The sequence below is a fragment of the Dictyobacter arantiisoli genome (assembly GCF_008326305.1).
Lineage (GTDB): Bacteria > Chloroflexota > Ktedonobacteria > Ktedonobacterales > Ktedonobacteraceae > Dictyobacter > Dictyobacter arantiisoli.
Window position 1 is genome coordinate 57,672 of record NZ_BIXY01000005.1, and the last position, 57,671, is coordinate 115,342.

Consider the following 57,671-nt stretch of genomic DNA (forward strand, 5'->3'; position numbering starts at 1 on the left):
TTGCTCATTTAATAGAGCACGGGCAATCACCAGACGCTGAATCTGATTGGTGCCTTCATAGATCTGGGTGATCTTGGCGTCATGCATCATCCTCTCCGCTGGAAATTCCTTCATATCTCACGGATAGCATCAATCAATGCTTGTTCGTCCTCTACGAGTTTAGATGCTGGCGCGTAAAGCTATCCCATCAGGGATAGGCAGGCAGGCATGGAATATATCACAGCCGAGTGTTGTTATTACCCTTAGATTATTCAAACATGCCTTGATACAAAAAAAGAAGATCACGTCAAATTCTGCATAGCCCTATAGACCACAGCAGCTTAAATCTCATTTACATACCGCAAGTTCCGTGATATAATACCTATAGAATAGAGTAAACATGGAAAGAAAAGTGGGCATCCCCCACTTTTCTGTCTGCCAGAGACTTTTTTCTTTGCACACGAAAAAATGATGTAGTATATTACTGGGCGCCAGCGGGAGGAGCATGGCATATGAGGAGCGAATTTCAAGCGGCTATCGCACAATTAATTGCCGAGAAGGGACTACCCCGCGAAGTGGTAATGGAAACTGTAGCCACCGCCCTACTAGCGGCTTACCGTAAGAGCTTCGGCGGCGGAGAAAATGTCCGCATTGAGGTTGATAAAAACGGAGAAGTCCATGTATGGGCAGCTAAAAGAGTGGTAGCCCAGGTAAGAGATCTAAACGAAGAGGTTTCTCTGGCAGAGGCGCAACGTCTCATTCCCAACGCGGCCCTCGGACAATTTATCGACGTTGATTCGTCGTTCATCTTCACGCGCATTCCAGCACAAACCGCGAAACAGGTTATTCTGCAACGTATTCGCGAAGCTGAGCATGAACATCTCTATGATCAAATCAAGAACTGGGTGGGCGAGATTCGCCTGGGAACCCTGACACGGAAAGATCCTGTACGTGGTTGGCTCCTGGATTTTGATCTCGATCAGGTAGATAATGTTGAAGGCATGATGGCTCCCGGTGAAGAGGTTCCGACAGAACCGAATCGTGTTCATCAGCGTTTACGTGTCTATGTGTACGATGTTCGTCGTGTGCAGGGGCGTATGCTACAAATTCTCGTCTCACGCACTCACCGCGATCTGGTACGTCGCTTGTTCGAGTCAGAAGTCCCAGAAATCTACGAAGGAACAGTTGAGATTAAAGGGATTGCACGCGAGCCAGGCAGCCGCTCAAAAGTAGCGGTGGTAGCTCGCCAGGAGGGACTTGATCCGATTGGTTCCTGCGTCGGTGTCCGTGGTGCGCGTATCAGTAACATTGTACGCGAGCTGAATGATGAGAAAATCGATATTATTCTGTGGAGTCCCGATGCCGCAACCTTTGTGGGCAATGCCTTAAGCCCGGTCAAGCCATTGAAGGTTGAGTTGCGTGAATCAGATCATACAGCTATCGTGACCGTTCTGGAACGTCAATTATCACTTGCCATTGGTAAAGATGGACAAAATGCTCGCCTGGCCGCAAAACTGACTGGCTGGCGTGTTGATGTCATAAAGCCAGGCGAGGGTGAGGTTTTCGAGGAACGCGTGGAAGAGGCTGCGGAACATTCACATACCGCGCATCATCCACGGCGCGAGCGGCCCGAACGTACGCAGGGATCAGGTCGACACGACCGCGAGAACGGTTCACGTCGCAATGATCGCCGAGAACGTGGCGGCAGTGGAAGCGGTGGCAACCGGCATAGTAATTCGACCTATGAGTACGATAGAGAATAAGGAAGGGAGCGCATGATGAAGACAGCGAACAAACAACCACAAAAACAAAAACATCTTCCATTGCGCACCTGTATTGCCTGCCGCGAAAATAAACCGAAACGCGAATTGCTACGCATCGTCCGTACGCCCGATGGGCATGTATTAATCGATGCTACTGGCAAAAAGTCCGGTCGGGGAGCCTATCTTTGCGCCAGGCTCTCCTGCTGGCAAAAAGCGTTGAAAGAACATCGCATTGAACAGGTCTTCGAAACGGTCATCTCAGATGAGGATCGTCAGGGTCTCGATGACTATGTCGCAACCTTGCCCACCGATGATCCTGGACTACCGGCAAGCAAGCCCGCAAAAGCAAAAAAAGGCCGCCCAAAGGCGGCCGATGCAACATCATAAAACTGCGAAAATGATGCTCAAACTCATCTTTTAAGTGAGCGATGTGATATTGCAAGGATCTATTCAGTACGTTATACTGAGACCGTATGTATATTGTCCCTATCCTCACTGTGGGGATAGAGTTTTTCAATACTGGCATCTGATCTCCGGGTTGGATGAGGATTGAACAATGTTTCGTTTTTTCTCTACTCTTGATAGAGACACAGCCCCTCGTAGTTTGGGCAGCATAGAGCGAATGTTTGCGGAGCGATTTACTATGATTAGATAAACCGCCTCTACGCCGGTGGGCGCAGACTTATATTCGCCTGGCATGCACTAACGAGGATCTGTCCCCCTGTTTCCATACGCTGGATCGGGCGGCAGACCTTTTTTATGGCTGTGAAGAGAGATTCCGCCGCCACTTTTTGGCGCACCATCTGATAAGAAGGGAGTCTTCTTCATGAGAGATATATCAGAACTTCCAGAGGGGACCGAGCAGGCTCAGGCAAAACCAGCCAGCCCACGTACAACAACATCAGCCCCTCGGCCAAAACCAGAAAACCAGACAGCAAACAGCCAAGCAGCAAACAGCCAGGAACAGGAAACCAGGCCCGCGCCTCGGCGTCGTCCAACACCACCTAGCGATGGTGGTGCTAACGCAACAAATGCAGTCAAGCAAGATGGCTCAGAACAAGGAACCGCACCACGCACTCCTGAACAGCCGCAACATCCTGCAACCAATCGCGCCAACAACAATGATCGTGGACCACAAGATGGTTCTCCACGACCCGGTGGCTATAACCGCAGCAACGACGGACCTAGCGGTCCACGCCCATACAACAATGGCCCTCGTCCTGCCGGTGGTGGCTATCAGGGTCAACGTCCCGCCGGTGGCGGCTATCAAGGTGGACAGGGTGGCCCTCGTCCCGCTGGTGGTGGCTACAACAATGGTCCTCGTCCTGGCGGCTATCAAGGCGGACAGGGTGGCCCTCGTCCCGCTGGTGGTGGCTATCAGGGTGGACAGGGTGGCCCTCGTCCCGCTGGTGGTGGCTACCAGGGTGGACAGGGTGGCCCTCGTCCTGCCGGTGGTGGCTATCAAGGTGGACAGGGTGGCCCTCGTCCCGCTGGTGGTGGCTATCAAGGTGGACAGGGTGGCCCTCGTCCTCCTTATCGGGGCAATCCCAGTGGACCTCGTCCCGTCGCATCCAATGCTCCCGCAATCGCGCCACGACCTTTCCCAGAGCGGGATCGTAGCCATGATCGCGATAAAGAGCATACCCGTACCTATGATCGTGACTCACGCCCACAAACCGGCGGCCCTTCACGACCAGGGACCGCGAACCGTGGTGGTCCTTCTGGTGGCGGCTATCAAGGACAGGGCAATCGCCGTCCCGGTGGTACAGCGGGTGCCAGTGGACGTCCTGGCGGTCGTCCAGGTGGTCGTTCCGCCCCACGTTCACAGGAACGCCGTACAGCTCCAGTGAAAGAAAAGCCAACCGGGCCAATTTCTCTGCCACCTCAGATCGTGGTCAAGGACCTGGCAGATATGCTGAGCGTCTCCCCGATTGAGGTCATTAGAGATCTGATCAATAAGCATGCGATCTTCGCGAGTATCAATCAGGTTGTCGATTATGACAAAGCCTCGTTGGTAGCCCAGGATCTCGGCTTTGAGCCCAGCCCGCTCGCGACGACCGACAGCCCGGCTGTCCGAGGCGAGAAGGTACTATCCGCCAACGAAGCGATGATGGCGACCCATAACGAAGAGAATATGGTCACCATTCCTCCTGTTGTCACTATCATGGGTCACGTTGACCATGGTAAAACCTCCTTGCTGGACACCATTCGTAAAACAAAGGTGGCCGCAGGTGAAGCCGGTGGTATCACACAGCACATCGGTGCCTATCAGGTTGAAGTCAACAACAAAAAGATTACCTTCCTGGATACTCCTGGTCACGAAGCCTTCACGGCCATGCGTGCTCGCGGTGCTCAGGTAACGCATATCGCCATTATCGTGGTTGCGGCCGATGACGGCGTGATGCCTCAGACGCGTGAAGCTATCGACCATGCACGGGCGGCGAAAGTGCCGATAATCATTGCCCTGAACAAAATCGATAAGGCCAACGCCAATCCTGATCATGTGAAGCAGCAATTGACCGAACTCGGTATCGTGATCGAAGAGTACGGCGGCGATACTGTCTGTGTGCCGATCTCAGCCCGCAGAGGCGAAGGTATCGACGAACTGCTTGATTATATCCTGCTGGTCGCCGAGGTACAGGATATCAAAGCGAATCCTGATCGTCTGGCAACCGGTGTTATCATCGAGGCCAAGTTGGAGAAAAATAGTGGCGCGACCGCGACTGTTCTGGTTCAACAAGGTACCTTGCAGATGGGCGACAATATCGTTGTGGGAGCCATTTCTGGTAAAGTACGTGCCATGTTCAATGATCGTGGCAAACGCATCCAGAAGGCCACACCAAGCACACCAGTCAGTATCCTGGGCTTACCAGAGGTACCAAATGCCGGTGATCGCCTGGTCGTAACTGAGGATGAGCGCACAGCGAAACAGTTGGCTGAAACCGAGGACATGAAACGGAAGGACGAGGCCATGCCACTGGGTCAGGTCACGTTGGATACCCTCTACATGCAAATGCAGAAGGGGACCGTCAAAGAACTGAACGTGGTAATCAAGAGCGATGTGCAGGGTTCACTGGAAGCTATTAAAGGCTCCTTGTCGAAACTGGGTGAGGACAATCTGAAAGTGCGTCTGATTCATGAAGGTATCGGCCAGATCAGTGAAACCGATGTCTATCTCGCATCCGCCTCGAAAGCAATTATTATCGGCTTTAACGTCAAAGCTGATGTGACTGCTGCTCGTGAAGCGATGCGCGAAGGCGTCGATATCCGCTATTACACAGTCATCTACAAGTTGATTGAGGATATTCAGGCCGCTCTGGTCGGTATGTTGGAACCAACCTATCGCGAAGTTATCAATGGACACGCCGAGATTATTCAGACCTTTAAGGCTGGTAAAACGGTAATTGCCGGTTGCCGCATCACGGATGGCAAGATCACCCGTGGTTCAGAGATCCGTCTCACGCGTAACGACGAGAAGGTCTTTGAGGGCAAAGTCGCATCGCTGCGCCGTGGTAAAGATGATGTCCGTGAGGTCCTGACGGGATATGAGTGTGGTATTCTCCTCGAAGACTATAACGCATACGAAGTTGGTGACATTATTGAGGCATTCGCGCAAGAACGCGTCGTAACACGATCATAATATGCACTGTAGCCTGTGGTCATCCAGCTTTAAAGAGCATGGATGACCGCCCTGGCACAGCATAGGGAGAAAAAGAGCATGCCAAATGCCCATCGTCAAGAAAAATTAGGCGAATTGATGGCCTCTGATTTGAGCGAGTTGATTCGTACACGGGTGAAAGATCCACGCGTTGGCTTCGCGAGTATTACACGCGTCGAAGTGAGTGGCGATCTGCGGCACGCAAAGGTCTTTGTCAGTGTCATGGGCACGCCCGAAGAGCAGGCTGAGACGATGCAGGGATTGAAAAATGCCCGCGGCTTCTTACGCCATGAACTCGCAACCCGCCTGACGCTGCGTTATATGCCGGAAATCGGCTTCAAACTGGATAATTCGATTGAAGAAGGCGCACGCATTCTCAATTTGATTAATCAAGTTGCTGAGGAAGATCGCGAGAAGCAACAGTTGAGCAATCCAGAGGCTTAAGAAAAATCCAGAGAAACTCCAGACAAAAGAGGTTGAATGAACGAATCCGCCTGTCCAGATACGATACAAACATCGATCCATACAGCATTAGCAAACCAGTTAAATCCAACACAAGTACAACAAGCCCTGGCCCTGATCGAGGGCGCACAGCGTATCGCACTGCTCGCGCACCAAAATCCCGATGGGGATTGCCTTGGAGCGGCTCTGGGCTTCGCTGAAATCCTGCGTCAGATTGGCAAAACCTGCGTACCGGCCTGCACCGATCCTGCACCCAGATCCTTTACATTTCTACCAGGCGTGGAAACACTCCAAACCACTCTGGGCGATGAGCAGTTTGATCTGGTAATTGCGCTGGATGCCGGTGAGTTAAGCCGCTATGGCGCGCTCTATACACAGCATCAGGCGTTCCTCGATCAGGCCACCATTCTCAATATCGATCATCATGTCAGTAGTACAGGCTGCGGTCAGGTAAATATTATTGAACCAATCGCCGCTTCTACAACTGAATTGCTCATCTTATTTCAAGAACAGACAGGACTTCCCTTGACGAGGGATGCCGCGATCTGCCTGCTGACTGGCTTAATCACCGATACAGGATCTTTCCAATATTCCAATACCACCACACGTACGATGCTGGCGGGGGCTGCCATGGTAGAGGCAGGGGCGAGCGCAGAAGCGATTGTCAAACCGATCTTTCGTACCCATGCTCTGGCCGAGATGCGCTTTACCGCAGCTGCGATCAACAATATTCAGACCTCGGCTGATGGACGCATCATCTGGTCCTATGCTACGGATGAGACGCTGGCCGCAACCGGCGTGACTGCCGATATGGATACCAATGAATCAAGCATGCTGCGTGATATCGAAGGAGTTCAGGTTGCTGCGTTCTTTAAGAGCTATGGAGATCCAAATGTGACGCGCGTCAGCCTGCGCAGTAATGCCCCTTATGATGTTGCCGCGATCTGTCAGCGTTTAGGCGGCGGCGGCCATGTGCGGGCCGCGGGTGCGACAATCAATCAAGCGATGTCCGAAGCAATACCACTGGTGATTGCCGCAATTGAACAAGAGGTACAGGCAAGCGATCAACGCCTGTCCGAGAACAGCGCATCCTGACCGGGAGTGGAGAAAAAGAACGTGGTGGATGGTATCCTTAATATCAACAAAGACCTGCATATGACGTCGCATGATGTCGTGGCAAAAGTACGCAAACAGCTCAAGCAGAAGCGCGTCGGTCATACCGGAACGCTTGATCCAGAAGCCAGCGGCGTACTGCCCATTTGTGTGGGACAGGGCACCCGCGTCGCCGAATATCTCAGTGAAAATGGCAAAGCCTATCAGGCCATCATTACCTTTGGCGTCGTGACCGATACCTATGACGCCGAGGGGGTGGTACTGCGTACAGCCGATACCTCGCAACTCACACGCGAGCAGATTGAAGCCGCATTACCACATTTCCAGGGTGACCAGTTGCAACTCCCCCCCCGTTACTCCGCTATCAAAATTCAAGGGCAGCCAGCATATAAGCTGGCGCGCGCTGGGAGCGAAGTCATTCTGGAGCCACGCCCTGTCACCATCCATAACCTGGAAATCATCGACTGGAGCCATCCTCATCTCACTCTGACAGTCTCCTGTAGCAAGGGCACCTATATCCGTTCGCTCGCTTATGATTTAGGAGAATATCTGGGCTGTGGAGGCTATCTGACGGGGCTGATACGCACGCGGAGCGGTCCCTTTGTCCTGCAGGATAGTATTACCCTGGAGCAGCTCGCGCTTGCCTGTGAGCAAGGGAATCTGGCACAGTATCTCTTTCCCGCAGATTTCGCGCTTCAGAGCTATCCAGCCATACATCTGGATGAAGCACAGACTCAACGTGTCATGCATGGCAATTCCTTCAGTGATCCAGCCAATCAACAGAGCGCGCCCGGGGAACTGGGCCGTGTGTATGGGGTCGATGGACGGTTTCTGGCGATTGCAACCTGGGATACCGAACAGCAACAATGGAAACCACGAAAAGTTCTTGCCTGATCCTACCAGACAAGAGGGTACTGGACAATCCCTGCCTTTATTGCGAGCTTGCAGCGGCTGTGGTACTATAAACGAAAGAAAAACAAGGATTAGGTACCTCCAGGAGTACAAATGGAGGAGGGCCTCGATAGAGATGACAGAATACCAAACAACCTTAACAGAGAATACACCGATTGCGATCACGATTGGAAATTTTGATGGTATCCACCTTGGACACCAGCTACTCTTACAAGAAGTGCGCGCAATGGCTCAGACATTAGATTGTACACCTGTCATGGTGACATTCGAGCCGCACACCTTGATGGTGGTGCGTCCAGATATTCATGTCCAGTATCTGACCACACTGGGAGAAAAACTGGCCCTCGCTAAAGAATATGGCGGGGTTGCTGATTCCATTGTGATTAACTTCACGCCCGAAGTGGCAGCACTCTCCGCACAGGATTTTATGGATGATCTCTGCCAACGTTTTACTATTCGGGGACTGATTGTCGGGTCGGATTTCAGTCTGGGCCATAACCGCATGGGAAATGTGTCCTTTTTAGAAGCCTATGGGCAAAAAAATGGTATGCTGGTACGTGCATTACCATTAGAGCAGTCAGGTGAAACACGCATCAGCAGTACGCGTATCCGAGCATTAATCAATGCAGGCAATGTGGCTGAAGCGAATACTTTGCTTGGACATCCGGTTGTGCTTGGTGGTATCGTTGGGCATGGAGATGAGCGTGGACGCCAGATCGGGTTTCCAACCGCCAACCTGCGACTCGATGCGCATAAGCTTGTTCCCACCAATGGCGTCTATGCGGTACGCGCCACGGTCCATAGAAGTACTATTCGTGACCGGATAGAAGATTCTACCGTCTACAATGGTGTATCCAATATTGGTATTCGTCCTACGTTTAATGGTAAAGAACGTTTGGTAGAAGTGCATCTCTTGGATGTAACAATGGATCTCTATGATGCGTATCTCCATGTAGAGTTCATTGAGCATCTCCGGGGTGAACAGCGCTTCTCGGGAATTGAGGCTTTGAAACAGCAGATTGAAATTGACGCGCAACAAGCACGTCAGATTTTAGCGAGCAGGAGGATGGACCATTGAACGCTCGCCGTAACCCATTAGCAAAATTGGAAGCGTTTATGCAGCGCATCGTTGAATCGCCTTTCAACTGGCTCTTCCCTTCGAAGTTAGAGCCGATTGAGATTGCACGCAAATTAGAGCGGGCGATGGATGATAATACGATGCTGCAAGGCGAGGGACGCAAACTGGCCCCGAATGTTTATGATATCTATCTGAGCATAAAGGACCACCAGCAGATATCCCCTAACATGACTTCTCTGTCACGGGACTGGCAAAATCAATTGGTAGAGTTTGCCCGCCGCCGACATTATACATTGAAAACAGTGCCGATTCTGCGTCTGCACACTGATACGTCTTTGCGCCCCGGCGCGTTACGTATTGAGGCCGAACAGGCCAGCACTGGTGGTGACGGTGGGATGATGTCGACCATGGCATTGAGTCCCGACCAATTGGCGCAAATTCGCGCCCAGTTGCCTTCGAATCAGCCCTTGCCAGGCATTGATGCCGGAAGTTCACCCGCTCATAGCAGCGGGCGTTCAGGTGCTACCCATGGCGCGCGTTCGGGTGTCAATCATGGGGGAGCGGCTGCGCCAGTCACACCGCCGCCAGCACCACAGGCACCGCCCATGCCGCAGGCCTGGCTTACCATTCGCCTGCCACAAGCGGGACAGCAGACCTATCGGATCGAAAAACCGCTGGTCAATCTCGGGCGACAACTGAGCAATGACATTATTGTCGAAGATAAACGTGTCTCACGCTATCATGCCCAAATCAAATATCAAGCCGATGGACAATTTACCATTTTTGATCTTGGTAGCACCAATGGAATTACCATTAATAATACACCGCATATGCGCCAACATACTCTGCGCAATGGTGACCAGTTCACCATAGGCAGCTATGATTTTTACTTCGAAAGAAGGTAGGATCTCCGCCCTATGCAATTACCAGTATTCTTACTCATATTGCGTCTCCTATTCATTGTTCTGCTTTATCTCTTCTTGATGCAGGTTGTGATCGCAATCACACGTGATTTGCGCAAGACAGCCGCGCAGGCAGATGACTCCGAGGGGGGTCGTGTTGCTCAGGCTCTTGGTCATCTGATCGTCGTGGATAGTGGTCCCAGCACCATTGTACAGCCCGGTATGCGCTTCGATCTCAGTCAGCAGACAACTATAGGGCGCGGTCCCACAAATACAATCCAAATCTCGGACAATTTCATCTCATCAGAGCATACACGACTCTGGTTCCGCAATGGCGTCTGGTATGTACAGGACGCGGGAAGTGTCAATGGCAGCTTTGTCAATAATCAACCTGCCCGCGAACCCATACCTGCGCGTGCCGGTGATATCGTCCGTGTCGGCTATATTCAATTTAAACTTACGCAATAGTCACAAAACAACCACCGCTCATACGTCAATGGTTGTTTTGTGACTATTGTTCAGTAAGGGAGGCATGCGCCGTTCGCGATTGCTCACCTTAGATACATGAGGTTTGATATATGGCACAGATAGCACAGCGAACAACAGGAGTAGTACGGCAATTTCGCTGGAAAGAATTGAGCCTGTTAATCGTTCCAGCGCTCATCCTTCTCTTGCTGATGACGCAACTGCTCATCATCCGAGCCAGCAACGATCCTGCGATTACGCTGGATAACCTGAGCAAAATCAAAAATCTCCCGATTCTGGACGGGCTTATCCCCCTGCTTGGCTTTTTAGCAGCTGTTCTGGGTGTACATATTGTTCTGAATATCTTCTTTCGCAAAGCTGATCAGGTCCTATTGCCTCTGGTAGCGCTCCTGAGCGGCCTTGGCATTCTCATGATGACACGCTTAGGGCCCGATATCCTAAAAATTCATGGAGGGCCAATTCCCAATTTAGGTTCACACCAACTACTCTGGGTTATACTCGGGCTAGCAATATGCCTGGCAACCATGTTTATCTTACGCAACGTTAACTGGCTGGCACGATACAAGTATACCTGGATGCTCTTTTGCTTTGCAGTGCTGCTACCCAGCGTTATTAAAGGTATTACCACAATTAAAAGTGGTGCACCAACGCGTGATACATTAGGAATTGGTGCCCTTGCACTTCAGCCGTCCGAGTTCTTGAAAATTGGAGTTGTAATCTTCTTTGCTGGCTATCTCAATGATAATCGCGATGTGCTGGCAGAGGGTAGTTATCGTCTGGGCCCCCTACGTTTACCACCTCTCAGGCAATTAGGTCCGATGCTGTTTATGCTCGCGATTGGCTTACTAAGCTTCCTCATCGTGCGTGAGCTAGGTTTAGCTATGCTCGTCTATAGCCTTTTCCTGTGCATGACCTACGTCGGTACGGGCAAAAAATCCTATGCGATTGTCAGTCTACTCGCTTTTGTAATGCTCGCGTTTATAGGCTACAGTCTACTCACGTATGTGCAGGCCCGCTTTGCGGCATTAGCCTTTAATCCTACAAACTGGGCAAATTTTACACCAGCACAAGAAAATTTCTATCAAAACAATGGTGGTGGTTTTCAAATTGTCCAGGGATTAGTCAATGTAGCCAGCGGTGGAATCCTTGGTTCTGGATTTGGCATGGGCTATCCCGTAACGCCACCAGTTATTGATGCAGATATGGCCTTTACTGCTTACGCTGAAGAATTCGGTCTGGTGGGCCTATTCGCGATTATTGGTATTTATCTACTGATCGTCCATCGCGGCTTCCGTATTGCCACTGAGGCAAATGATATCTTTAGCAAGTTACTTGCCACTGGCCTGACCTCGGTCTTTGCCTTACAGACGATTATTATCGCTGCCGCCAATCTCAAGCTCTTTCCATTGACGGGTATTCCACTGCCCTATCTGAGCAATGGTGGTAACGCGATCCTGGCAAACTTCATCATTGTCGGTATCTTGCTACGCATCTCGCATAACACAGCAGTCGAACGCGAAGGGGCCTTCTGACGCTCTCCATCGCCAGCTAAGATCTAAGACAAAGGAGCCTGCACGTGCAGGCTCCTTTGTTATTTCTAACCCTATTTTCGCCCATAGGCTTCTTCGTATCCCGATATCAATGCCAGAGAACATTATCGTGCGTTGGGGCAAGAGGGTCGTACGATGGAGGGAGCATCGGCCTGCGCTGCGCTTCGTGCGATGCCTACATATTCCTACATCTTCCATCTTATGTGTCTCAATCCCAGGAAGAGGAAAGCGCGCCTCGGTTACGAGCACCCACGTTTTTCGTCATTTTCATCAATCCCGGTGCGTAGATCCATTGTGCAATGATCGCTGCTTGTCGGGAATCGAGGCACATGCTATACTGCCTTTGAACAGTTTATTTGCAAGAATGCGTGGGGAAATTATGGGCCAATACCGGCAATGGCTACTCTATCGAGAAACTGATCTCCAGCTTCAGACTCAGATCGCCGCGTGTGAGCGGGAGTTGTCTCAATTACAGGCGCAAATAGACCAGCTGGAAGAAGATACATCCTATCCAGAGAATATTATTTTGCAGACGTTGATTGGCTTTCAACATACACAACAAGCCAGTTCAGTCCATGCTGCCGCTGCTGCCGCCGCTGCGACTTATGCTCAAACAGCGGCCACTGCGCATAATCATACAGCAGCCACGCAATCATCCGAGGGGACGGTCTCGCCCGCTCTGCAAGCCTGGAGTAACCTACCGAATTTTGATAGCAGGACCATGCCCGAGCCTCCTGCTAATCCGATCATGCAGAACGCACAGCTACAACCACAACCACAACCCGATAATCTGCTTCCCACCGATATCAGCGCGTTCATGAAAGATCACGCTCAGACCGATCCTCAACTCAAAGTGCCGTGGTGGCTCCGCAATATGCGCAATGATCCAGCCAATAAAGAGCAGCAGCCACAACAGACCAGTCCCAATGACGCACAAAGCACACGCACCAATCGACTTGTCCAACGCTGGTTTGAGCGCTGGGGAGAAGCTCCACCCGCCACAACACATGAGCAGGAGAAGCAGGCATAATGCAAGATTTTACCAATCTATCCGCGCCCATCAGTCAGGCGGAGATCAACCGACTCTTTGAACGACTCACCTCGCCAGAGATTGAGCAATTTTACAATGCCTATCAATTGTGGTCCAAACAGCAACAACTCGCACAACTCCAGATCAAACTCCAGCAATTGCGACAAAGCCAGCTAGAGAATGAGGCATTAATACAGCTCTACACACCCTCGGCAGTTGCTCTGGCCGCACTGGCACAATTCCGCGCCTGTGGCGTCGATGATGTCGAGATTCTGGACCGCATGCTGGCACGTGGCGAGACCTGGCTGGATCATACCGCGCAACTGCTGCAACGCTGCGAAGGACTCGATCTCATTGGCGGCGACTATACCCAATGGTGTATCCATGCCCTTGAGGGAGCCTATGAGTGGATGGACTCGATGGATGATGCCCACCTGAATGATTATTTTCATCCTACCCTTCAGGATCAGCTACCCAGCCGGGTCCCTGATCAGAACACAACCAGCAGCGAGATCGAAGAGAAACTCGTACGCAAACTGATGAGCGATGATCATCAGCCTGGACTTGATCCCAATACCGGCAAAACCATCGCTATCCGCATCCCAGAAGAACTGCTCGATCAACTCTCGCAGGAAGATATTATCCTGACAGATGACGCGCCACCTGCTACGACAGCCGAAGTATCAATACCATCAGACAGCGTGTTAGACGAGGAGATCATCGGCGAAACAATTGTCAAGGAACAGCCCGCACAGGATGCACAAACGGCTGAAACCAGAACAGAACAGGAGAGCGCTGAAGCCTCGCAACGGACCGAAGAGATATTAAAATTGCTCATGACTGAACCGCAAGATAGCGAGTCATCGACGTCAAATGAAATCCCCTCTACAGATGAGTCATCCACCAGGATCTCAAATGAGGAGCCTCCTGAAGATGCTTATCTGGCCTATCTTGCCAACCTGGGCGTCCTTCCTGCCCTCGCAGATGATCCGATTGACGACAATGCTCAAACAGATAAAGATATTCCCTTCAATCCATTAGAAGAGACCACAATAAACCATTCAAACGATGGATACAGTACTTTCGGCGCCCTGGAACCTTTTGATGTGACTGGCATACCATTTGCTACGGAAGAAAGCACGCTACAGGATGAGCCAGCCCCGGCCGAGATAGTTGAGGTATCTGAAGCAGCCGAAATACTCAATGTAACTCCTGCCGAGCCAGAACAGCGAACAGAAGAACCCGCAACAGACGTTGCCACGGCGCCGGCGTCAGATAACGCAACCGATCTCGCGGATCAACCATTAGCACAGGTTGAGCCAATGGTTGATTTGCAACAGAACGCGATCTTGCCAACGCCTCATGCTGAAACGCCACAGAGCATAGAAGCCGAGGAAGAAAAATCCATACCCATAGACACATTTATAACAGAGCCAGAGACTTCCATCACAGAGTCAGTAGAAACACTGGCTGAAGCGAAAGTGGAAATGGAAGCGGAAGCGGAGAGCACAAAACGCGGTCAATGGCCGTATGTTTATCAAGAAGTTGAAGAGCCAGCAGGAGAAGCGTTAGAAGCGCGTAGAGAGGACGCAACAGCTATAAGTCAGACGCATCCCGATGGTCAAGAGCAAGATCTAAAAAAAAAGAAGCCTCTCGCTGAGGCTTCAGACAAACATCCTGGCAAGCTACGGCGTTCCCTCGCGAAATTCATGCGGCGCTGAATAATTTGGGGGCATGAATTGCTCAGGAGGTGCTGTACTGGGCATTGGCATCACGTTACTATAAGAAACAGGGGGCTGCGAGGTAGGAGGTGTGACATGCCCTGCTGGCGGTGTGGCTGCCAGGAGTTGTTGCCGCAGTGCTGTCACGCTCTTACGCAAACGCTTGATTTCACGACGATCCGACCAGGCTGAAGCGACCGAGACAAGATATAATAAGAACGCTCCCAGAAAAAAGGCCATTAATAGCCACATGCCGATTGGGAGATCGGGTGAGCGCCACGAAAAAATAACAAGATGGACCTGAGTCGAAAAGTTCAAGATGGTAAGTGCTGCCAATCCCCCACATACCACCAGGAAAAGGAAGAGTATGAGATAGAACATTGCGACCTCCTTTTTCTCCGTACTTACGCTATAATAGTTCTCATATTTCTTACCCAGAGGGGCTCCAACTTTCCCTTTTGCCGCCTACAGTGGCGGGAGAGGAGGAAGGAAATTGTGGGGACACCCCACACCCCGGCAGGATGGGCTCGCCGCCCTCCTGCACCACCTGCCAATCGCAGGTAGATTAGTGTCATTCTAAATTGTTGGACTTATGAGTAATACGCTAGAGATATCTTATTATATTCACAACTGGTAGCAACTTGCGTAATGGGCTATTCTCCAGAGGACAGAAATAGCCGTATTATCTGCGCGACCTAGCCGTAGGGCAAATTGACGCTATACCAGAATAGACTTATACTTGGGTGGAACACGATGGAGGAAAAACGTGTTGTTTGAAGATTATGCGAAAGAGCAACCTGTTCATAGCCCGGTACGCACGCAGTACCTGAATATAAAACGCCAAAATCCCGATGCGATCCTGTTTTTCCGCATGGGCGACTTTTATGAGATGTTTGATGATGATGCAGAGATCGTAGCCCGCGAATTAGAGATCGCTCTGACACGCCGCGATTTTGGCAAGGGTGAGAAATCCCCGATGGCGGGTATCCCTCATCACGCCGCCGATGGGTATATCGCCCGTCTGGTCGGCAAGGGATACAGGGTAGCTATCTGCGAACAGACCTCAGATCCGGCCTTATCAAAAGGATTGGTGGATCGCGAGGTGATCCGTATTGTGACACCGGGCACGATCATCGATCCTTCGATGCTGGCGGCCAAGCGCAATAACTTTCTGGCTGCGGTCATCGTGGGACGCGACGCGGTTGGGATCGCCTATATTGATATCACCACGGGCGAGTTCGCAGTGACACAGTTTAGCTCGCAGGAACCGGAGATCTCGGCGCAACAGGAGATTGCTCGCGTAGGTCCGGCGGAGGTACTGGTCGAGGCCAACTATAGCCGTCTCGGCAATCGCAAAAAACGCTGGCTGGCCGCAGTGATGAATGAAAAGCAGGTCACCAAGCTTGGCAGCAATGGCAATCCCAATGGAGATATTCCCGATCTGGAAGAGGATGATGAGGATGATATTGCCCCGCTGGCGAAACAGTTAGAAGGTGTGGCGGGACATGTTACCCCCTATGACGCCCGCTACTTTAATGAGGATGATGCCCGTCATCGCCTGCTACAACAATTCCATGTCGCATCCCTGGAAGGCTTTGGCTGCGCCCATCTCCCACTGGCTATTCGTGCCGCAGGGGCCGTGCTGGCCTATGTACAGGATACACAGCGCGGCCTGTTGCAGCAGTTGAATGCCCTGGAAACCTACTTCACCAATAGTTTTATGACCCTTGATCCCTATACGCGCCGCAATCTGGAACTCTTTGAGACCGGACGTGGCGGCTCGGTGAAAGGCTCATTGCTCTGGGTGCTCGACCGCACGCGCACTCCCATGGGCGGACGCCTGCTACGGCGCTGGATCGGCCAGCCACTGCTGGATATCGCGGTCCTTCAGAAGCGCCAGGAGGCGGTCAGCGAACTGTTTGGGGATACATTGTTGCAGGCCCGCCTCTCCGAAGGACTCAAAAAGGCTGGCGATATCGAGCGTCTGATCAATCGCGTTCGCCAGCGCATCGCATCCCCTCGTGATCTGGTGGCGCTGGCGAATGGCTTGCGGGCCGCTGCTGAGGTACGCAACTGCCTGAGCGATGAAGATCAACAGAACAAACCAGGCCTGTGCAGATTTATCGAGCGGCTCTCGGATAACAATGATATTATCGAGCTGATCGAGCACGCGATTACCGATGAACCACCGCTGAGTATTACCGAGGGTGGCATCATTCGCACGGGCTTTAACGCGGAACTGGATAAGCTCCATGATGCCTCGCAAAATGGCCGCAAATGGATCGCTGAGATGGAACAGCGAGAGCGCCGCCGCACAGGTATCAATAATCTTAAGGTTGGCTTCAACAAGGCTACTGGCTATTTTATCGAGGTCAGCATCGCCAATATCAGTCGCGTGCCGCAGGATTATATGCGCCGCCAGACATTGACTAATTCAGAACGCTATATCACGCCCGATTTAAAAGAGTATGAGACGCTGATCCTGAATTCCCAGGATCGTGTCAATAAAATGGAGAATGAGTTCTTTGTCCAGTTGCGTCAGGATATCGCACAACATGCCTCGGACCGCATTCAAGATACCGCTCAGGCACTGGCTGAGATCGATGTCTATCAGAGTCTGGCCGAAGTGGCCGCCAAACAAAACTATACCCGTCCCATGCTAAATGAAGAGGATACTCTGCATGTCATTGCAGGACGCCATCCTGTGGTGGAACTGGCCCAGGCCGAGATACCATTTATTCCTAACGATGCCAATTTATCCAATCATGAAGCGCAGATCAGTATTATCACAGGTCCCAATATGGCCGGTAAATCGACCTATCTGCGACAGGTGGCCTTAATCGTTCTGATGGCTCAGATCGGCAGCTATGTGCCGGCTGAAAGCGCAAATATTGGCATTGTTGATCGTATCTTCACCCGTATCGGCGCGCAGGATGATCTTGCGACAGGCCAGAGTACCTTTATGGTTGAGATGGTGGAGACCGCCAATATTCTCCACCATGCCACGCCGCGCAGTCTGATTATTCTGGATGAGATTGGACGTGGCACCAGCACCTATGATGGCCTGGCTATCGCACGTGCTGTAGTGGAATATCTGCATAACAATAAGCGCAGCGGCGCACGTACACTCTTCGCAACCCATTATCATGAACTGGTCGAAGTTGCGCAACTCTTGCCACGTATTCGCTGCCTCAACGTCGCCGTCACCGAAGAGAATGGACAGGTGATCTTTTTACGCAAGATCGTCCCCGGCGGTGCGGATAGAAGTTATGGCATCCATGTCGCGCAGTTGGCCGGTATTCCGCGTCCAGTGATCCATCGGGCGCAAGAAATTTTGGAGGAATTAGAACGCAAAGGGGATGCCAAGACACGACGCAAAACGATGCGCGATCTCACCATGCCCGTCGCATGGCAAATGACTTTATTGGGTTCGGAACCACATCCACTCGTCGAAGAGCTGAAAGCATTGGCGATAGATGAGCTCACACCCATTGAAGCCATCAGCAAACTCTATGAATTACAACAAAAAGCGCGGAAAGATTCCTGAGATCGTGACACATCCAATAGATTGGTAACTAATTACCAACGACAGACAGCCACCAGATGTGGTATTATATTGGTGGTTAGTGTATTGTGTACAATAATAAACAACCAAGTCGGAGGATTAATGACAACGCAACAGAAGACGGCTATAGATAACCAGTCTGACCACAATCAAGAGCAACTTTATATCAATACCATTCGCACACTGGCTATGGATGGCGTACAAAAAGCAAACTCAGGGCATCCTGGCACCCCAATGGCGCTGGCCCCTTTAGCATATTTACTTTACACACGTCACATGCAACACAATCCCAAAAATCCAAACTGGGTGAATCGTGACCGCTTCGTGCTGTCTGCAGGGCATGCCTCGATGTTGCAGTACAGCTTGCTGTATCTGACCGGCTACGGTCTGGAACTTGATGATCTGAAAAGCTTTCGTCAGTGGGGCAGCCTGACCCCGGGACATCCCGAATATCATCATACCAAAGGCATTGAGACCACCACCGGTCCGCTCGGCCAGGGTATTGGTAATAGTGTCGGTATGGCTATCGCGCAGCGCTACCAGGCCAGTCGCTTTAACAAGCCTGGGCATGATGTTATCGATCACTACATTTACGCGATTGCCGGTGACGGTGATATGCAAGAAGGCATTTCCTCAGAGGCCGCTTCCCTGGCGGGCACGCTCAAATTAGGTCGCCTTATTTTATTCTACGACGACAACAATATCTCGATCGAGGGCGATACCAGTATCTCTTTCACGGAGAATGTTGGACAGCGTTACGAAGCCTATGGCTGGCATGTACAGCATGTGGCTGATATCAATGATCTGGCTGCTCTGGATGAGGCTATCGCCGCCGCTAAGGCCGTGGCCGATAAGCCATCCCTGATCTCTGTCAAATCAAAAATTGGCTATGGTAGCCCGCACAAACAGGGTTCACATGATGCCCACGGTGCCCCTCTGGGTGCTGAAGAGATTGTTTTGACCAAGCGCAATCTCGGCTGGCCTTCCGAAGAGCCATTCTTCGTACCTGAAGAGTCCTTGAACTTCTTCCGCCAGAGTATCGAGCGTGGCGCGGAATTTGAGCAGGCATGGCAGAAAGAATACGATGCTTATGCTGCCGAGTTCCCTGAACTGGCCGCCCAGTGGCAGGCCGAATTGAGCGGCAAACTGGCCGAGGGCTGGGACAAAGATATTCCTACATTCAAAGCTGGTGAAGCAGTCGCTACCCGCGTCGCAGCCGGCAAAACCCTGAACGCCATTGCTCCAAACCTGCCTAATCTGATTGGTGGATCGGCCGACCTGGCCCCATCTAACAACACCAATATGAAGGGCCTGGGAGATTTCGGCGGGACAGAAAACGGCCGCAACATGCACTTTGGTATCCGTGAACACGGCATGGGCAGCATCCTCAATGGTATGGCGCTCTATGGCGGTCTGATCCCATTCGGTGCCACCTTCCTGATCTTCTCGGACTACATGCGCCCGGTCATCCGCCTGGCATCTTTGATGAAACAGCATGTCATCTATGTCTACACTCATGACAGCATCGGTGTGGGTGAAGATGGTCCGACCCACCAGCCTATCGAACAATTGGCGGCTCTACGCTCAATTCCCGGCATGGTTGTCCTGCGTCCTGCGGATGCCAATGAGACTGCCGAGGCATGGCGCTACGCTATCACCCACCAGGATGGTCCAGTCGCCCTGGCGCTTACCCGCCAGAACCTGCCGACCATTGATCGCGAGCAGTATCCAGCCGCGAGTAACCTCACGAAGGGTGCATACGTGCTAGTGGATAGTGAAGGTACACCCGACATTATTCTCCTTGCTAGCGGTTCAGAAGTTTCCCTGGCCTTCGACACAGCCAAACAACTGCATCAGGATGGCATTGCCGCTCGTGTAGTAAGTGTCCCCAGTTGGGAACTGTTCGAAGCTCAGAGCGCGGAATATAAAGAAGCAGTATTACCGAAAAATGTACGTGCCCGTATTGCCATTGAGGCTGCTCGTACCATGGGCTGGGAGCGTTACATTGGCCTGGATGGCGCTTATGTCACCCTGGATCACTTCGGCGCATCCGCTCCCGCCAATACCCTGTTCAAGGAATTTGGCTTTACGGTAGAGAATGTGGTTAACAAGGCAAAAACTCTTTTGAACAAGTAGATCACATCGAGTACGTTGTTATAAAATGTGAGAGAACCTATACAGAATCTGGCTACGTGACCTCGTTGCGTAGTCAGAGGAGTTAGGACTATCACGACAAAAGAAAATAAGGAAGGGAAAGTCAGATGACGAATCCTTTAACACAACTGCAAGCACAAGGCCAGAGCGTCTGGTATGACAATATCGACCGCGCACAGATCGTTTCCGGTGATTTCAAACGCCTCCTCGATGAGGATGGTGTTGTAGGTGTGACCGCCAACCCCACCATTTTCGAGAAATCCATCAGCGCAGGCCATGCGTATGATGACCAGATATCTCAATTGATCCGTGAAGGCAAAAACACCAACGAGATTTATGAAGCTGTCGTCATTAAAGACATTCATACTGTTGCTGATCTGATTCGCCCTATCTATGACCGCACCAATGGCCTGGATGGCTATGTCAGCCTGGAAGTTTCTCCTAAACTGGCAAATGATACTGAAGCAACCATTGCCGAGGCCAAGCGCTTCTGGAACATGGTTGAGCGCCCCAACCTGATGATCAAGATCCCTGCCACACCAGCCGGTATTCCTGCCATCTACGAAGTTCTGCGTAGTGGCATCAATGTCAACGTTACCTTGATCTTCTCAATCGAATCGTACCGCAATGTCGCCGATGCCTACATCCGCGCCCTTGAGGATCTGAAGAGCCGCGGCCAGGATATCAGCAAAATCGCATCCGTCGCCAGCTTCTTCATCAGCCGCCTGGATACGCTGGTTGACCAGCAGCTTGAGAGCAAGATCAAAGCCAGCAGCGATGATTCCGAAAAAGAGCAGTTGAAGGCTCTGGAAGGCAAAGCCGCAATTGCCAATGCACGCGTCGTCTATCAGGACTTCAAGCGCATCTTTGGTGCCCCTCGCTTCGAGAAGCTCAAACAGGCCGGTGCCCATGTGCAGCGTCCTCTGTGGGCCAGCACCAGCACCAAGAATCCAGCCTACCGCGATACCATGTATGCTGAAGAGTTGGTCGGACCTGATACCGTTGATACTATGCCTTTAGAGACGATTGTAAACTTCCGCAAGCACGGTGTAGCGCGTCACAGCATTGAGGATGATATCCCCGGCGCACAGGCCACTCTGGATGCCTTAGAGAAACATGGTGTCCACTATGCTCAGGTAACTCAGCAGTTGCTCGACGAGGGCGTAAGCAAATTCGCCGTTTCCTTTGACGATCTGTTCAAAGGTATCGACGGCAAAAAAAACGCCATCAAAGCATCTCAGGTTGCTGACTAAATTGCAAACGGAGAGTCCACTGCGGCCGATGCTATAACGGCCCCAGTGGAGAGCTGATCCCAGGCTCAAGAAACCGCGGGAAAATTGAAAACGGAGCCACAGCATCTCCATCCCAGTCATGTGAAACGTGCGCAGGGATGGAGATGTCCTGAGAGCCATCTTCACAACCTTTCAGGCAAGATATTGACAAAACAGTAGAGGTAATCGCAAGATAGAAAGATTGACAACAGCGTCATATCTGTCTGGCTCCTCCTGTAGGGATGAATGTATCCGTATATTTGTCAACTGATCTTACAGATAGGAAAAAAAACCGTGTTCGGACAGGTCGCAACGGTGATCCAACCGTCCCGGTCATTCAAAAAATGACCCATAACGACCACGAATATGGTATTATGCAAACCTATGGTAAAGGCTTCGAGATAACGATGTCCCACATCTGTGATCACCTTCCGTCACAGCGTGATGAAGAGAATGATCACACCTTTATAAAAAAGTCATTAGTTGTAATAGCTAACACACATTATTAGGAGAGTATCACATGCCTCAGCGTAATGTCGTCGAGGCGTCTAATCCCTTTCGCGAGGGATTACGCATTAAAGAGAGCCTGGAACCTTGCGTCATGGTCATCTTCGGTGCTACAGGCGACCTGACACACCGAAAACTACTTCCTGCATTGTATAACCTGGCCCTGGAGCATCCATTGCCCGCAGGTTTCTCTGTAGTTGCGTTCGCTCGACGCCCCTATGATGACGAGATTTTCCGTAAACAGGCCCTGGATTCAATCAATCAATATTCCCGCCAGAAACCGATCAATCCCCAGGTCTGGGAGAGCTTTGTTTCGGGGCTCCACTACCTGCAATCCAGCTTCAATGAAGCTGAGGGCTACAACAAACTCAATACCTTATTGAATAAACTCGATCAAGAGCGTGGGACAAGCGGCAATCGCATTTTCTATCTGTCGACCCCACCTAGCCAGTATCCTGAAATTATTCAAAATCTGGGTGCTGCTGGCCTGAACAAGAACCGTAAAGGTTGGACGCGCATCATCATCGAGAAGCCCTTTGGACATGATCTGGCTACAGCCCATGAGCTGAACCGCCAGGTGGGTAAGGTCTTCAAAGAAGATCAGATTTATCGCATCGACCACTATCTAGGCAAAGAGACAGTACAGAACATCAATGTCTTCCGCCTGGCAAACGGTATCTTCGAGCCAGTCTGGAACCGTCGCTATGTCGACCATGTACAGATTACCGTGGCTGAGAACCTGGGTCTGGAAGGACGCGCAGGGTACTATGAAGAGTCCGGCGCCATCCGTGATATGATCCAGAACCATATGTTGCAGTTGCTGACATTGGTTGCGATGGAGCCTCCTATCGCTCTGGATGCCAATTCGGTGCGTGATGAGAAGGTAAAAGTTCTGCATGCCTTGCAGCCATTGGTCGGCCATGACGTACTTAAAAACACCATCCGCGCACAGTATGGTCCCGGTTGGGTTGGTGGACATCAGGTTCCTGGCTACTTGCAGGAAGAGGGCGTCTCCCCCACATCCACCACTGAGACCTACATCGCCCTCAAAACATTCATTGACAACTGGCGTTGGGCCGGAGTACCATTTTACTTGCGTACAGGTAAACACTTACCGAAGCGCGTTAGTGAAGTAGCGATTCAGTTCAAACAGCCACCGTTGATGCTGTTCAAAGATAGCGACACACAGGGCCAGGTAGAACCAAATGTATTAACCCTGCGTATCCAGCCAGACGAAGGCATTTCGCTGAAATTTGGCGCCAAGGTACCAGGCACCGATATGCAGATCCGCTCGGTGAATATGGACTTCTTCTACGGCTCGTCCTTTGTACGTGAGCAGCCAGAAGCATACGAGCGTCTCTTACTTGACGCCATGCACGGTGACTCGACGCTCTTCACACGCCGTGATGAGGTTGAAGCCGCATGGGCCTTCATCCAGGGAATTCTTGATGAGTGGAAGACCGCTCCACGAGACACGGTTCATAGCTATGAGTCTGGCTCCTGGGGTCCTCAGGCCGCTGATGAATTCATCTGGCGCGATGGCCGCCGCTGGCGCCGTCCCTAATCATATGCGTTGAGAGCTGGCAAGAACTCGATTGCACGATGTCGTCTTTATGAACAACGATGTTCAATGATGAAGGGTGTAGGAATGGCAATGGATAACTCCGCAACCGCAGGAATGCACCTGCCGTGGGCAGGAAAAAAGGTACGCCAGGAACTAGTCGAGGATGAATTGATCTCTCTCTGGCACCTGGCTGCTGATAATATGCGTATCAGTCAGAACATGAATGTGCGTACCAGTGTACTGAACTTCGTGATCTGTGCACAGGATGAAAAAAGTGCTCAGGAGGCCAGCGTACTCTTACGTGACTTATCCAGCACACATATCGCTCGAGTTACCCTTTTAATTCTTGACCCGCGCAGTGATATCCCATCGGAGGTTTCGACGTGGATTACACTGCGCTCCTTCCCCATCATTTCCGATGTGATGCGCCACCACTTTGAACAGATTGCTGTCACGGTGAATGGCGCTGCCACGCACTACGCTGACAACATTGTTGAGGCGCTATTGAAACCTGATCTCCCGGTCTACCTGTGGTGGCTCAATGACTTACCAGAACAATTGGATGTCTTTCAACGTCTGCTGCGTATCAGTAGTCGGGTGATTATCGATTCCAGCCGTTTTTCACAACCCGAAAAGCAAATGCGTGCAATCTCTACACTCTTGCAAGAGTCGTCACATTGCGCGCTTAGTGATCTCACCTGGGGGCGAGTTACCGCCTTACGTGAATTGATCGCCCAATTCTTTGATATCGCTGATTACCGACTCTATCTGATGGGCCTGCATACCATTACCATAGAATATGCGGTTCCCTCCACGCAGGCAACTACGGGAGCTCATGCCCATCTCCGTAAACCAGGTGGGGCTTTGCTTCTGGCAGCCTGGCTGAAAACACGCCTGGGCTGGCTATTGTTAGAGGATGAACAGGATAAATATCGTGATAGGGAATCAGGGGTGTTCTCCTGGCATATGTCAAGCCGTGATATGACAAAAGTCGTCACGCAGCCAGCATCTGCCACAGAAGAGGGAGCACAGATCAGTACTCCTCCTGGAGGAATTGATATCGAGATTCGTCCGCGTGTCCTCAGTGATTCCGAGCCTGGTACTATTTGTCTGGTCCAATTAATTGGAACAGATCATGGCAAACAGGCGACGTTTACCATTGAACGTGGGGATGATGACGATCATGTTATCACGTCTGTCGATGTGCCTGCCAGCACTCGACCTCCACGGACCGTCAATATAGCAGCCACTCATAAAGAAAGTAAGCTGCTACACAACGAAATGGAAATTACGGGACGTGATCACCTGTATGAGAAATCACTCCATGAGGTGTTTGCACTTCTCGCTTAATCAAGGTTAGTTTTCTATTGGAGCATTGTATGGACGTTGTCATTTTTTCGGATGTAGCCCAACTCAGTGAGGCCGCCGCAGAATACATTGTGCGTGTGGCCCAGGAGTCTATCGCCGCTCGCGGGCGCTTTATGCTCGCGCTCTCTGGCGGTTCCACGCCTCGCAAACTCTATGCGATGCTGGCGGAGGAGCCCTATCGCAACCAGATTGATTGGAGCAAGGTCGAGTTTTTCTGGAGCGACGAGCGTTGCGTACCATCTGATGATGCCGAAAGCAATTATCATCTGGCCCAACAGGTTATGTTAAGCAAACTACAGGTAGCGGAGAGCCAGATCCATCGTGTACCCGCCGATGAGGCTGATCGTGATGCTGCCTCGCTGGCCTATGCACAGGAGATGCAGCGCGCCTTTGGTACTACCGGTGTGCCACGCTTCGATCTGATCCAGCTGGGTATGGGACCAGAAGGCCATACAGCCTCTCTCTTCCCTCATCAGGCCTCATTGGAAGAAAGCGACCGTCTGGTCATGCCCGTAACCGTGCCCAAGCCTCCCCCACCACGCCTGACCTTTACCCCGGTGCTGCTCAATGCCGCCATCCACACCCTCTTCCTCGTCACAGGAGCAGAGAAGGAAGAAGCGGTCCAGGCAGTCATCGAGGGACCCTATCAGCCGGAAGAGTATCCAGCCCAGATCGTGCGCCCGACCGCTGGTGAGGTAACCTGGATGTTTGATACCGCCGCGGCCGCCAGATTGAGCAAACAGAAGTAGGAGACGTCAAAATATGGCTGAGATAGTGCCGTCAATTCTGTCTGCCGATTTTACCCGGCTGGGCGAACAGGTTCGAGCAGTAGAGGCAGCGGGTGCCAGACGGATTCAAATCGACGTGATGGATGGTCACTTCGTGCCAAATATCACCATGGGACCGATGGTTGTTGAGGCGGTTCGGGGCTGCACCAAAACCACTCTGGAAGCCCATCTGATGATCACGAATCCCGAAGAGTACATTGAGACGTTTGCTAAAGCAGGAGCGGACGTGATCATTGTCCATCAAGAGGTCTGTCCACATCTGCACCGTGTGCTCAAACAGATTCACGATGCAGGAAAAAAGGCTGGCGTGGCAATCAATCCCTCCACGCCAGTGTTCATGTTACAGGACATGCTTCCATTCTGCGATCTGATCCTGGTCATGACGATCAATCCTGGCTTTGGTGGACAGGCCTTCATACCGGAGACCCTCCCCAAAATCCAGACCCTGCATAACATGCTGCGCCAGCGCAATCTCACCTGCGATATCGAAGTTGATGGCGGCATCAATGCAGAAACCATTCCCCTGGCGGTACGCGCAGGAGCCAATCTGCTGGTAGCTGGCTCGGCCGTTTATAACGACAAAGAGAACGTCGAACAGACCATGGCAAACCTGAAACGCGTCATCCCCAACGAGGCGTAAGCGGAGTCAAAAACCAAAAACTATAAGAAAGAGGGCCGCGTGTTTTGTAACACCCGGTCATCTTTTTTTGAAAGGCAATACCGCCAAAATACCGATAATCATGCTGGAGAAATGTCGATTTTCTCCCATATGGTCTTTGGTGCATGCGATCTTCTTGCACCTGCTATAATCTTGGAGATTTATTGGTTGGAGTTTCAGATGAGAAGAGGGTATTGATATGCATGATGATATCACTGATGTTCCCGGTATTCGAGTAGGCCATAGCACGAATCTGGAGGCTGGTACGGGCTGTACGGTGGTATTGTGCGATGTTCCTACCGTGGCAGGTGTAGACGTGCGAGGTGGTGGTCCTGCGACCCGTGAGACGGATCTTTTGAATCCAGTTTGTATGGTGGAAGAGGTGCATGCGATTCTGCTGACGGGCGGGAGCGCGTTTGGATTGGATGCGGCCAGCGGCGTGGTGCGCTATCTGGATGAACGCGGCATTGGTTACGATAGCGGTGGCATTCCTATTCCCATTGTACCCGGGGCTGCGATCTATGATCTCACCTTTGGATCGGCAAAGATTCGTCCCGGCGATGCGGATGGCTATGCGGCCTGCGAGAATGCCCATGCTGGTCCGGTTGAGCAGGGCAATGTCGGAGGTGGAACCGGTGCCACAGTCGGCAAACTATTTGGTCCTACGTTCGCAACCAAGGGCGGACTTGGCTCGGCCAGTGTCGTGCTACCCGGCGGCTTGATCGTAGGCGCTATCGTCGTTTTGAATGCGCTGGGCAATATCATCGATATTCAGACACAACAGCCCATAGCCGGGTCCCGCCATACGTCAGAAAGCAGCGAGATTCCCGGGAATCCATTTGGAAATACAACCATCGCCGCTATCGCTACGAATGCAGCCCTTACCAAGGCACAGATCAGTAAGATCGCTCAGATGGCACACGACGGCATGGCCCAGGTCATCCGACCTGCGCATACGATGTTTGACGGCGATACCGTATTTGCGCTGGCAACAGGCGATAGGACATCAGGTTTACAGCAAGACACGGCAAGTGCTGCACAACAAGTCAGCTTGTTAGGAGCAGCCGCCGCTGACACACTTGCGCGCGCAATCATAAAGGCCATCCACGCGGCAAGCGATTTGCATGGGATACCTGCAGCTAGTTCTCGTCCATAGCCAGTATTCTATTCTAAGTTTATGTAAACATGTCGTTGGGAATGAGGTACGCGAACTCCAATTCTGTATGTCATGGTTGCAGCATTACAAATAACACGATGCCTCCGCCAGTGAGCATCAGCATCACGCATCCTAGCAGAACCAGTGGAAACAGGTGGCTACGTGCAGTAGCCGACCTGTTTGCAACGACGCCGGCATTGCGCCGTTCAGGTCGCATAGGAAGCTCTCGTTTTGCAGTCAGGGTCTTCAAACCGCCAGTCGCGGGATTCCAGGAATGGGTTGCAAAATCAAATGCCTGTTCATCATCTGCAGAATGGGAGTTTGCCATGCTCGACAACGAGGGGAAGGGGGAGAAGGAAGAAATAGGGGCAGGAGACGCCATAAATTGTTCGGGCATCGAGTGGAATGAAGAGAATATTCGTGATCGGCGAGGCAAGACATTCTGAGAATGTGCATCGGAATCTGGCAACGTCACAGCATTTCTCCACGCGGGCACTTACAGACCAACCGCATCAACAATGGACAGCTTACAACGTACGCACTACAGTATTCTTGTCCGACTACTCTTAATTGTAGTCATCTGGCCCAGTTTCGCAAGAGAAGTATGACTATTGGGGGAAACAGTGCGCTGAGGTTTCCAACTGCGTGGGAGTATCCGGCTGCGTACACAACTCAAGAAATGCTGCCAGTATCCTTCCAGTCGCTCCCCAGATACGATACGTTTCATAATCAAAAAAGTGGACAATTCGTGTTTGACCATCACGCGACCAGTGCTCAGTATAAGCAATTGCCGGATCAGCCAACGCGGGTAGTGAGATTTGAAAGAGCTCGGCGACCTCGCTCTCCTGTAATTTCAAACTACCCAGCCCCTGTGGGAGAAAGCCAACCACTGGCGTAATCAGATAGTTGGTCACCACAGTAAACACCGGTGATAACAGGCCAAGAGGCTCAACCAGTGTTGGGTCCAGACCAATCTCCTCCTGGGCTTCGCGCAAGGCAGTCATCACAACAGAAGTATCCGTCGCTTCAACCTTGCCACCTGGAAAAGCGATCTCACCGCTGTGGGCTCGCAACGAACTGGCACGGCGAATAAAAGCCAATTGCAACACCCCATTATCCACAAACAATGGAAGCAGCACTGCAGCTTTACGCGCATTATCCTGCCTACCCTCCACCTGATCCACCAGCGTCTCAGCTGCCTCAACAGGGGCCAGACGTTCACGCAAGCGCTGCAAGAGAGCTACAGTATTCGTCAAATTCAACACATCCATACTACGTATTGTACCATACAAGAAAGGGGATTGTGCCACTGTGATACAATCTGGGACAGAAAAATATCGGAGAGATTTGCCAGGAGACTCTTTATTGTCTTGCAATTGACGGCGTCATTTGTTATAATAGAGAGTATCGAGTGGAGATATGCTTACATTTAGGCGCTCATTTTCTTTAGTATCATGGCGCGCTGCCTGCGAGTATCGTTTCGTATCACCGGTTCTGTAAAGCAAACAATAGGTCCGAGCAATACTTTGGAGAAGCCTGAGTATTTGCCAAACGAAACGATCACCGCCAAAGCAACTCCTCCGATTAAGCCCAAGTCCGATGGTACACTCCCCATGGTTTCACGTGCCGTGCAATCCATCACGTTGTTCTTACTGTTTAAAGAGCAATACGATGGAAACGTCAGTTCGGCATAACTGACAAGATAGACAGCACAGAATCAAGCGGGGAAGACACAAGTGTAGCGTCGTAGACGAGGCAAAAACCGTGGATCGAAAGGGGTTACCAAACCCATGCATGCAGAAAAGCACGGCGACCTTTCGACAATGCCAGCGGCAAATCAAAACAGCGGGCGGGTACAGACGATGATCGAAGGAAATGACTTACAAGGTCAAAACAACAACCCCGAAGAGTTGGAAGACTATAACCAAAATGAGATGGCGGCATTGCTGGCAGAATCAGCGAATCCCATCAGCATCAAACGAGGTGATGTAGTCGAGGGCGTGATCGTGCGTATCGACCAGGACGAAATTCTGGTGGATATTGGCCTCAAATCAGAAGGCGTCCTCCCAACAAAAGAACTCCCAGCCAGTGGCTATGGTTCTTTTAGCGAACTGCACCTCAATGATAAAGTTCTGGTTTATGTCATCCAGCCAGAGACAGTTGAAGGGCATACCGTCCTTTCACTGAAACGGGCCAACACCGAGCGCCAGTGGCGTATCGCGGAAGAACAGTACAAAAACAACGAACTTCTCAAAGCAAAAGTCATCGATTTCAACAAAGGTGGCTTAATTGTGGACGTAGCAGGCATTCGTGGTTTTGTGCCAATCTCCCAAATCTTGAACCTGAAGCGCGAAGAAGTCGCCGCTGGTGGTGAAAACCAGGAAACAGCAGCCAAACTTCAGAGCATGAAGGACAAAGAGCTACAGTTAAAAATCATCGAGATCAATCGGGCGCGCAATCGCTTGATCCTCTCAGAGCGCCTGGCTGTCCAGGAATGGCGTCAGCGCCGTCGCGAGGAACTGCTCGATGAATTGAAACCGGGTGAAGTTCGCAAGGGCGTCGTCAGTAATCTGGCGAACTTTGGTGCCTTTGTTGACCTGGGTGGAGCAGACGGACTGGTTCACATCAGTCAACTGGCCTGGAGCCGTGTCAATCATCCTAGCGAAGTACTGCATGTCGGCCAGGAAGTCGAGGTACAGGTTCTGAGTGTCGATAAAGAGAAAAAGAAAATCGCACTCTCAATCAAACGTGCCGAGGTTGACCCCTGGACAACCGTTGAGCAGCGCTACACAACGGGACAGGTTGTCACTGGTACAGTGACCAAGATTGCCCCCTTCGGTGCCTTTGCGCGCATCGAGGATGGCATCGAGGGCCTGATTCACCTGTCCGAGCTGACACCGGGTACGGATCCAAAGTCCGTATTGCATGAGGGTGCTCAGTTGCAGCTCCGCATTCTGCGCATTGACGCCGAGCGCCGCCGTCTGGGTCTCAGCTTACGTCAGGCCGATGAGGTCGATGCGAAAGAAGAGATCAGTGAGATTCCTGCTCAGGAAGAGCAAGTCAGCGAGAGTAACGAAGAGGAACAGATTAGTGCTGCTCCAGTTGTCGAGACTCCTGCCGCACCTGTTACTCCTTCGTTGGAGTCCCTCCCAGAGACGACTCCAGCATCAAAACGGGATCGCAATGAGCAGCGCCGGGATCGCAGCGAACGCTCTGAAAGCCAGGGCGGACGAGGCGATGAGGGTGAACTGACAGCTATGGCAGAGGCATTCCGTGCCGCAGCCCGCCAGCGTTCATCCAAAGATGAGGGCGATACTTCGGAAGAATAAGCTCTCCGTCGTTAGCATTCGCTAGCAACAGACAAGTCGCAATGTGACAAGGAACCTCCCCGTGCCTTCTTCTCGCATGAGAAAAAAGGCATACAGGGAGGTTCCTTGTCATCCAAATACTCACTCAGCCATTCCAGCCGCTTGCGGCGGCGTGGGAGAAAGAACCCGGGGCACAGCCCCGGATTCCAGGCCAAGGGTTGCCCCCTGAACAATCCCGCTTCTTAAACAGGGAGTGCCGGAGCAACCTTCCCACTTCCCATGCAGAGGCGCAAGAAATCTCACAACAATCCCACTTCTTAAGCAGAGGGTGCCGGAGCAACAATCCCACTTCTTAAGCAGAGGGTGCCGGAGCAACAATCCCACTTCTTAAGCAGAGGGTGCCGGGGGACGGCAGTTCCCCTGCCGGGGAATGGGGTGTCCCCATTTTCCCCTTACCTCTCTATCCGCCGAAGGCGGCATAGAGAGAGCAGGAAAGCACTGGTTGCCTCTACTATTCTTGACGTTACAAAAAGAGTTGTAGTATGATGAAATGTGCAGTTTATAAAGCGATTCTGTCATTCTCTTCAACGTCAATTGACGAAAAGTAAATAGTGAACATCCAGATGCTATTCGCACATTTTTGTTGTAGAATATAGGATAATCAAATCGCGTGTTTACCCGTGCAGGTAACGATGGTGAGCCAACGATCCTGGCCAGCGTACTCCGCAAAACCACTCGTTTATCATTGCATCAAAAAGAGACGGAGGCTTCTACATCGATAAAGGTTCCATACTTTTAGAGCACATCGTACCTGAACAACTGATCTCGCGACCTCTCCGCTGCGCCTCTCTATGGCTATGCAGTGTGGAGGTCGATTGTTTCTCAGTAAGAAGGTTAAGCATTTATTGACAGACGGGAGGCTACAGTTGTTATCCTTGACGCTGTATGATGGGTGTTGTATGATTAATTACGTAATTTACCTGAGCGACACAGAGGGCTCGGTTCCACCCTCTGCCAATGAAAGGGGGGTGACAAACAGGTGAACGATAGAGATAGATTTGATAAGTTCACAGAGCGGGCCAGAAAAGTTCTGAGCCTTGCCCAGGAGGAAGCCCAACGCTTCCAACATAACTATATTGGTACCGAGCACCTCCTACTCGGTCTCGTTCGCGAGGGCGAGGGTGTAGCGGCCAAAGTACTAGCAAATCTCGGCGTCGAACTTAACAAAGTTCGCAGTGCCGTTGAATTTATTATTGGTCGCGGTGACCGCATCGTCCTTGGCGAAATTGGTCTGACCCCGCGTGCCAAAAAGGTGATCGAGCTGGCCGTTGATGAAGCTCGCCGCCTGAACCATCACTATATCGGGACAGAGCATCTTTTATTAGGATTGGTCCGTGAAGGTGAAGGGATCGCCGCTGGCGTACTCGAAAGCCTGGGCGTCAACCTGGAGAAAGTGCGTACGCAAACGATTCAAGTGCTCAATCAATCGGGTACTCCTCATGAGCGCGACGCAAAACATTCCAAGACCCCAACCATTGACCAGATGGGTATTGACCTGACCGCCGCTGCTCGCGCCGGTACACTCGATCCCGTCATTGGACGCCATCAAGAAATTGAGCGCGTCATCCAGATTCTCTCCCGTCGTAACAAGAATAATCCGGCTCTCATCGGTGAGCCCGGTGTTGGTAAGACAGCTATCGTCGAAGGTCTGGCTCAGCGCTTGATCTCTGGCGAGGTTCCAGAAACATTGGCTGGCAAACGCCTGCTGACCCTGGACGTTGGCTCCCTGGTAGCAGGTACCAAATACCGTGGTGAGTTTGAAGAGCGCCTTAAGAAAATCATAGAAGAAATCCGCAACAGTCGCGATTGCATTATCTTTATCGATGAGGTACATACTCTGGTTGGAGCTGGTGCCGCTGAAGGCGCTGTCGATGCCGCGAATATCCTGAAGCCCGCCCTCGCCCGGGGTGAATTGCAGTGTATTGGCGCGACGACACTCGATGAATATCGTAAGTATATCGAGCGTGACGCAGCCCTCCAACGTCGTTTCCAGGAAGTGATTGTACGCGAGCCAAACGTCGAGGAGACCATTGAGATTCTCAAAGGCATCCGCGAACGCTATGAGCAACACCATCGCCTGATCATTACAGACGAGGCGTTGAAGGCCGCAACCGATATGGCAAGCCGCTATATCACCGATCGCTTCATGCCGGATAAAGCCATCGACCTGATCGATGAGGCTGCCAGCCGTGTACGCATGCAGAACTCTCTGGCTCCCCTGAACCTGAAAGAGGCGATGAAGGGCCTGGAGTCGGTGCTACGCGAGAAAGAGGCGGCTATCCAGCAGCAAGAGTATGAGCTGGCGGCTGAGTTACGAGATCGCGAAGTAAAATTGCGAGATCGTATTGCCAAGCTTGAATCTGGCTGGCATAAAGAGCGTGGGAATGAGAAACCAACGGTTGGCGAAGAGGAGATCGCACAGATCGTCTCGATGTGGACCGGTATCCCAGTTATGCGTATTGCGCAGGAAGAGTCCGAGCGACTCTTACAGATGGAAGATGCATTACACTCCCGCGTGATTGGTCAGGTTGAAGCGATTGAAAAGATTGCACGTGCGGTGCGCCGCGCGCGCGCTGGCTTGAAAGATCCCAAACGCCCGATTGGTTCCTTCATCTTTATGGGTCCGACAGGTGTTGGTAAAACCGAGCTGGCAAAGACTCTGGCCGAGTTTATGTTCGGTAGTGAAGATTCTCTAATCAAAATCGACATGTCAGAGTTCATGGAGCGTCACGCCGCCGCCCGTCTGGTCGGTGCCCCTCCCGGATATGTCGGTTATGAAGAAGGTGGTCAGCTCACCGAGGCGGTACGCCGTAAATCCTATAGCGTGATCCTGCTCGACGAAATCGAGAAGGCGCACCCGGATGTCTTCAACATGCTGCTCCAGATTCTGGAGGATGGCAAGTTGACAGATGCCAAGGGCCGTACGGTGGACTTCCGCAATACCGTGATCATCATGACGTCAAATGTCGGCGCGGCACTCTTAAATAAAGAGGCCTCAATCGGCTTTAAGCAATCGAAAGATAAGCAGAAAGCCAATCAAGCCGATTACGATTCCATGAAGGGCAAGGTACTGGGCGAACTGAAGAATACCTTCAAGCCAGAGTTCTTGAACCGTATCGATGAGGTGATTGTCTTCCATTCTCTGCATATGGAAGAAATGTACTCAATCGTCGATCTGTTACTCAATCGTGTCCGTACACAGTTAACCGAGCAGCAAATCGAGCTGGTTGTGCCTCAGAGTGCCAAAGATTTCTTGATTGATAAGGGCTTTGATCCCGAGTATGGTGCTCGCCCATTGCGCCGAACCATTCAGCGTATGGTTGAGGATCCGCTGGCCGAAGGCTTGCTGCAAGGCAAGTTCCATCCCGGCGAACTGATTGAAGCAAGTATCGTCGATAATGATCTGGTACTTCAGGTACGCAATCGTATCGAGCAGTTGCCACCACCGGCATCAGCTACCCCTGAAGCGGCCCTTTCGGCTGGCGGAGAGAGTAGCCCGAATACCGAAAACTAAGAAACACGAAGGGGCGTGACTTGATCACGTCCCTTCTTTTTTGTAAAGAACCACAAGTGCCTTCATAGAACAGATTGTACTTCGCTTTATGGCTAAAACACGCACAAAATATATCTGCCAACAATGTGGTGGGGAACATAGTAAGTGGATGGGGAAATGTCCCGATTGCGATGCCTGGAATACGCTGGAAGAGGTTGTCGATATTCCGCAGAGCCCGGCACAGCAGCGCCGTCAGACGTTATTGGGAAACGCGAACAATGGCTATAATACTCATACCCCTATCATTCTTCCTCATATAAAACCTCTGGTACAAGAACGCATCCCCGTAGGCTATCCAGAAATGGATCGAGTGCTGGGCGGCGGACTGGTTCCAGGATCCTTGATCTTAGTTGGTGGTGAACCGGGCATTGGTAAATCTACCTTGCTCTTACAGGTGTCAGGGACCATCGCAGAGAATACGGGACCAGTACTCTATATCTCCGGCGAGGAATCAATGGAGCAGATTAAGATGCGCGCGGAACGATTAGATATCACCGGCGAGCGCCTCTATCTCCTGGCTGAGGTAGAGCTGGATGTGATTATTGAGGTGGTGAATCGTCTGAGACCGGCAATGGTGATCGTTGATTCTATTCAAACAGTGTCGGCGGCACATGTAACTTCAGCCCCCGGCAGTATCAGCCAGGTGCGTGAGTGTACGGTCCAGTTGATGCAACTGGCGAAAAGCACGCAGATACCCATTTTGATTATTGGTCACGTCACCAAAGAGGGCACCGTCGCAGGTCCTAAAGTATTGGAACATATCGTGGATGCGGTCCTCTATCTGGAAGGGGAACGCTATCATTCCTATCGCCTGCTACGTGGGGTGAAGAATCGCTTTGGGGCAACCCATGAAATCGGCATCTTTGAAATGCATGGTGAAGGTCTGGTTGAAGTAACCAATCCATCAGCTATCTTTCTCTCGGATCGTGCGGTCAATGCCTCGGGATCGGCAGTAACGGTCAGCATGGAAGGTACCCGTCCTTTGCTGGTAGAGGTCCAGGCATTGGTAACCCCCAGTAACTTTGGCAATCCACGCAGCACGACCAATGGCATTGATCATAATCGTCTGGTTATGCTGATGGCGGTACTCACCAAGCGCGTAGGATTGGCAGTAGGCGGCCATGATGTCTACGCGAATGTAGTGGGTGGCTTTACGATCGAAGAACCTTCAATTGATCTAGGAGTGGCGGCAGCTATCGCTTCCAGCTACCGTGAGCGCCTGATTCCGGCGGATATGGTGCTGATTGGGGAGGTAGGACTCTCAGGTGAGTTGCGGGCTGTCAGCAGGCTGTCATTACGTGTACGCGAGGCTGCCAAGCTGGGCTTTAAACGCTGTATTATTCCCAGATCAGGGAAGCCAACGCGTTTTCCCAAAGAACTAGAAACAGCGAACCTGCCTGAGGACTTTCAAGTTATCACGGCCAGTACCCTGGGCGTAGCCCTGGAAATTGCGTTGCATCAAAAGGAAAACAACAAAGAAAACTAGGAGGCTACATTTCGCCTTTTATCCATATTGCAAGCAAGACATGCAAAGCAGTAGATAAGGCTATTGATTCTTACACAGAAACGGTGTATACTGCATATTCGACACAGATCACCTTCTGTACAGAAAAAAGTTCAGTTGCAAAGAGCAGGCCAGTGCCTGCTAACTGAGTGAGCGAACAGATCAAACGGCAAGTGTGTAGAACAGACAAAAGTCATCCTCTACTACCGTGAGGAAACATTCTTGTAGGCTGATTCGTATACATGTTGAAATTGGTAGCTCAAAAGGTGCGTGTTTTTTTGGACAGCAGGCCCAAGGCGATTCATTCGGACTTATCTTTTATCATTTTTTATCCTTGCACTTGACCTTGCCTGGCGTACAAAGAAGTTACATGACCCTCTTGAGCCTAGATAGCACAGTATAGTGTGCTTAGCTTTGGAGGATGCAGGGATGTCAGTGAACACCGTTGCCCGCATCGTAGGAGCCATAGTCGCCGTTGGCGCAGCGATCGCTATTTCGCTGTACCGGGCCACTACTCTGGTACCATTACCGCTCCCGGTGCCCTGGGTCATCGCAATTATCGCGACAGTAGCTGCCATTGCAGCTTTTATCATCACACCATATATCACCGTGATACCGTTTCAGTGGATCAGACATAAAATCCACGCAGCTTCGGCCAGTGATCTCGTGGCGGCTGTCATCGGTCTGGCTATCGGACTTATTCTCGCCGTTCTACTGGCGATTCCGTTACAATATCTCCCCTTTGGCCTGGGTCAAATTACCCCGTTCCTGGGTGCAGTTATTTTCGGAACCATTGGATTGACTTCAGCCGTTGTGCGTAAGAGCGATATCGCCCACCTATTCCAATCAACAATTACCCGCCGCCGTGAGCGAGATCGGGATGAGGAACGCAGTGAACGCAGTAAGAAACGTGAGAGTGAGAAAGAAACTCCCGTGGTTCCCGTTTTCAAGCCCCTCCATATTCTTCTGGATACCAGCACGATCATCGATGGTCGGATTGCGGATATTAGTCAGACCGGTTTTATCGGGGGGACGCTCATTGTGCCACGTTTTGTACTCAATGAGTTGCAACGCATCGCGGATTCAGCGGATACCATGCGCCGCAATCGTGGACGACGAGGCTTAGAGATTCTCAATCGTTTACAAAAAGATGCCACGGTGCCGATTGAGATCGTCGATACCGATGTAGAGGGCATCGCCGATGTGGATGGCAAGCTAGTGCAAATGGCTCGCGATGAGCATTGTCCCATTATTACCAATGACTTCAACCTGAACCGGGTCGCCGAATTGCAGGGCGTCAAGGTTCTTAATATCAATGAGCTTGCCAATGCAATCAAACCGGTCCTCTTGCCAGGAGAAGATATTCACATTAAAATCATGCAGGATGGGAAAGAGTTGGGACAGGGTGTTGGCTACCTGGATGATGGCACGATGATTGTGGTTGAAAACGGACGTCAGTATATGAATACGACGATTGAAGTTTCGGTCACACGGGTACTACAAACCGTTGCCGGACGCATGATCTTCGCTCATCCCAAACAGGGTAGCGGCGGTAATATTATTGCCCCGGCCTCTCAGCCACCCTTAAAGCAAAGGCAAGCCTAGATACAACCGGAGAACACTATAGAGCACCCTTTGCGGTGCTCTTTATTTTTTATGGAGGGTAAGAAATAGCATCTGGAGGATCAGGAGTATCACAGTGATAGCTCATCCATTATCTCCAGTGCTATTTCGGTCGATATTTATGCAAGAGAAATCAGCCGTTATCATTGTGGCTGCGGGGGCCAGTCGCAGGATGGGTCGCGATAAGCTCTGGATTCCCCTGCTGGGCCGCATTACACTTGCGCGAACTATCGATGCTTTTCAGGCATCGCCGTTGATCGATAGCATTATTCTGATCGCCAGTGCGGAACAACTTACCGCGACCCGGACTTTATGCAAGCAGGAAGCCTGGGATAAAATACAGGCTGTGGTTCCCGGCGGCCTCCGCCGTCAGGATTCCGTATGCCAGGGACTCGATACGCTGGCACAGCTACAACCCACCTGCCGCTGGGTAATGGTCCACGATGGTGCCCGTCCCTTTGTCACGGAGACCATTATTGAAGCAGGTCTGAAGGCAGCCCAGGTGCATCTTGCAGCCATCGCAGCCATGCCAGTGAAGGATACTATCAAACAGGTACGCAACGATATTATCCTGGATACACCTGAACGCTCTCTGTTATGGATGGTTCAGACGCCGCAGGTCTTTGCGTTTGATCTGATTCATCAAGCCCATCACTCGCCGCTGGCGGAAGACGATGCCACCGACGATGCGCTCCTGCTGGAAAGATTAGGACATCCAGTTGCGGTCTTTCCTGGCTCATACACAAATATAAAAATTACAACCCAGGAAGATTTACTCTTCGCTGAAGCTTATTTAAAAGGACAAGAGTCATGACAATACGCGTTGGTTCTGGTTACGATGTACACACCTTTACAGAGGGACGCTCACTGATTCTGGGTGGCGTCACCATTCCTCACACCCATGGCCTGGCCGGTCATTCAGATGCCGATGCGGTAATCCATGCAATTGTTGATGCCTTGCTTGGCGCGGCGGCCCTGGGAGATATTGGACAACACTTCCCATCCCATGATGAACGCTGGAAAGATCAACCCAGCACCATCTTTTTGACCTATACGCTGGAACTATTGCGTCAGCAACAATGGAACATCAGCAATATCGACGCGACTATAATCGCGGAACGTCCCAAAATGTTGCCACATATCCAGGCTATGCGCGCGCATCTGGCCGAACAGCTACAAATACATAGCGATCAGGTGAGCGTCAAAGCAACCACAACTGATGGTCTGGGCTTTACAGGCCGCCGTGAAGGCATCGCTTGCTCCGCAGTAGCTCTGATCGAAAAATAGCCGGAAGCATGCAATCTCGTAGCTCAGCATGGAAGTGGTACAATGGTTAGGTTATGTAGAGTGAGTATCAAAAAGGAGATGCAGAGAAGATGCCGGAATTTCATGGACATGTACTGGTGCTTGGTGCCAACGGCGAAACTGGTAAACAGGTTCTGACTGCACTTCAGCAGAAAGCTATCCCCACGCGAGCCCTGGTGCGCACGGCGGCCAAGGCTCAGACGCTACCAGAAACAGAGGCGGATATTGTTATTGGTGAGGTGGATAGCGAGACGTTATCACATGCCCTGGCCGGTGTGAGCGCCGTAATTAGCACTATTGGCACACGCACGTTTACAGATCTCCAGGCCATCAAGGACACAGAATATACCGCCATCGTCACTGCGATCGACGCAGCCAAAGAGGCTGGCGTCAAACATTTTGTGCTCTGTTCATCGATGGGGACGAGCAATCCAGAGAGTATTCCCCCACTCACCATCATTCTGAAGATCAAAGCGCGAGCCGAAAAGTATCTACAAGAAAGCGGACTTGGCTATACGATTGTCCATCCAGGAGGATTGCGCAACGAGCCAGGAGGCCAGGCAATTCTGGTCGCACCACATCCATTGCAGGGCAATGGCATGATCACACGCGCCGACGTCGCGGAGGTGCTGGTACAGGCCTTGCTCCAGCCAGCAGCCAGAGGTAAGAGCGTCGATATCGTCGAACGTCCAGAGCAAGGATCAGCCAACCGCCAGGATTTATTCAGCTAACGGACAAAAAAGAGTGCCTCTGATCAGGCACTCTTTCATCACATAGCTTTAAGCTCATCTACACAAATTCTTGATAGATTTCATCAGTCTTTGCGGCCATAATAAAATCATTGCGATGCAGACCATTGATTTTATGGGTCCACCACGCCACTCCCACCGATCCCCATTCGGTTAAAATGGCGGGATGATGTCCTGCTTCTTCAGCGGCCGCCCCAACTTTATTCGTAAAATCCAACGCCGTCACAAAATCCTTAAATTTATAGACACGCTCTAAACGCTTGAGCCCATCACGCTCCATCATCACCCAATTGGGAATCTGTTTTTGATAGGTACTGGTTTCCTCAACTGTCACTTGAGGCGCACCGACACGGCATGCCTCACACTTCATCTGCTTTAGTTCTTCCATGCTACACCTGCCTTTATACGTTTATACGTTCATCGGTGAAACTTCAGCAAGAAACAGAACAAAACAATCGCAACCCATCTGGTAGAAATTCTGCGATGATTAGTATTGTTAGAAATTTACTAATTGATCAATGTTCGCGTGGAGGCGTAGCAGATGCGGCGGGAGAGGCGGACTTCTCATTAGAAGACAAAAGCATCTGTGCAGCCTCACGCGGGCTCGTGGGCACCTTGTTCAAGGTATCACGCATCTTCGCAACATCATCGTGCGCCATGAACTTATCTTTCATGTTCTTCGCTTCTCCTGCTGTTTTTCCGGCTCTGTGCGAAAGTGACTGCAGAGTTTTGGGGCCAAATAGAGCCAGTATAATACCAGCAATAACGATAATTTCTAAGATGCGCATAAAATCACTCCTTTGAGCAAGGCAACGATGCCGTAAATGTTTGATGACACCAATCTTATTCTACCACAAGCCAACAGATCATTGTGTCTAAATCTCCAGTAGGTACTTCTCTTTATACGAAAAGGAACGGTTAAAGAGTTTTATTCCAATAGAGAATAAACAAAGGACTGCATAGTGGCAGTATCGCCAACTGAAGTATGTTCCCCAGACATGCTATAGGAAACGGCTGTGGCTAGAGCAACTCTTCTCTGTTTATCACACGGCAGCATTCCCTACCCCCGAGCTACGTGTGCTGATCACGGCGCCCCAGAATCGTGATCAGTCTCCCCTCTTAAACTAATCGGAAGGGTAAAACACGTACCAATTTAGGCTATAGCCGAAGCTCTTTTACAAGTGACATGGTATGATAAAAAAAAACGACCAGTAGTGATTATAGATTAGAAGAGAGCTTACAGGAATGCAACAAACGGCGAGACCACAACAAAATAATAGTGGCAACTCACAGGTGCAATCTATTATTATTACCGCGATCACCCTCTTCGCACTCTCAGGTGCGATTCTTGGCTTCGCAGTGGGAGCCTTTACGCATCAGCACCCTTCCACAAACCAGACAGCGAACAATGGAAAGTCGCCACATTCCCAACCAGCAGTAACCACGCAAAAAACTGCCACCCCCTCCCCTACCACCACAACGACTGCCGTGCTGACTGCGGAATTAGGCTGTCCAGCCGTAGACCTGGCAACTGGCCTCACACCGAACACCTATTCAGTTAGAGTGACTGCAAAATATAAAAATAAAAACGATCCCAATTGTAATGATATTAACAAAGAAAAAACGATGACAGCTGCTGGTAACACCTGCCGTATCTTTCTTGCTAAAGCCAAAGACAACTCACCTGAGAACATACAAGCTGACCAAACTCGCTTTAAAGACCCCACGACTTTCGATCAGACCTTTCCAACTGAAATATCAGGGCTGGTCATAGCCAACAATCAGTCATTGACACAACCATGCACGAACGGCGTTGCAACCTGGGATAATCTGTCACTCTCACCTAGTCTGGCCAAAGGCCACTACTATATCGTTGGCGTGACAGCTAATCCAGCCCACTATAACTTTAGCTGGTCTGGCCTCCTGACCAATTAAAGAATTGTTACACGCAAACTAAGCTCTCAGACATTAGAAGCAGGCAAGATTATGCGGCGGGCGGGCCCATCTCTTTGATGACGCCCAGTACCAGGTTGACGAAGTGGGTGCTGACGGCGTTAGCGGTGGCGAGTACCTCGGCATGGCTGACTTCTTCAGTTTCGTTGCCGGTGGCGGTATTGGAGATCAAGCTGAAGCCGAGCACGCGCATACCAACCTGGCGGGCGACGATGACTTCAGAGACGGTGGACATCCCAACGGCATCGGTCCCGATCATACGCAGAAAGACGAGCTCGGCGGGGGTTTCGTAGTTTGGCCCAACGAGCATCGTGTAGACCCCATCATGCAGGGTAATGTCAGGATACTGATCGGCGATCTTATGGGCCAGAGCACGTAGTTCGGCGTCGTAGGATTTAGCGACAGCGGGAAAGCGCGTACCCAGACGCTCATCGTGCGGTCCAACCAGTGGATTGTTGCCAGCCAATCCCGGCAGATAGATATGATCCCGCAGCAGCATAAAATCACCACGTCGGTAGGCAGGATTCACTCCGCCAGACGCGTTACTCACAATCAATGTCTCAGCGCCCAACAGACGCATCACACGTACCGGGAGCGTGGCTACTTGAGCACTATGGCCCTCATATAAATGGTAGCGTCCCTGCATCACGACAACAGGCACGCCAGCCAGCGTACCGATTAACAGGCGTCCAGCATGTCCCACCACAGTGGACTGCGCAAAATGTGGAATTTCCGCATAAGGAATCGCTACGGCGTCCCGCACTTCCGCCGCCAGATCACCCAGACCTGAACCAAGAATAATCGCAACCGACGGCTTCACAGTCGTCCGTGCCTGGATCGCCTGCGCCGCCTCAAGAACCTGATCATACAACATCACAATATTGTCTCCTCGCTTTTATTTGTCTATACAATAGCATAGCAGACAGGACAACGCATCCACTCAAGGAAAAACGTTCTGGCTTCACGCCTGGATCAATTGGCAGTAGATTTGTGTGGTCGAAAGATGCACATGACCCAATAATTCCTGGATCGATTCAACTTCCATACCATTATTCAGCATAAGCAAGGTAAATGAATGACGCAGGCGGTGCGGGGTGAGATCATGGATGCCCGCACGGCGCGCATAGCCTTTGATGATCAGCCAGAATCCCTGGCGCGAGAGTCGCTCGCCACGATGGTTCAAGAAGAGCGCTGGCTCACCAAAAGAGCGTAAAAACCATTCCCGTCCATGTAGGAGATAGTTTTCCATCGCATCCACAGCAGCAGGGGTAAGGGGTAAGCACCGGTCTTGCTCACTACGACCGCGCACACCGGAACAATGGATAAACCCATGCTCGCGCTGGTATTGGTTAAGGTCGAGCGCGACCAGCTCTGAGGTGCGGATACCAGTCGCGTAGAGTAAGTGCAGCATGGCAAAATCCCGCAAGCCGAACGGCGTATCTTGCTCTGCCAGACGGAATAAGACATTGATTTGTGTAGTATTCAAAACATGAGGCACGCCTCTCACAATAGGTGGAAGCAAGATGTCCACCGTTGGATCTTCTTTGATACGTTCTTCATAGCCCAGATACCGAAAGAAGGTTCTAAAGGCTGCGAGTTTACGCGCAATTGTTGCTGGTCGATAGACCTGTCCTTCACGCATGCTAGAGATATAAGTGAGCAGATGATCAGGCGTCACCTCGGACCACGTAGTAATCCCCTGCTTCAACATGTATGTACATAATTGACCCAGGTCATTGCGATACGCCATACGTGTATTGTGGCTACCGCCAGCGCGCTCTACGCCCTCAGAAGCAAGAGAAGCAACAAAATCATCAACAACTTCTTGCAGCATAAAATCCCTTCCCACATCCTTTTATTCTTAAAACCGGCTCGAAAAACTTATAAAGAGATAGAACACACTCATACCTAAATTATCCACAATAAATCAGCAAAAAACCAGAACCCTCCGATACCCTTGTGCATCAGGAGCTTGTTATCGATCATAGATAACGCTAGTATAATCGATGCCTGCAATAGAGGCAAGATATCTAGTACATATCTCTTTATGGTATTTGATGCTCATAAGATTGCTTCTGGTATGCGTCTATGCCCAGGATAGACAGGCAATGACGCATACCATGAAAGTGATATAATGGATTAACGTACGTGCGCTACGCACTTTCCCATAACGGTTATTCCATTTTGTATGGCTACGATGGCATTGTAGATTATCTAATTACCTTCTATAATGAAATATCGTATCCACGAAAACTTGTCCATACGCATACGCGAGTCAATACCCTCAAACTCGTTTGATGATAAGGAGTAATATTAGGAATGGCAAAACTGCAAGATATGTTTACGCAGGCACGCCGAGCACAAAGCAATGGCGGCATGGGCTTCCTGGGTAAAAGTAGAAATGAAACAAAGGCCCGTTCGGCAGCCCTGGTGATTGAGCTTGATACGATTACTGCGGGATCGGCTGAGGCCGCCTTGAAGGCCGGGGCCGATGGCATCCTCTTCAATTGGGATGGGGGTGATACTGCTCATTTCGAGACGCTGAAACAAGAGGCGGCAGCGGCAAAAGCACATAACGATAATTCTGTCCTCGGTCTCAAAATCACTGGTGGCTTCGATAATCTATCCAGCGAGACATTGAAGAATTTGAAAGAACAGGGTGTTCAATATATTATTGTGCCTTTTAATGCACCTGCTCGCCTGCTCGCAGTCGAGACAAAGGACTTAGAGAAAGTCATTGTGGTGCCCATGCGCAAGGATGAGAGCTATCCTCTCTATATCCGCAATCTGACTGCCTTTGAGAATATCGCAGCGGTCCTGCTGGATTTCAATCTAAGCGATCAACTGGGCACGATGACGATTGAAGAGGTCCTGGATTATCGCGCTGTACGTGAAGCGGTGCGCTTCCCAGCCTTTATCTATGTCAGCCAGAAACTCAGCGAAGCCGATGCCTTTACGATTAATACGTTAGGTGTGCAGGCGGTTATTCTGAGCGCTAAAGATACCGAAGAGGCCACACGCGAGCACATTAAGTCCTTACGTGAACTCCTGGAAAAGGTCCATCAGGATGAGAATCCCAAGGATGCTCCTACTGTTACCAGTATAAACCGCGGCAAATAAAATAGCCCATCAAGAAGACGAGTAGAAGAGGGGTATCATCTGCGTGATGCCCCTCTTCTACTCGTCTTCTTGATGGGCTATTTCTTCCTGAAACGGTTCCTTCTGAATGGGAATCAAACACTATCTTTCAAAGTGTTTGATTCCCATGGTCTTCGCCATCCTGGCGCATGAGTTTTCGCACCAATGGTGCTCAAACAGATTTTTATTATGTGATGTAGAAAAGGTTCGAAGAACCTTTTCTACATCACATAATAAAAAGGGCGCAGGCGCGCCTGCGCCTGCCAGCAGGTATCCTGATGGTGATGGGAATCAAACACTATCTTTGGCAATCTGGGGAACGGGAATGCGCGGCGTTGTTTGCCAGTATAACTGACGGCGCGGAATACGGCGTAACAGGCCCCGCGTCTGCTGCCATACCTGTTCAGGTCGCTCGTTATTGCGCCAATAGTAGTAGCAGGCAATATCGTCAGGCTCGGCACTCAGGAGGCTGGAGAAGGCAGACTCCAGCAACGGTTCTTCCTCCTGACTCAAATTAAAATTCTGTAGCCAGAGCTGGCTACGCTTTCCATGTCCCTTGACGGCCTCAATGACCTGTTGTCCCCATGTGCTTACCGCCGTGACATCCTCACCCAGCAATTGCCAGAATAGATGACAACCGATGGTATCGAGAGAAGCAATGCTAGCAAGTTCTTCGATCAGGCCGACATCTGGCGGTAAGAGAGCAATGCTGGTTTTGGCCTGATGGTTGACGCGTTTGACGCAGGAGAAGAGTTCATTCAGGAAATCGATCATTGAGCGAAGTCGAAAGTGTTGCAAGTCGGTGATGTCGGGGCAGAGCGCACGGCACACGGAACAGAAACAGGTAATATCAGGAATACGTGGCTCGTCAATTAAGATGCCATCCACGGGATAGTTGGTTAAATAGTATTCGATTTCTTTGAAGAGCCAGGAACGAAATGACTCATGATTAAAACAGGTCATATCATGTGCGCGTCCATGCCGATCTTTGACCAGGGATTGTGGATGACGAAAGGTATACCAGCTCGGCATATAGACCGGACCAGCAAAGAGGTTCCCAAAACGACCTGGACTGATATAAACTTTTAAGCCAGCGTCCCGGGCAAGCTGCAACCCACGTTCGAGATCGCGCGGCCAACGCTGCTCCTCCTGCTCATGAATAGCATAGACGATACTCGTCGCTCCCGCGGCGCGGATCTGCGCGAAATCTTGCTTGACAACATCTTGACGAAATAATGGATGAAAATATGCAACGGTTATATCCATAATTTTCACAGCAAGCATACCTACACCCTCAGGCGTGAGAGGATTTTTGCCGTCTCCTTTCTGTGCATACGTATAGCTACAGCTACCTGCACAATGAGGCATACGTTGAGATCCAGGTGGATAACTCTTTCGTCTGTATACATATGTGGGCACCGCTCAATAACCATGCGCCGCGCTTTCCAATGAAGAAGCAAAGTTCTATTTACGCATGCATGCACTACAGTATATCATTTTGTTTTAAAATGGCCTAAAAGCAGGTATTTTTAGGCTACGGAACAATGAGCCATCCTATTTCGCTATGTACGTCTACGAAATATCCCATGAATAGAGACGTCTGAGACAGGCACTTTCATAAAAAAAGATTACCTCCAGCCTTAAAGCTGTTAGGGACTCTCGAAAACTAAATTATCCCAGAGGTGGCATGGCCAGCTAGCCAGGCCACCTCTGACTTCGTTTGCTATAATAGACGAGGTAGTCAGATTGTAGATATACTCAGAACGTGATGCCGGACGGATGATCATTCCTCAATCAATGACGGCGCAAAGGGTACCATGCTCCTGTTCTGGTATCAAGGGTCGCTTCGCTTCCTCCCTTGACACCAGAACAGGAGCATGGTTTGAAAAACACGCGCCATTGATGAAGCCAAAAAACAGCCCTTTTTGCTGCTGGGTGAAGGAACTGCCAACATAGCTCCATCAGCTCCATTATCAATGCCGGTAGATTCGCGGGTCTGGTGCAATTTTGGTGGAGAATGAGCCTATCTAATGATTGCTTTCCTTTTTCTGAGCACGTAAAGAAGAGCAAAACTGTTGCTACTGATGTGCTTTCGCCAAAATTGGGCCAGATCCAACAAGGCGTGTAGATGCATATGGTTATTCAGTGTTTAGAGGTATGTGTATCTACACGCAACACTTAGCTCTTTAGCTCAAGCTGATGTAGGTAATTCTGCTTATGTATGTACAGCCAGCAAAGCCATTAGGAGCATTCTGAGAAGTCACAGAAGTATAAGGATTTAGTTTGGACTCATGGGCTGATCCATCACAACCGATCCAACTAAAAGATAATGTCCATGCACCGCTATAGAGCCCTGTTACATTATAGATAGCAACATATTCTGATCCCGTACCCCAAAAACAGTCAAGATTTTGGCCATAATCAGTGTACATTGAAGCCTGAGTCCCAGTAAAAGTACAACCTACGCGGCTAATCAAAGGTGTAACCGTGTGAGATTGGACAACAGCTGCGCGGGCGGTTCCAGCGGTGCTCAGATAGGTAGCTCCAAAGAGAGCGCACAACAGGGCTGGGATAAGTAGAAATCGTAATGGATGCTGTTTCATCATCGTTCCTTTCAACTTTGTCATGAATAAACACGACAGATAGAATGCATCTCCCGCGTGAATTACACCTTATATCTAAATATGAATAGCTGTACATTTGGGGGCTTTGAGGATGGCCTGTGGACAATTTCGTGAGTGAGCAGGCAAGCAGTAAGAAACAGCTTCTTAAGCGCCCCTACCCCCTTATTCTCCTTTCCCTCGATATGTGGTGTGATATTTTTCGATATACACTGTTCTAAGTATAGCATGAAAAAATGTTTCTTGGAATACCTGCCAGAAATACCATCAGGGTTTCTCAAAAGTCAGAGCAAGCGAGCAAGGAGGAAAAGAGAGAATGAAAGCAGTGGAAACTCAACTTCAGCGCTTGCCCACTCTGGAAAAATGGTTCGTGGACATCACGTATCGAGCACCATCTTTCCGGGATGATTAATTATTCTTGAATCCCTTACAGCAACTCTTGCGCAAAGGAATGAAGGCCACCGCTTTGCTGTGACCACCGCTCCAGAGTGCCTACAAGCAGGTCCATCAAGCGGTACAGATCCCTTAGCCAATCAAGAGCCGTTCACCGCCCCCAGCAGTTCGCGAACGCTACCTGGCGCATGTTCGGCAGATGCAGCAGCAGAAAGCCAAGATGGGACCACTAAAAGAGGCCATTGGCCACTTTTGTCACATCACCGAAGTATGTATCTGAAGATGCAGCAAAAGATTGTAAACAATCTGTTATAATAAAGTAACTAGCTGATATTTATATGGAAGATAGAAGAATCTTTAAATACAACAGAATCAGCTGAATAAAAAAAGGGCACTCTCTCCTTCCGGGGGATTGAGAGGAGGGAGAGTTTGCGAGGACACCTCGCGCTCCGTCATGGGCTGCCGCCCCTGCACCCCGCTTTCACCCGCAAGGACGGAGATCCTAAAAAAGCTGGTGTTCGTCCATGTAGGGAGATTTTAATGCAAGAGAATAGGAAGCAGATCTTTACATATACGAGGCATCGTCAGGATTGTTATAGATTTGTTGGTACATTTTCAGCCGTACTCTTGTTCGAGGCTGGCGTCTGGATCGTGCTGATACTCTTTCTCGTCTCCAATCAGCTCCTGAAATTGATGCTCCTTGCCGTTATCATTCTACTTAATCTATTCACGGTCTTTGGCTTTATACTTATGCCTCTGTGGACAAAGCATACGGTGACCTCAGCCAAGATAATCCTACGGTATGGGTATAGCGTATTGGAAATTCCCCATCAGAACATACTCAAAGCGCAGCCTGTCACGGAACGTTTATTGCGACCGTATCTGGTGCGGATGGAATATGAAGTGATGAAGCAGCGTCTGGTAGCGACCTTTTCTGCTCAAAAGCTGGTACTTCTCCAATTGGACGGCCCTCATTCCTTTCGAGTCAATAGAAAACAGCTGCAAGCCCGACAGATCTTGATCAACCTGGATCAGCCGGAACAGTTTCTTGCCGCCCTCGATCTCAATCCTGGCCTCGACCTCGACACACAGCATTCGTCCGCCGCAGCCGCAATCCCATCTGTACAGTCGATTGCGGTAGAACGCGAGCGTCAGCAATCACATCAGGAACAGGTACCCCTGGGATCACTGGCGATCCAGACGGAAGGTCTGTCGCGCCACTATGGTGATTTCGCTGCGGTTTTAGATGTGAATTTATCGATTCATCATGGCGAGGTATATGGCTTTCTTGGCGCGAATGGGGCTGGCAAGTCGACAACTATCAAGATGCTGGTAGGCCTGGTTACTCCCACGAGCGGAACGGTGCTCTTGAACGGGCATAATCTTCGCAGTGAGGAGAAGGCAGCCAAAGCAGGACTGGGATATGTGTCCGATCAGGCCATGCTCTATGAGCGCCTGACGGGCCGTGAGTTCCTCTCATTCCTGGCCCATCTCCACAATGTTGCGGAACCACAAGCTCAGAATCGTATCAATCACTATCTCAAACTCTTGGATTTAGATGCACAGGCGGACAGGCTGTGTGGTTCATATTCCTTTGGGATGAAGCGAAAGCTGGCGCTGGCCGGGGCATTGTTACATGCCCCCTCTATCGTTATTCTGGATGAGCCGCTTAATGGATTGGACCCACGGAGCGCGCGCAAATTGAAGGATCTCTTCCTGGAATTAGCTGCCAACGGGGTCGCGGTACTGCTCTCGATTCACGATCTCGCGACCGCCGAGGAGGTATGCCAACGGGTAGGGATCATTCATCATGGGCAAATGGTGGCTGAAGGAGACGTCGCCGATCTGCGCCACCGTGTCGATGCCCATAATCTGGAAGAGGTGTTTCTACAATTGACCCAGGAAGCCGAGGCGGGGGCATAGTATGAAGAGCACATGGATCTTGTTTCAGGCAGAAATAACGTCTATACGACATACCTTCAATGGGATAACGGCACTGGTTGGACTGCTGGTCATGCTGTTGGTTGGGACGGCGATCAACATTGAGCTGACGCTCTGGTTTGCCCCTCATCTTGTCCTCTGGCTACACGCGCATTCAAGCGTGGGCGCACAGCATCTCTGGTCCTGTATCGGCATCTTCTGGCTGCTGCAATTCATCTTTACCATCATCAGCACAATCAATCGGTGGATAAGTGCAAAACAGTCTGCACTGCTCCTCCCACTCCCTCTCGGTCCTGCAACGCGCTTCCGTTCGCTGTATTTGATAACGTTCTTTATTGGGACGGGATCACGGATGGAGCTCTTTTTTCTGTTCCCGCTCCTGCTGCTAGCCTGGCATGCATCGGGATGGTTCCTACTCGCGCTGACAGGTGCGGGAATAGTAACCTGGACTGGCATGATGGGAACGCTACTCTTCCTGGGCTACCTCTTCCCATCCCCACGTCTGTTCGCTGGTATCGCAGGGATAATCCTGCTAGCACTTGGTCTATGCTGGTTCTGGCTCGGACAGGCGCACATTTCATTCAGCTTACTGCTGACACTTGCGCCACCATCGCCCATACTGGTCAGTTGTGTGTGTATCCTTCTCCTGGTTGGACTGCTTGGGCCGGGTGCGACCTGGTGCGGTCGCTTCTATGTCGCGGCATATCAACGGATTAGCAATCAGGCAAAGGGATATCAGGTGCGAACGCCCCGCTGGCTGAATGTGATCCTCTGGCGCGTGCTGGATAAGCAGCCATTAGTCAGGGCGATGCTCTATAAAGGGATCCTCAATCAATTGCGCATCAAGCTCAATCTCGTACGCGCGCTCCCCTTGCTGATCAGCATCCCGCTCTTCTGGTTGTTCATCACTCAGAGGATCTTACCAGCTGCACTGCCGCCAACCTTCCTTCTGGTGACCTACAGCACGGGAGCTGGACTCTACACCTTCTTGGATGCCATCCCCAGCCCAATCGGTAGCGAGGGAATGCGCCTCCAATTCTACCTGACAACTCTTTTTAGCACGGCTGAGATACTCCGTGCGAAATTCACTGTCTACCTGACATATATCTTGTCTGAGTGCCTGTTGCTTTGCCTCATCTGTGCCCTGGTCGTAGAGATGGACTGGCATACGATCCTCAGGGCACTCATTCTAACCGCTCTCCTCTCCATCGGGATGACCGCCCTCCTCGTTTGGGGAAGCACCTGGGATGAAGATCTTCATCTCCATGTAGAAGGAGAAATCCCCCTCCTCTTCCATGAGCAAATGCCTTTTACGCCACGCCGTCTGGCCCTACTCGCGCTTTGTCTCCTGCTCTATGGCCTGGGAACCAGTCTTATCAAGGTATTTCCGTTTCCGTCTGCACTCCTCCTCCTGGCCGGCATTGATGCTTTTATGTTAAGCGTCACCTGGAAATTTAGCACCTCTTATCTGTTCCACCTGCTTAAGAGGGGCTAACAATCTTATGAAAGGAACTGAGAAAACCTGTCACTATTCACATTTAACCTGCTAAACATCTACGCACCATTGCCCATTCTTTATTCCCTGCGCTTTCTGCTTCTTTTTCTAACTGTCCGATCAGTTCTTTGAGCACGACAAGCCCTTGCAAAACTCCTGCTTGTCCACTGCGAAACTGCTCATGTCGGTGAATGCTTATAGACCCCAAAGAATTGCTCTCAGATATACCGATCCAACAGCACCTCCCAAAGATTGGCGCGAAGGAAGATGCCTACAAGCCTGGCAACTGCGTGAGCAAGGATGGAAACAGAAAGACATTGCGGCAGCACTTGGTGTGACCGCGGGGGCAGTGAGCCAGTAGTTCAAGAAAGCCAAGGAGCAGGGAGTTGAGGTCTTACGGCATCAACCACCTCCTGGGGCTCAGCCAAAACTGAATCCGCAACAACGGGCGCTGTTGCCGGCATTGCTGGCGAAAGGAGCCGAAGCATTCGGCTTTCGAGGACAGATCTGGACCGCGGAGCGTGCCGCCCAGATGATCCAGAAACAGTTTGGAGTCAACTATCATCCGGCCCATTGTAGTCATCTCCTTCGCGCTATCAAGTACAGTCAGCAAAAGCCCATCCAGAAGGCCACCCAGCGCGATGAGGCCGCGATCCAGAGGTGGAAAGATGAGCACATACCAGCGTTAAAAAAAGCGCGCCCGGCTGGAATTTGTCCCACTGGGAGGACTTGAGCTTGACAAGTTGTTGTTTTCTAGGCACAATGCACGCATGAGTCAATCACAGCATGCTACACAACACAACTTTACTTCTGGCAATGTGTGTTTTGTCCAGTCGTATGCAAAAATCAATCTGACCCTGGATGTACTGGGGAAGCGACCAGATGGCTATCATGAACTCGCGACACTCATGCAAACCATTGATCTCTACGATACAATCTGTCTCTCGCGGATAGATGAGGATCGTGTGGATATGGTTTGTAATGTGCCAGAGCTAAGCAATGAGAACAATCTGGTGATCCATGCTGCACAGGCGATCCGTCAGAAACTGGGCTTGCGGCAAGGGCTCGCAATTGAGCTTCATAAGCGCATACCAGTTGCGGCCGGATTGGGTGGCGGCAGCAGTAATGCCGCCGCCGTCCTACAGGCGCTACAACAATGGTGGCAATTACCACTCTCCCAGGATGATCTCTGGCAGATGGCTGCTGATCTGGGTTCGGACGTTCCTTTTTTTCTCACCGGCGGTCTGGCCCTCTGCGAGGGGCGCGGCGAGAAAATTGTGCCACAGGTAGCAAATTTGCCGGAGGCCTGGCGCTGGCTGTTGCTGGTTAAGCCAGCCATTGGAGTTTCTACCGCCACAGTCTTTCGGCAGTTAACCGCCAGCGATTATAGCACTGGGTCCTGGAGTCGCGCAGTTCAGGCTGCACTGCAAAATCAGCAACCCTTGTTTTCGTCGGATCTACACAATTGTCTGGAACGCGGAGTGTTGGAACAATATGCCGAGGTGGCACAGGCGCGAGCAGCGGTGCTTCATGCGGGCGCATCAAACGTACGGCTTTCTGGCAGCGGACCCTCGCTCTTTTCATTTTTCCCGACCCTGACTGAGGCCGCCCTTGTCCAGCATCAACTCCAAACACAAGGCTATGAGGTCTATCTAACTCGCGCCCTTACTACCGATGGCTCGCCGATTCATTTCTTTCACTAACAATCAAGGAGGATATATTCCATTATGGCAGAGCAATACTATTGTGTGAAATGTCGCACCAAACAAGAGTTAAAAGATGCCCAGCAGGTTACCATGAAAAACGGCAAACCCGCACTGAAGGGTCAGTGCAGCGTATGTGGTACTACCGTCAATGCTATCATGAGCACCAAAAAACCTCAGGCATAACCCAAACGCCAGCAGCTCTACAAGGACAAATGCAAACTTTATAGTTTGCATTTGTCCTTTTTGCATTCCTTCCGTCTTTACATGTGGGATGTTTTGACAGCTGAAAGAATATATTCTATAGATATATTCTAAATACTGTACTTTTTGTGAGAAGGAACCGCTCGTGCTTCCATCAGAACTGTTTTGCGCTAACTGTGGGGCCGTGAATAATCCACAGGATCGCGATTGCTTCGCCTGTCAGCAACCGCTACACCAGACAACCGCTGCCAATGAACCACAGCATACTGCTCTCTTACGTCAACGTTACCGCATCCTTGAACGCCTGGGGCAGGGAGGCATGGGATCGGTCTATAAAGCAGAAGATACAGAGCTAGGCAACCGTCTGGTCGCCATCAAAGAGCTGCTTCAGAAGGGTCTCAATCAACAGGAGTCACAGGAGGCTGAGAAATCGTTTAAACGTGAAGCATTACTGCTAGCAGGTTTGATGCATGCAAATATGCCACGCATCTATGATAATTTTTCAGAGGCCGGGCGCTGGTATCTGGTGATGGATTTTATTGAGGGTCAGACGCTGGAAGAATATCTCACCAGTAAGGGTGGTAAGTTGCCATGGTCAGAGGTCTATGAGATCGCCATACAACTGTGTACGGTACTCCATTATCTCCATACGCGCCCAACGCCAATTATTTTCCGAGACCTCAAGCCGCTCAATATCATGTTGACGCCCAATCGACAGATCTATCTAATCGATTTTGGTATTGCCCGACAATTCAAGCCGGGGCAGTCACACGATACCATCGCTTTTGGTTCACCTGGTTATGCCGCGCCAGAACAATATGGCAAGGCTCAGACAGGTCCCAGCGCAGATATCTATAGTCTGGGAGCAATGCTCCACCAAATGCTCACCGGTATTGATCCATCGACGGCTCCCTTTGCATTTGGTCCAGTAGTTGGTGCCGCACCGGATTTGCAAAATCTCCTCAATCAAATGCTCAACTTGAATGCCAGCCAGCGCATCTCAGATGCCGGGGTAGTCAAACAACGCCTCCAGGAAATCAATACAACACAGCCAATAGCCCAAAACAGCTATACTACACCTGTAAACGCACCTATCTACATCCCCATAACTCAAGCAAATGCATTACCAGTACCTCAGACCATACAGAATATAGCCACACCAGCTCCTGCATTAAATCCGACGATTAATCCCAATATAATATCGACGCCACCTCGCTCCACGACACAAGGCGAGCTGGTCTATTTATATCCAGGGCATACATCTATCGTGACAGCAATAGCATGGTCTCCCTATGGCAAGCAGATCGCATCAGCCGCGCATGAGAAGGCAGTTCACGTCTGGGAGGTTGCTACAGGACAGCTTGAACAGCTCTATACAGGAAATGTGGAGAATTGGAAAGCCAGAAGCATTGAAGCCCTGGCATGGTCGCCTACGGGCAAACTGATCGCTTCGGCCAGCAACGAAGGCATCATCCAGGTCTGGCAGGTAAACCCACTTTTGACAAAAATCAGCTATGACCACCATAAAGGAAAGGTGAGCGCACTAGCGTGGTCACCAGATGGTAGATTGCTTGCTTCCGCGAGTCAACAGACACTTCAGATCTGGCAAGCAATTGATGGGCAGATAATACTTGAGCAGACGGTTGACTTCGGGATGGTCACCTCTCTGGCCTGGTCGCCAGATGGTTCGTTGCTGGCGGTCGGCTATCAGGAGGCCGTAGCGCAAATCTTCTCTTTTGATCTTCAGGATACAAAAATGGGACATAAGCTGATGTATCGAGGTCATCATGGCGCACTGAGCAAAGTGCTCTGGTCACCCGATGGTTCACAGATCGCCTCAGGGAGCAGCGATAAAACGATCCAGATCTGGGATGCAGAGACTGGTGAGCGTGTGTCCACATATGCGGGCCATAGTGGACCCATCTATGCGCTGGACTGGTCGCCAACAGGAGATCTAATCATTTCAGCCAGCGCCGATGGTACGATGCAAATCTGGGATGCACAGGACGGTCAATGGCTCTATACCCATCCCAGCCGCAATCCGAATGTGTTTGCGGTTGCCTGGTCGCCGGATGGCAAATATATCGCATCGGGGGCACATAGCAAGGTACGCGTCTGGTGGGCTTCCTGAACTGACGAGAGGCACTACTCCTATGTGGCTCGACGCTGTGGGTGGGCTTTGCTATAATTAAGATGCTCTTAATACGTTTATTCGTAGTAAGCTTCTCCATCTGTAGCAAGCATACCCACTACCAGAGAAAGAGAGGATTAGGGCTCTGCGTCAACAATTAATCACCACACTCTGTACCTTGCTGCGCCTGCCGTTCGCGCTACAGAATGCTCTACGACAGCCGCAGATCAAGCGCGTCAAGGATAATCCGCGCTCGATTATGCTGATTAAGCCTTGCTGTATTGGCGATCTGATTATGACAACTCCATTGCTGGAAGTGCTCAGACAGAATTACCCGACAGCACGTATTACCTTTGTCACAGGCACATGGTCAAAAGCCATTGCGGAACATCATCCCGCGGTCGATGAAATTATTAATTGTGGCAGCATTGGTATTCCTGGTCGCTACACAATCAAAGAATATGTAAAACTGGCGCGTCAGCTACGCCAGTCTCATTTTGATCTGGCCTTTGTGCTGGATCGCTCGCCGATGCTGACATTACTACCCTGGCTGGCAGGAATTACACGGCGCGTTGGTCCTGATAGCCTGGGACGTGGCTTTTCGCTAACGGATCGCGTGCCCGTGTCAACTGATCCCACCCATTTACAACATCAGGCTGAGATTTATTTAGATCTGGTCCGGGCGTTAGATTTAAAGGTTGATCATCCGCGCATGCGCTTTGTGACGACCCCTGCTGAACAGCAGTCGATATATCCAGCCTCTACCACTACTCGACAGGTTGTGGTCTTTCCAGGAGGCGGCAGTAATCCAGGTATGGATTTAACGGCGAAGCGTTGGCCGTTAGAGCGCTATCGTGCTCTAACGGCGCGGCTGGTTAATGAGTTGGGATTACAAGTACTGTTGATTGGTGGCGAGAGCGATAAAGCCTTGAATCAACAGTTGCTAGACGGTTTAGAGGTGCCAGCGGGATTGGTCGTGAACCTGGCTGGCAAAACCAGCTTTGGAGAGTCAGCAGCCCAGATTGAAGCTTGCGCGCTATTTATCGGCAATGATAGTAGTCCCATGCATCTGGCGGCGGCGGTCGGCACACCGGTCCTTGCCATCTTCGGTCCCACCAGTCCAACCGAGTATGGTCCCTATCCCCTGGATGATCCGCAGCATATCGCGCTCTGGCGCCATCCAACCGAACAGCCCTGCTTCTTCCTGGGCAAGATGCAGGCGTGCGAGCATTGTACCTGTATGCAATCAGTCACGGTCGATGAGGTCTGGCAGGCGGCCCTGCGCCTACTGAAATATCCTCAGCCACAGGCTGCCAGCCCGGAGGTACGCCCATGAAGCAGGAGTTCCGTTCAGCGATCCTCTCTTTCGTACACCTGTATGGTGCGGCTCAGGCCAAACGTGCCAGTCAGAAGCAGGGGCAACTTTCACACGCGCCACGTATTCTATTGGTGCGACCGGATCATCTAGGCGATCTGATACTGGTCACACCTATCTTGCAGGCGCTAAAAGAGGCTATGCCAGAGGCCCGGATTACTATGATGGTCGGTCCCTGGTCCAGTGAGATTGTGACCCGTCATCCAGCGGTGGATCAAGTGATTACCTGTGCCTTTCCTGGCTTTCAGCGCGCGCCACAGAAAGCACTCGATCCGTACAAATTGCTCTTCAAGACGGCACGCCAGTTAAAACAGGAACAGTATGATTATGATCTGGCGCTTAACTTACGACCCGATTTCTGGTGGGGCGCTGCTTTGCTCTACTTAGCAGCCATCCCCCAACGCATCGGTTTCGCAACAGAATTTACCACACGCTTCCTGACTCAGGCATTGCCAACTCATCCAACTGAACATGCCACTCTCTCTAATCTGCGCCTGGCAAATGCGGGCATCCAGGCTTTCGGTCATCCAGCGCTGCCAGAACCCTATACGCCAGCGCGCTATCCACTCTATTTCAAACCCCTCGCGGACGAAGTAGCCTGGATCACTGAGCGCTTACAGGAGGCTGGTATAGCGGATAACGCTCCGCTGGCAGTAATCCATGCGGGAACCGGGGGAGCAGTGAAGCTATGGCGTACCACTGGCTGGTCGCATATCGCGACTGTGTTGGGAACCGACACGCTTTTACCTGCGGCGGCGCATGTAGTATTAACCGGAAGTAAATCCGAACGGGCAATGCTGGATGAGATTGCGAAACAGATTGAGCAGCCAACGCTGATACTATCCGAGATGACAGTGGGACAACTGGCAGCCTTGCTGGCACGTGCTGATCTGGTTTTGGGCGTTGATAATGGACCACTACATATCGCAG

The 57,671-nt window shown here is 51.0% G+C and carries 45 protein-coding genes and 2 pseudogenes (2 of these 47 cut by a window edge); 38 read left to right on the forward strand and 9 right to left on the reverse strand.

The genetic code is table 11. The annotated features are described in order from the left end of the window. Positions 1–111, reverse strand: a pseudogene (locus F1593_RS03020) (acyl-CoA dehydrogenase family protein) (its annotated part extends 6 nt beyond the left edge of the window); the annotation flags it as partial. Positions 112–491: 380 nt separating this feature from the next. Here F1593_RS03020 and nusA point away from each other — a divergent pair. The 12 genes from nusA to F1593_RS03080 all read left to right on the forward strand — a co-directional run bounded on the left by nusA (position 492) and on the right by F1593_RS03080 (position 14,654). Next, positions 492–1,742, forward strand: coding sequence for a transcription termination factor NusA (nusA, locus tag F1593_RS03025; RefSeq protein WP_235932474.1), 1,251 nt, complete (start codon positions 492–494; stop codon positions 1,740–1,742). 12 nt (positions 1,743–1,754) lie between these two features. Then, the gene (rnpM, locus tag F1593_RS03030) at positions 1,755–2,129 is read left to right on the forward strand and encodes an RNase P modulator RnpM (RefSeq protein WP_216368755.1); all 375 of its coding nucleotides are present in this window, start codon (positions 1,755–1,757) and stop codon (positions 2,127–2,129) included. A 439-nt stretch (positions 2,130–2,568) separates the two neighbouring features. Next, complete coding sequence (gene infB, locus F1593_RS03035; protein WP_149400091.1) at positions 2,569–5,382, forward strand: translation initiation factor IF-2; 2,814 nt, start codon at positions 2,569–2,571, stop codon at positions 5,380–5,382. A 78-nt stretch (positions 5,383–5,460) separates the two neighbouring features. Beyond that, on the forward strand, positions 5,461–5,844 hold the full coding sequence (rbfA, locus tag F1593_RS03040; protein WP_149400092.1) for a 30S ribosome-binding factor RbfA: 384 nt from the start codon (positions 5,461–5,463) through the stop codon (positions 5,842–5,844). A 36-nt stretch (positions 5,845–5,880) separates the two neighbouring features. Continuing rightward, a complete protein-coding gene (locus F1593_RS03045; protein WP_149400093.1) occupies positions 5,881–6,957 on the forward strand; it encodes a DHH family phosphoesterase in 1,077 nt (358 codons plus the stop codon). Positions 6,958–6,981: 24 nt separating this feature from the next. Continuing rightward, positions 6,982–7,869: a tRNA pseudouridine(55) synthase TruB gene (truB, locus tag F1593_RS03050; RefSeq protein ID WP_268907006.1), complete on the forward strand. Its 888-nt coding sequence runs from the start codon at positions 6,982–6,984 to the stop codon at positions 7,867–7,869. Between the two features lie 133 nt (positions 7,870–8,002). After that, positions 8,003–8,965: a bifunctional riboflavin kinase/FAD synthetase gene (locus F1593_RS03055; RefSeq protein ID WP_172631822.1), complete on the forward strand. Its 963-nt coding sequence runs from the start codon at positions 8,003–8,005 to the stop codon at positions 8,963–8,965. Beyond that, positions 8,962–9,870, forward strand: coding sequence for a DUF3662 and FHA domain-containing protein (locus tag F1593_RS03060; protein WP_149400096.1), 909 nt, complete (start codon positions 8,962–8,964; stop codon positions 9,868–9,870). Before F1593_RS03055 ends, F1593_RS03060 begins: the two co-directional genes overlap by 4 nt. A gap of 12 nt (positions 9,871–9,882) precedes the next feature. After that, complete coding sequence (locus F1593_RS03065; RefSeq protein ID WP_149400097.1) at positions 9,883–10,335, forward strand: FHA domain-containing protein; 453 nt, start codon at positions 9,883–9,885, stop codon at positions 10,333–10,335. A gap of 110 nt (positions 10,336–10,445) precedes the next feature. Further along, complete coding sequence (locus tag F1593_RS03070; RefSeq protein WP_149400098.1) at positions 10,446–11,885, forward strand: FtsW/RodA/SpoVE family cell cycle protein; 1,440 nt, start codon at positions 10,446–10,448, stop codon at positions 11,883–11,885. A 397-nt stretch (positions 11,886–12,282) separates the two neighbouring features. Beyond that, the gene (locus F1593_RS03075; RefSeq protein WP_149400099.1) at positions 12,283–12,933 is read left to right on the forward strand and encodes a hypothetical protein; all 651 of its coding nucleotides are present in this window, start codon (positions 12,283–12,285) and stop codon (positions 12,931–12,933) included. Further along, positions 12,933–14,654: a hypothetical protein gene (locus tag F1593_RS03080; RefSeq protein WP_149400100.1), complete on the forward strand. Its 1,722-nt coding sequence runs from the start codon at positions 12,933–12,935 to the stop codon at positions 14,652–14,654. Before F1593_RS03075 ends, F1593_RS03080 begins: the two co-directional genes overlap by 1 nt. Here F1593_RS03080 and F1593_RS03085 read toward each other — a convergent pair. After that, positions 14,619–15,035 (reverse strand): LapA family protein, encoded by a 417-nt coding sequence (locus F1593_RS03085; protein WP_149400101.1) that lies wholly within the window; start codon positions 15,033–15,035, stop codon positions 14,619–14,621. The genes F1593_RS03080 and F1593_RS03085 overlap by 36 nt on opposite strands. Before the next feature lie 385 nt (positions 15,036–15,420). On the opposite strand from F1593_RS03085, the gene mutS reads away from it, so the two are divergent. From mutS to F1593_RS03125, 8 genes are all read left to right on the forward strand, one after another. Next, the gene (gene mutS, locus F1593_RS03090; RefSeq protein WP_235932476.1) at positions 15,421–18,201 is read left to right on the forward strand and encodes a DNA mismatch repair protein MutS; all 2,781 of its coding nucleotides are present in this window, start codon (positions 15,421–15,423) and stop codon (positions 18,199–18,201) included. Positions 18,202–18,321: 120 nt separating this feature from the next. Beyond that, entirely contained in the window at positions 18,322–20,355 is a 2,034-nt protein-coding gene (gene tkt, locus F1593_RS03095; protein WP_149400103.1) for a transketolase, read from the forward strand. A 125-nt stretch (positions 20,356–20,480) separates the two neighbouring features. Then, entirely contained in the window at positions 20,481–21,626 is a 1,146-nt protein-coding gene (tal, locus tag F1593_RS03100; protein ID WP_149400104.1) for a transaldolase, read from the forward strand. A 538-nt stretch (positions 21,627–22,164) separates the two neighbouring features. Next, on the forward strand, positions 22,165–23,715 hold the full coding sequence (zwf, locus tag F1593_RS03105) for a glucose-6-phosphate dehydrogenase (protein WP_149400105.1): 1,551 nt from the start codon (positions 22,165–22,167) through the stop codon (positions 23,713–23,715). Positions 23,716–23,799: 84 nt separating this feature from the next. Next, positions 23,800–25,065, forward strand: a complete 1,266-nt coding sequence (locus tag F1593_RS03110; RefSeq protein ID WP_172631823.1) for a glucose-6-phosphate dehydrogenase assembly protein OpcA — start codon at positions 23,800–23,802, stop codon at positions 25,063–25,065. A 29-nt stretch (positions 25,066–25,094) separates the two neighbouring features. Continuing rightward, positions 25,095–25,832 carry a 6-phosphogluconolactonase gene (gene pgl, locus F1593_RS03115; protein ID WP_149400107.1) on the forward strand — a complete coding sequence of 246 codons (738 nt, stop codon included), beginning with the start codon at positions 25,095–25,097 and terminating at the stop codon, positions 25,830–25,832. A 13-nt stretch (positions 25,833–25,845) separates the two neighbouring features. Further along, positions 25,846–26,511: a ribulose-phosphate 3-epimerase gene (gene rpe, locus F1593_RS03120; RefSeq protein ID WP_149400108.1), complete on the forward strand. Its 666-nt coding sequence runs from the start codon at positions 25,846–25,848 to the stop codon at positions 26,509–26,511. Positions 26,512–26,728: 217 nt separating this feature from the next. After that, positions 26,729–27,685 carry a P1 family peptidase gene (locus F1593_RS03125; protein WP_149400109.1) on the forward strand — a complete coding sequence of 319 codons (957 nt, stop codon included), beginning with the start codon at positions 26,729–26,731 and terminating at the stop codon, positions 27,683–27,685. A gap of 70 nt (positions 27,686–27,755) precedes the next feature. Here the strand turns inward: F1593_RS03125 and F1593_RS03130 are convergent, their stop codons facing one another. Next, on the reverse strand, positions 27,756–28,160 hold the full coding sequence (locus F1593_RS03130) for a hypothetical protein (protein WP_149400110.1): 405 nt from the start codon (positions 28,158–28,160) through the stop codon (positions 27,756–27,758). 133 nt (positions 28,161–28,293) lie between these two features. Further along, on the reverse strand, positions 28,294–28,941 hold the full coding sequence (locus F1593_RS03135; RefSeq protein ID WP_172631824.1) for an NUDIX hydrolase: 648 nt from the start codon (positions 28,939–28,941) through the stop codon (positions 28,294–28,296). Positions 28,942–29,229: 288 nt separating this feature from the next. On the opposite strand from F1593_RS03135, the gene F1593_RS28155 reads away from it, so the two are divergent. The 8 genes from F1593_RS28155 (at position 29,230) to F1593_RS03170 (ending at position 39,769) form a co-directional block, all read left to right on the forward strand. Then, positions 29,230–29,379, forward strand: a complete 150-nt coding sequence (locus F1593_RS28155) for a hypothetical protein (RefSeq protein WP_172631825.1) — start codon at positions 29,230–29,232, stop codon at positions 29,377–29,379. A 96-nt stretch (positions 29,380–29,475) separates the two neighbouring features. Beyond that, positions 29,476–31,014, forward strand: a complete 1,539-nt coding sequence (locus F1593_RS03140; protein ID WP_149400112.1) for a 30S ribosomal protein S1 — start codon at positions 29,476–29,478, stop codon at positions 31,012–31,014. A 1,018-nt stretch (positions 31,015–32,032) separates the two neighbouring features. Next, entirely contained in the window at positions 32,033–34,567 is a 2,535-nt protein-coding gene (locus tag F1593_RS03145; protein WP_149400113.1) for an ATP-dependent Clp protease ATP-binding subunit, read from the forward strand. A gap of 88 nt (positions 34,568–34,655) precedes the next feature. Continuing rightward, positions 34,656–36,092: a DNA repair protein RadA gene (gene radA, locus F1593_RS03150; RefSeq protein WP_149400114.1), complete on the forward strand. Its 1,437-nt coding sequence runs from the start codon at positions 34,656–34,658 to the stop codon at positions 36,090–36,092. A gap of 447 nt (positions 36,093–36,539) precedes the next feature. Continuing rightward, on the forward strand, positions 36,540–37,715 hold the full coding sequence (locus F1593_RS03155) for a PIN/TRAM domain-containing protein (RefSeq protein WP_172631826.1): 1,176 nt from the start codon (positions 36,540–36,542) through the stop codon (positions 37,713–37,715). 139 nt (positions 37,716–37,854) lie between these two features. Continuing rightward, entirely contained in the window at positions 37,855–38,547 is a 693-nt protein-coding gene (ispD, locus tag F1593_RS03160; protein ID WP_149400115.1) for a 2-C-methyl-D-erythritol 4-phosphate cytidylyltransferase, read from the forward strand. Between the two features lie 2 nt (positions 38,548–38,549). Next, entirely contained in the window at positions 38,550–39,020 is a 471-nt protein-coding gene (gene ispF, locus F1593_RS03165; protein ID WP_149400148.1) for a 2-C-methyl-D-erythritol 2,4-cyclodiphosphate synthase, read from the forward strand. An 89-nt stretch (positions 39,021–39,109) separates the two neighbouring features. Continuing rightward, positions 39,110–39,769 (forward strand): SDR family oxidoreductase, encoded by a 660-nt coding sequence (locus tag F1593_RS03170; protein ID WP_149400116.1) that lies wholly within the window; start codon positions 39,110–39,112, stop codon positions 39,767–39,769. A gap of 58 nt (positions 39,770–39,827) precedes the next feature. Here the strand turns inward: F1593_RS03170 and F1593_RS03175 are convergent, their stop codons facing one another. Both F1593_RS03175 and F1593_RS03180 read right to left on the reverse strand, forming a co-directional pair. Further along, a complete protein-coding gene (locus tag F1593_RS03175; RefSeq protein ID WP_149400117.1) occupies positions 39,828–40,175 on the reverse strand; it encodes a 4a-hydroxytetrahydrobiopterin dehydratase in 348 nt (115 codons plus the stop codon). A 127-nt stretch (positions 40,176–40,302) separates the two neighbouring features. Continuing rightward, complete coding sequence (locus F1593_RS03180) at positions 40,303–40,575, reverse strand: Sec-independent protein translocase subunit TatA/TatB (protein WP_149400118.1); 273 nt, start codon at positions 40,573–40,575, stop codon at positions 40,303–40,305. Between the two features lie 457 nt (positions 40,576–41,032). On the opposite strand from F1593_RS03180, the gene F1593_RS03185 reads away from it, so the two are divergent. Beyond that, positions 41,033–41,722, forward strand: coding sequence for a hypothetical protein (locus F1593_RS03185; RefSeq protein WP_149400119.1), 690 nt, complete (start codon positions 41,033–41,035; stop codon positions 41,720–41,722). A 49-nt stretch (positions 41,723–41,771) separates the two neighbouring features. Here the strand turns inward: F1593_RS03185 and F1593_RS03190 are convergent, their stop codons facing one another. Beyond that, on the reverse strand, positions 41,772–42,614 hold the full coding sequence (locus tag F1593_RS03190) for a purine-nucleoside phosphorylase (protein ID WP_216368759.1): 843 nt from the start codon (positions 42,612–42,614) through the stop codon (positions 41,772–41,774). A gap of 87 nt (positions 42,615–42,701) precedes the next feature. Continuing rightward, positions 42,702–43,574 carry a tyrosine-type recombinase/integrase gene (locus F1593_RS03195; RefSeq protein WP_149400121.1) on the reverse strand — a complete coding sequence of 291 codons (873 nt, stop codon included), beginning with the start codon at positions 43,572–43,574 and terminating at the stop codon, positions 42,702–42,704. 485 nt (positions 43,575–44,059) lie between these two features. Between F1593_RS03195 and F1593_RS03200 the strand changes: the two genes are divergently transcribed. Next, complete coding sequence (locus F1593_RS03200; protein ID WP_149400122.1) at positions 44,060–44,860, forward strand: hypothetical protein; 801 nt, start codon at positions 44,060–44,062, stop codon at positions 44,858–44,860. Between the two features lie 309 nt (positions 44,861–45,169). Here F1593_RS03200 and F1593_RS03205 read toward each other — a convergent pair whose 3' ends face one another. Further along, entirely contained in the window at positions 45,170–46,162 is a 993-nt protein-coding gene (locus tag F1593_RS03205) for a glycoside hydrolase family protein (protein WP_149400123.1), read from the reverse strand. A gap of 2,270 nt (positions 46,163–48,432) precedes the next feature. Between F1593_RS03205 and F1593_RS03210 the strand changes: the two genes are divergently transcribed. From F1593_RS03210 to F1593_RS03240, 8 genes and pseudogenes are all read left to right on the forward strand, one after another. Then, positions 48,433–49,815: an ABC transporter ATP-binding protein gene (locus tag F1593_RS03210; RefSeq protein ID WP_149400124.1), complete on the forward strand. Its 1,383-nt coding sequence runs from the start codon at positions 48,433–48,435 to the stop codon at positions 49,813–49,815. A 1-nt stretch (position 49,816) separates the two neighbouring features. Further along, complete coding sequence (locus tag F1593_RS03215) at positions 49,817–51,328, forward strand: hypothetical protein (protein WP_149400125.1); 1,512 nt, start codon at positions 49,817–49,819, stop codon at positions 51,326–51,328. Between the two features lie 376 nt (positions 51,329–51,704). Then, positions 51,705–52,061, forward strand: a pseudogene (locus F1593_RS03220) (winged helix-turn-helix domain-containing protein); the annotation flags it as partial. Positions 52,062–52,098: 37 nt separating this feature from the next. Then, a complete protein-coding gene (gene ispE / locus F1593_RS03225) occupies positions 52,099–53,031 on the forward strand; it encodes a 4-(cytidine 5'-diphospho)-2-C-methyl-D-erythritol kinase (protein WP_149400127.1) in 933 nt (310 codons plus the stop codon). 24 nt (positions 53,032–53,055) lie between these two features. Beyond that, the gene (locus F1593_RS28160) at positions 53,056–53,217 is read left to right on the forward strand and encodes a DUF5679 domain-containing protein (protein ID WP_172631827.1); all 162 of its coding nucleotides are present in this window, start codon (positions 53,056–53,058) and stop codon (positions 53,215–53,217) included. A gap of 163 nt (positions 53,218–53,380) precedes the next feature. Then, positions 53,381–55,366, forward strand: coding sequence for a WD40 repeat domain-containing serine/threonine protein kinase (locus F1593_RS03230; RefSeq protein WP_149400128.1), 1,986 nt, complete (start codon positions 53,381–53,383; stop codon positions 55,364–55,366). A gap of 259 nt (positions 55,367–55,625) precedes the next feature. Continuing rightward, complete coding sequence (gene waaF / locus F1593_RS03235) at positions 55,626–56,702, forward strand: lipopolysaccharide heptosyltransferase II (protein WP_149400129.1); 1,077 nt, start codon at positions 55,626–55,628, stop codon at positions 56,700–56,702. Further along, positions 56,699–57,671, forward strand: the 5' portion of a protein-coding gene (locus F1593_RS03240; RefSeq protein WP_149400130.1) for a glycosyltransferase family 9 protein. Its footprint extends 251 nt past the window's final position; the window shows 973 of its 1,224 coding nt (coding positions 1–973); it begins with the start codon at positions 56,699–56,701; the stop codon falls past the right edge of the window. The genes waaF and F1593_RS03240 overlap by 4 nt, the downstream gene beginning before the upstream one ends.

Coding starts and splice junctions, on each gene's coding strand:
- nusA (WP_235932474.1), top strand. CDS start 492: ATGAGGAGCGAATTTCAAGCGGCTATCGCACAATTAATTGCCGAGAAG.
- rnpM (WP_216368755.1), top strand. CDS start 1,755: ATGATGAAGACAGCGAACAAACAACCACAAAAACAAAAACATCTTCCA.
- infB (WP_149400091.1), top strand. CDS start 2,569: ATGAGAGATATATCAGAACTTCCAGAGGGGACCGAGCAGGCTCAGGCA.
- rbfA (WP_149400092.1), top strand. CDS start 5,461: ATGCCAAATGCCCATCGTCAAGAAAAATTAGGCGAATTGATGGCCTCT.
- F1593_RS03045 (WP_149400093.1), top strand. CDS start 5,881: ATGAACGAATCCGCCTGTCCAGATACGATACAAACATCGATCCATACA.
- F1593_RS03055 (WP_172631822.1), top strand. CDS start 8,003: ATGACAGAATACCAAACAACCTTAACAGAGAATACACCGATTGCGATC.
- F1593_RS03065 (WP_149400097.1), top strand. CDS start 9,883: ATGCAATTACCAGTATTCTTACTCATATTGCGTCTCCTATTCATTGTT.
- F1593_RS03070 (WP_149400098.1), top strand. CDS start 10,446: ATGGCACAGATAGCACAGCGAACAACAGGAGTAGTACGGCAATTTCGC.
- F1593_RS03075 (WP_149400099.1), top strand. CDS start 12,283: ATGGGCCAATACCGGCAATGGCTACTCTATCGAGAAACTGATCTCCAG.
- F1593_RS03080 (WP_149400100.1), top strand. CDS start 12,933: ATGCAAGATTTTACCAATCTATCCGCGCCCATCAGTCAGGCGGAGATC.
- F1593_RS03085 (WP_149400101.1), bottom strand. CDS start 15,035: ATGTTCTATCTCATACTCTTCCTTTTCCTGGTGGTATGTGGGGGATTG.
- tkt (WP_149400103.1), top strand. CDS start 18,322: ATGACAACGCAACAGAAGACGGCTATAGATAACCAGTCTGACCACAAT.
- tal (WP_149400104.1), top strand. CDS start 20,481: ATGACGAATCCTTTAACACAACTGCAAGCACAAGGCCAGAGCGTCTGG.
- zwf (WP_149400105.1), top strand. CDS start 22,165: ATGCCTCAGCGTAATGTCGTCGAGGCGTCTAATCCCTTTCGCGAGGGA.
- F1593_RS03110 (WP_172631823.1), top strand. CDS start 23,800: ATGGCAATGGATAACTCCGCAACCGCAGGAATGCACCTGCCGTGGGCA.
- pgl (WP_149400107.1), top strand. CDS start 25,095: ATGGACGTTGTCATTTTTTCGGATGTAGCCCAACTCAGTGAGGCCGCC.
- rpe (WP_149400108.1), top strand. CDS start 25,846: ATGGCTGAGATAGTGCCGTCAATTCTGTCTGCCGATTTTACCCGGCTG.
- F1593_RS03125 (WP_149400109.1), top strand. CDS start 26,729: ATGCATGATGATATCACTGATGTTCCCGGTATTCGAGTAGGCCATAGC.
- F1593_RS03140 (WP_149400112.1), top strand. CDS start 29,476: ATGCATGCAGAAAAGCACGGCGACCTTTCGACAATGCCAGCGGCAAAT.
- radA (WP_149400114.1), top strand. CDS start 34,656: ATGGCTAAAACACGCACAAAATATATCTGCCAACAATGTGGTGGGGAA.
- F1593_RS03155 (WP_172631826.1), top strand. CDS start 36,540: ATGTCAGTGAACACCGTTGCCCGCATCGTAGGAGCCATAGTCGCCGTT.
- ispD (WP_149400115.1), top strand. CDS start 37,855: ATGCAAGAGAAATCAGCCGTTATCATTGTGGCTGCGGGGGCCAGTCGC.
- F1593_RS03170 (WP_149400116.1), top strand. CDS start 39,110: ATGCCGGAATTTCATGGACATGTACTGGTGCTTGGTGCCAACGGCGAA.
- F1593_RS03175 (WP_149400117.1), bottom strand. CDS start 40,175: ATGGAAGAACTAAAGCAGATGAAGTGTGAGGCATGCCGTGTCGGTGCG.
- F1593_RS03180 (WP_149400118.1), bottom strand. CDS start 40,575: ATGCGCATCTTAGAAATTATCGTTATTGCTGGTATTATACTGGCTCTA.
- F1593_RS03185 (WP_149400119.1), top strand. CDS start 41,033: ATGCAACAAACGGCGAGACCACAACAAAATAATAGTGGCAACTCACAG.
- F1593_RS03190 (WP_216368759.1), bottom strand. CDS start 42,614: ATGTTGTATGATCAGGTTCTTGAGGCGGCGCAGGCGATCCAGGCACGG.
- F1593_RS03195 (WP_149400121.1), bottom strand. CDS start 43,574: ATGCTGCAAGAAGTTGTTGATGATTTTGTTGCTTCTCTTGCTTCTGAG.
- F1593_RS03200 (WP_149400122.1), top strand. CDS start 44,060: ATGGCAAAACTGCAAGATATGTTTACGCAGGCACGCCGAGCACAAAGC.
- F1593_RS03205 (WP_149400123.1), bottom strand. CDS start 46,162: ATGCTTGCTGTGAAAATTATGGATATAACCGTTGCATATTTTCATCCA.
- F1593_RS03210 (WP_149400124.1), top strand. CDS start 48,433: ATGCAAGAGAATAGGAAGCAGATCTTTACATATACGAGGCATCGTCAG.
- F1593_RS03215 (WP_149400125.1), top strand. CDS start 49,817: ATGAAGAGCACATGGATCTTGTTTCAGGCAGAAATAACGTCTATACGA.
- ispE (WP_149400127.1), top strand. CDS start 52,099: ATGAGTCAATCACAGCATGCTACACAACACAACTTTACTTCTGGCAAT.
- F1593_RS28160 (WP_172631827.1), top strand. CDS start 53,056: ATGGCAGAGCAATACTATTGTGTGAAATGTCGCACCAAACAAGAGTTA.
- waaF (WP_149400129.1), top strand. CDS start 55,626: ATGCTGATTAAGCCTTGCTGTATTGGCGATCTGATTATGACAACTCCA.